Origin of the sequence: Algoriphagus ratkowskyi (assembly GCF_002150505.1) — a bacterium.
Taxonomy (GTDB): Bacteria; Bacteroidota; Bacteroidia; order Cytophagales; family Cyclobacteriaceae; genus Algoriphagus; species Algoriphagus ratkowskyi.
Map to the genome: position 1 here is coordinate 1 of NZ_MSSV01000025.1, position 57,671 is coordinate 57,671.

Consider the following 57,671-nt stretch of genomic DNA (forward strand, 5'->3'; position numbering starts at 1 on the left):
ATATAAAATTTAAAATGTCGAACATCGAATGCTGAATGTCGAAGTTTTAACATAATCATAAACAAGAAATCTCAAATCTCAAATTAATAAACCCATGAGTTTAGCAAAAAAAGCTCTCGAACAAGGAGAAGGAATACTAAGATTAACACCAACCTGGGTGCCTCGGTCGTTTTGCGTACCAGGTAGAAGAATCAAGCTTCATCCAGACGATTATTATTGCCTAGGTGGCGAGCGTGGAGGGATCGACGAACGTTGGTTTTCTTCTACGACTCCTGCGGAAAATGGCCCGCTAACAAGCAAAAATGAAGGATTAAGCCACATCGCTTTAGAGGATGGTGAAAACACGGAACTTTTCCTATTGAAAGATGCCATTGATGAATTAGGAGCTGAAATCATCGGTAGCCGTCTTTGGGATAAATACAAGTCCTGGCCTATGTACTCCAAGTTTTTTGACAACATGGGGCCACTTCCACATCACATTCACCCAAGTGATGAGTTTGGAAAACTAACTGGTCAAAATGGTAAGCCGGAAGCTTATTATTTTCCACCTCAAGTAAATAATCATGGTGGGGATTTTCCATATACCTTTTTTGGAATCGCTCCAGGAACTTCAAAAGAAACTATTTTAGAGTGTCTGAAGAATTTCAATAAAGGCGATAATAAGATCACCAACTATTCTCAGGCTTTCAGATTACAGCCAGGCACTGGCTGGAATGTTCCTCCAGGAATGCTTCACGCTCCAGGTTCCTTGTGTACTTATGAGCCACAGAAAGCATCTGATATTTTTGCGATGTATCAATCCTTGGTGAATGAGGCAATTATTCCAGATGAGTTACTTTGGAATGCTACGCCAAAAGATAGGGTAGGAGACTTCGATCTGTTGGTAGAAATGATTGATTGGGACTTGAACGTCAATCCAAACATCGTGGATAATCATTACATGGAGCCAATTCCAGTGGAAGATAGAGCGGAGATGAATGCAAAAGGATATGATGACAAGTGGATTTGCTACCGTTCTCATGATTATAGTGCAAAAGAGTTGACTATTTTCCCAGGCCAGACGGTGACGATCACAGATGCTGCGGCTTATGGAATGATCATGATGCAGGGATATGGTAAAATGAACAACTGGGATATCGAAAGTCCAGCGCTTATTCGTTTTGGCCAGTTGACGCATGATGAGTATTTTGTTTCTGAAAAAGCTGCGCAAGCTGGTGTGAAAATCACTAACAATTCCAAAACTGATCCTATCGTAATGTTGAAGCATTTCGGACCTGATAATCCGGATTTGAAAGTGGTGGAATGAATTCAGATTTACGATTTTTGATTTACGACATCCTTACTAGTAGTAACCATCAAATGTGAAATCGACCAACAACTAATAACCAAAAACTAACATCCAACAACCAATAACCCCAAAAACATGAGTCAAAATAATTTCCCAAAACTACATAATGCTACCTGGCCAGGAATCGTGGGCAAAGGAGCTGATTCTGAACCTGTAATTCCTTTCGATACACTCTTGGAGATGACGGCAGCAGCTGAAGTTGATGGAGTTAAATTTGACGGATTGGATTTAGGACTACTTGATCCTCACTTTAAGTTAGATGATTCTGATGAGACTAAAATTTTAGCAGAAAAACTTCAAAAAAATAAGCTAGTTGCAGGATCACTGGTAGCCCCAATTTGGGCTGGCTCAGCGATGGGAACAGCAGATCAACGCAAGACTTTTGTGGACATGGTTCGCAAGGCCTGTGAATTTGGTAAGAAGCTCAGAGATCTTGGTGTTCGACCTTACGGTGTGATCAGAATAGATTCTGCTGCAGGCGTGGAAGATTGGGCAAAAGATCCTGCGGGTAATACTAAAATCATTGCAGAAACATTCCGTGAGGCATGTGATGTGGCAGCTGGTTATGGAGAAAAGCTTGCTACAGAAGGCGAAATTTGCTGGGGTGCGATGCATAGCTGGAAGCATATGGTGGAGCTACTAGAAATGGTAAATAGACCAAATATTGGTTTTCAGGCAGACATGTCACATACCTTCCTTTATACCATGGGATACAATGCTCCTGAGCATAGAATCCTACCAAAGGATGCCGATCTCAACGACCGTGAGGCTGTTAAAGCTGCGTTGAAAACAGTAACTGACGCACTGAGACCTTGGACTATTGATTTCCACGTAGCACAAAATGACGGATCAGTATTCGGTCAAGGCTCTCACGATAAGACAGGAAGACATTGCCAAGCAACTGATCCAAATGGAGTTTTGGATATTGCGCATGATGCTGGCTACTGGCTACGTGATGAAAAGGGTGAGTTGACCAAAGCTTTCAAGCATATCTGCTGGGATGGATGTATGTTCCCGAATGATGTAATGAATAACCAACAAACCTGGAATGATATCCTTGCAGCCTTGGTGAAAGTGAGAAATGCTCATGGATGGAAGGCTTAAAAAATTTCTTTATTTAACATTCAGCATTCATCATTCGAAATTTTAACTTAAGTCATTTACTACGATTTAATGATGAATATCGAATGTAGAATCAAGAATTCCGAAGTGAATTAGAACAATAAATAACTCAGATAATGAAAGAAAAGAAACATATAAGAATAGGTCTGATCGGAACTGGTCTGATGGGCCGAATACATACCAATGGATACAAGAGAGTACCGGATTTTTTTCCAGAGTATGAGTACGTTCCAGTTTTGCAGGCTTGCTGCTCCAGAAGAGCAGATAAAGCTCAGGCATTCGCTGATCAGTGGGGCTATAAGTCTGTAGAAACAGACTGGAGAGAATTGCTGAAACGGGATGATATCGATGCAGTGGATATTTGTACTCCAAATGATACACACGCTGAGATCTCAATTGCTGCAGCTGCTGCGGGCAAAATGATTCTTTGTGAGAAGCCATTGGCTAGATCTATCAAAGAAGCACAAGGAATGGTGGAAGCAGTGGAAAAAGCTGGAGTGAAAAACACCGTTTGGTATAACTACAGAAGAATACCGGCTGTGACATTGGCGAAACAAATTGTTGCCTCAGGCAAATTGGGCAAGATTTTCCATTACCGAGCAAATTTCCTTCAGGATTGGACGATCAGTCCAGATTTGCCTCAAGGTGGAGATGCATTATGGAGATTGGATGCTGACGCTGCAGGTTCCGGTGTGACTGGCGATTTGCTGGCTCATTGCATAGATACCGCGATGTGGCTGAATGGCGGCATCAAAGATGTCTCTGCCATGACTGAGACTTTCATTAAAGAGCGAGTACATCAGAGTACAGGTGAGAAGAAAAAAGTAACTATCGATGACGCTTGTCTATTCCATTGTCATTTTGAAAACGGTTCTTTAGGCTTATTTGAAGCAACTCGCTATGCTAGAGGGCACAAGGCACTTTATACGTTCGAGATCAACGGAGAGCATGCTTCCATTCGTTGGGACTTACATGATTTGACTCGTTTGGAGTATTTCGATCATGCAGATGAAAGCCAAGTTCGTGGTTGGAGATCCATACACGTGACTGACGGAGACCATCCTTACATGGATAGATGGTGGATTCCAGGTACTTCTATCGGTTATGAGCACTCATTTGTACATCAGGTGGCTGATTTCTTTAAAAGCTTAGAAACTGGTGAATCTTGTCATCCTACGTTCCGTGATGCATTTGAGACGCAGAAAGTTTGCGAAGCTGTAATCGACTCGGCAAATGAGAGAGCTTGGAAGGATACTGGAGTGGATTGGATAGAGAAAGTTTGAAAGGCTGAACTATAAAATCAGAAAGTCTAAAAAATAGAAAAAGCAGGAAAGGGATCTCTTTCCTGCTTTTTGGTTTGATAGGTATAGTTAAATCTATTAAAAGAACTGCTTCATTTTTTTCAATCCTGTATTAGCAACTAGCTGCGCGTCTTGCGCCCAATAGGTTTCATTGAAGACTTCAAGAGACAGGATTTTATTCCCTCCCATAGCTTTCAGCGTTGCTGCGATTTCCTTCATTGGCCCAATTCCATCTCCAGGATAAACTCTGTCGCTGTCTTTCTGCTCTAACCTAGGCTTGGAAGTGAAATCATTCATGTGAAAGACTTCAATAGCATTTCCATTCACTAGTTTTAAGCCTTCGAACCCAGATCCTCCTCGGAACAAGTGATAGACGTCTGGAAGAATTCGAGCATCAGGATCATTGGCTGCAGCTGCTGTAGCCAGCGCCTGTCCAAGCTGATGGAATGGGTCGTAAGCTCCCCAGAATTCCAATTGAGGCATTACACCAGTTTTTCTTCCTAAGTCTAATAAACTAGCATATTGCTCGCCAGCAGCCAATAAATCTATTGGGGCTGTGGCTCCAATTGCAGGAGCAGCTATTCTCTTGCATCCAATAGCCGCGAGCATCGCCATTTCTTTTTCCATTTGCTCAAATCCTGCCTTACTTTTTTCCACCTCCTGCGCCATCCATGGTGCAAAGCCAATTGCATTCACAGGAATAATTTTAGCATCGACAAATAGCTTTTTTAGCGATGCTAAAGATTTCCCAGTTTTTAAATAAGCATCTAACTCTGAGATCCAAAGTTCTATACCATCGTATCCAGCTTTGGCCGCAATTTCTATGATTTGTGGAAGGTCAAGTTTTTGACCACGAAGCGTACTGGTATTCAAAGAGAATTGTATTGTTGCTTCCTTTTTTTTCGTCGTTGAAGCAAAGACAGGTACTAGAGGAATAGCAGTAGCTCCAAGTGCAATTGATTTGAGTAGGTTTCTTCTTTTCATGTGTTTATATTTTGTTATTAATAGGCCATCCTGTCCCGATAATTATCGGGAGTTATGGGGAGGAATCACGCATGGAATATACCCGTCCCTCTATTTGACGATTGAGTGATGCTCGATCTCCTCTTACGTTTATTAAAAATTTAATAGGTGTAGTCCATTCAGATTCTATATTTGCCGTTTAGATTATTCCGTAAAAAAGAGAGATTAATCTAGTCTACTATAGTATCGAACATATGCTAAAAATAAACTTTTTCACACCTTTTATTCTGTTTTTTATTTGGACTGCCAGCTCATTTGCACAGACACAGACTTATTTGTCCTTATATAAGGATCAGTTACCTTACTTCCAAGAACTCATTACAGGAGGGCAATATCGCGAGCCACCTTTGAACTATGAAGGGAGCCCGTATCACTTAGACAGGAAATTTGGTGAAGGCACATTGTCTATCAATAAAATCAGCTATACCGATGTGCCATTACTCTATGATGTGAATGCAGATGTAGTGATCACATTCCATCCTATACACAATCAAAAAATTCTGATTAAGCCTGAGAAAATTGAAGAATTTCAATTAAAGGATGGAAGTGTATTTAGAAAATTGGCTGGAAATGAATCCTACAATCTCAATAAAAATGGGTTCTACCGTGTATTAAATGATGGGGAAATTAAAGTCTTGATCAAGTATTACAAGTATATAGATCCAACCAAGACAGTGGGCAAATACACACATGCATTTTTAGAAAAGGATGATTATTTCTACTGGTACGACGATAAATTCGTGTTAATACGAAAGAAGAAGCAGGCTATAGAGAGTTTGGGTTTAAGGAAGAAAGACGTGAAAAAGTATTTTAAAGGAAAGTCTATTTATTTTTCGACAGAAAAGGAAAGATATATCCAAGAATTGGCTGTACTAAGAGAAAGTCAGTCTGATACCTTCAATGGTTTTGTCAAATGAGAAAAATACTACTACTAATTTTGGCAGTTTGTTTTTTCGCAGAATTGAAAGCTCAAACAAGCCCCACCAAGTTGTCTGGGACATATTTGGGGATGACTTTTGAAAGATTTACGCAGAGAATTGAATCTGAATCTGAGTATAAATTCCACTTCAAAAAAAGTGATATAGAAAATGTCCAAGTCAATCTGCAGGCAAAGGATTCGGATATCAGGATGATATTGAATCAAATCTTTGCAGAGACTGGCTTGACTTACTCCATAGATTCTTCTAATAGGATTTGGGTGAGCAAAGGACGAAGAATACAAATCGAATTTCCCAAAGATTATTTCTTGGTTCAGGAAAGACAGGATAATCTGGCAAAAGCTGGAGATTCTCTAAGTGCTTTTGATAAGAATAAACGCTTTGTAATCGGGACATCCGCTACAAATCCTCAATCTAAGACGGCTATTTTGAGTGGCATAGTGTCGAGCATTGAATCTGGCAAAGCGATGAGCGGAGCTATAGTTTTAGAAAAAGTTGAATATAAACAGATAGCGACAGATCAAAACGGAAGATATCAGTTGACTCTTCCCAAAGGCAGACATACAATTTGGGTGCAAAACATAGGAGGTTTTCAAGAGCAGCGTCAGATTGACTTGAAAGGAGATGGTGTATTAAATATGAGTATCGAAGAGACGATACTTTCGCTTGATGAAGTAGTGGTCAGCTCAGGAGCGCTTTCTAATGTCAACAAACTTGACATGGGCGTGCAGTCTATCACCATAGCAGAGGTGAAAAGACTACCAGCCGTGATGGGTGAGGTAGATGTACTCAAGGGTATATTGACTATGCCTGGGGTGAATACCGTAGGAGAAGCCTCATCTGGATTTAATGTCCGTGGTGGTGCGGCTGATCAAAATTTGATCTTGTACGGCAACTCTACAATTTTCAACCCAACTCATGCTTTCGGCTTTTTTTCCGCATTCAATGCAGATATTGTAAACGGCGTGGAGCTTTACAAAGGGTCAATACCAGTGAATTATGGAGGTAGGCTTTCCTCGGTGTTGCAAGTAGATCCGAAGTTTGGTAGATCCGACAAAATAGGTGGATCCGGAGGGATAGGGATTCTGACAAGCAGGCTAAGTTTGGACGGACCAATAGGGGACAAAACAAATTTTATAGTAGGAGGAAGAACGACCTATTCTGATTGGGCATTGAATCTCCTGGACGAAGAAGCAGACCTGAATGATAGTAAAGTCACTTTCTATGACATCAATGCGAATATTCAGCATACTTTCAATGAAAAGAACTCACTGGAATTAACAGCTTATCTGAGTCAGGATGATTTTCAATTTGATCCTGATACCACCTATTCCTACCAAAATATAAATGTAGCACTGGGTTGGAAGCACTTTTTCAACGATGAGTTGGAAGGAAGATTTACTGTGGGAAGTGATAATTATGAATTTGGTATAGTGGGACAGGATAATCCCCTAAATTCTTTCGCGTTTGGCTTCGATGTTCAACAGATTTTTGCGAAGGCGGATTTTGAATACAGAAAGAATGAGAAGCATATCATGAACTTTGGTATTCATGGAATTAAATACACTTTGAATCCGGGAAGAAACCAGCCATATGGTTCTGAATCTATCGTCATAGATAAGGTATTAGATCAGGAGAATGCCCGCGAGTTTTCAATTTATTTTGGAGATGAATTTGTCGTTTCTGAAAAGCTTTCCCTAAGCTACGGAGGAAGATATATGCTTTATCAGTTGCTAGGGCCTGCAACGGTGAATTTATATGTGCCTGGAGCTCCTATCACTGAAAGTAATTTGATAGGAGAGGAGACTTACGATATGGGCAAAACTGTACAGACCTATCAAGGGCCGGAGGTCCGAATTTCGGCTAGATATACCTTGGATAATAGATCTTCTGTGAAAGCTGGTTTCAATACCATGAGACAGAACATTCACTTATTGTCAAATACTTCCTCCATTTCCCCTACAGATTCTTGGAAATTGAGTGATGCTTACATCAAACCACAGACAGGAGGTCAAGCTTCTGTGGGGTATTACCGTAATCTTGCTAAAAACAAGCTGGAATTTTCTACGGAGGTTTACTATCGATACATGGCTAATCTGCTAGACTATAGATCTGGAGCCAATATTATCCTCAATGAAAGTATAGAACAAGACGTATTGAATTCAGATGGTAAGGCATATGGTCTAGAATTATTACTGAAGAAAAGTACAGGGTCGCTTAAAGGCTCCATTGCCTACACTTATTCTCGCTCATTGATGAAAACCTCTGATGAGCCAAGCATAGAGAAGATAAATAACGGAGCATATTATTCCAGCAATTTTGATCAACCTCATCACTTGGTACTGACTGCCAATTATGAGTTGAGTAAACGGGTAAATACTTCCCTGGGAGTAAATTACAGTACCGGTCGGCCAATTACTTTACCTATCTCTAAGTTTGACTATGCTGGCTCGGAGCGAGTATACTTCTCTGATCGTAATGCATATAGAATCCCTGATTACTTCAGAGTAGACTTTTCGGTCAACATAGAAGGAAGTCACAAAATCAAGAAGCTGGCACATTCCTCCTGGTCACTTGGAGTGTACAATCTTCTTGGCAGAAGCAATCCATATTCGGTGTATTACACTCCAGTAGAAGGACAGCTGCGTGGTTATCAATTGTCGATATTTGCTCAGCCAATCCCATTTATTACATACAATTTCCGTTTCTGATGAATAGACTAGTTCCAGTTATATTGTTCTGCATTCTATTCATCACTGGGTGTAGAGAACCATTCAATCCGGATATTGATCCTACAGATTTATCTGTTTTGGTAGTAGAAGGATATTTAGATACGGAAGGGTTGCCAAGCATATTGAAGCTTAGTTATACTAGGAATATCCAGACAGATGGGTCTAATTCTCTTAATTATCCAGGTGCTGCAGTTTCACTGAGATCAGAATCAGGAGCAGAATACCCATTAACTTCTTTAGGTTTTGGTCAGTTTGAATTTGCATATGATATTCCCGAACAGGAGAATTACAGACTTCATATTTTCACCAATGATGGGCTAAGCTATACCTCCGAGCTCATCAAGCCTATTATTACTCCAGAGATTATCGATGTGGGAGTGGTGAAAAATGAGAAAGGAGCAGAGATATATCTTACTACCAAGGGTGACGAGAATGCCGATGATTTCCTTTGGACCTATGAGGAAACGTATGCTTTCCGACCAAAAATTTCTACTCCTTACAAATATGATTCAGCTTCTAAGGATGTAATCATTCGAGCTCTAGACGATAGAACTAATTTATGCTATCGAGGAGATGTCAGCTCGGCTCTGATATTAGAAACCTCTTCAAGATTTGAGGGTCAATTTGTGTTTAGACAGTCGATAACTCAGATCTTGCAGGATGACGAGAGACTTTCTGTTCGTTACAGTATTTTGATTTCACAAAAAGCGCTAGATAAGAAAGCATCTGAGTTCTGGGAGATTCTTCGAAAAAACACGAATGATCTCGGCTCAATTTTCAGTCCATTACCATCGACTATCGGTGGGAATATTAAGAATGATCAAGATCCCAACGTTCCGGTAGTTGGTTTTGTGAGTTTAGGGACTGTTCAGCAAAAGCGATTGTTTGTAGACGCTCAGGAAGTAATTCCATGGAGAGCAGTAGAACCAGATTATTTCAATTGTTTTGTAGAACCCGATACCATTATGAAAATCAACTATCCACTCGCCTTCACTACAGGTACCTTTGTGCCAGTGGTTGCGGTAATTCCTGAAGGGGCATATGATCCAATAGGTTTCCAAGGGGCAGTTAGACGTTGTACGGATTGTACGCTAAGAGGAGTGAATGTGAAACCAGATTTCTGGGAGGATTGATATGAGCTATACCATTAAATTTCCCGTTTTTCTTTGCTTACTCCTTGTTCTAGCAAAGGGTGCGATGGCTCAAAATGTTAGCTATGAGACCGTCAATTTCTCAATTCCCAAAACTATATTTTTTGGGGGTGAGCGAGTTTGGATAGCGAGTCAGGCTACTCAGGGAGATTTTCCTGCTGAGTCAAAGATTATTTATGCCGAACTAGTCAATAGGTATAATGAGTCAGTTGCTATTGCAAAGATGTCCTTAGAAGAGGGTAGAAGCTTTAACTTTTTACAGCTTCCCCTTAATCTTCCCTCAGATAATTATCTCCTGCGGGTATTTTCTAGGGTGAGTCCATATCAAAATTTGGAGGAAGGTTTGGTGCAGCAGTTCATCACGGTGTTTAATAGAACTGTTCCTCCGACGGTTGTCGCTAAGCGAACAAGTGTTCCCCTATCTCAAGAGCCAAATGGAATTACCCTGTCTCAGGATGTGAATTCCGCGGGATCCACCTTGGTAATAACGCTTCCTAAAGACGTAGAAATTACTGAAGTAAGTGTGTCATCAGTGAATCCATTTTTGACAGATCTGGGAAAGATTTCCTCTGCCAGAGTTTATGAATCTATAGAAAAACATAGCTTAATTCCTGAACTTTTCGGGCATGTCATCGAAGCTAAACTTGAGGATGCAGCGGTGGATACGACACAGTTGTATTACTTGTCACTACACGGTGAAAAGTCTGCACTCTTTACTGATCGACCAGACGCCGAAGGGACCTTATTCTTTGATACTGGAGGAATGAAAAACTGGAAATATTTAGTTGCTCAAGCTGATGGAAATGGTAGCCTTTTAGATTTTGGAATTATCTCCCCCGCACCCGTAACTCATTACAAATCCAATTTCACTTTTCCAGAACTCGTAATAAGTCCTGAAGATCAGGAATATCTTAATGAGTTATTGAAAGGAGGGCAAGTTGAAGGTTATTTTGTAAATGAATTTGAGGCTACCTTATTTCCAGTTGTGACGGGGTTTGTAGAAGATAGAACTTATTTATTGGATGACTACACTAGATTCGAAACTGTCGAGATTGTGGTCAAAGAATACATTCAGGAGATTTCTGCAAAGACAATCAAGAAGAAGAAGGAGTTTAGATCCTTGGATGAGGTTCTGGGTACTAGTTTTGATTCCAATCCACTCATGCTCATTGATGCATTGCCAATTTTCGATTCGGATTTACTAGCATCTTTTGACCCGAAAGAATTTAAGTCTTTAGACGTATTGACCCGTACTTTTTTCCTCAACGAGGAAAAATTCCCCGGTGTGATGAGCTTCAGCTCTTACAAGAATGACTTCGGAGGATTTCCTATACCTTCTAATGGTATTTACTTAGACTACGAGGGAATTCAACCTAAAGTGGTTTCAGCAGGATCGCTATTTGATGCTCCTACACAAGACAAGAATATTATGGATTGGAGAACTGTGCTATTCTGGTCAGCAATTCCTGAGACTGCTCCGATAAGTAATTCTATTGAAATCAACATTCCAGAGACGAAAGGTAACTTTCAGGTTACTGTTAAAACTAAGACAGCACAAGGAGAATCGAAGGAATACCTGAGGAATTTTCAAGTCAAATAAAGTCTTCTCAAATGATGTTTAGAACACTTGCTGTTCCGAATCTGCAATTCTGAGCTTTCATCCTAAGATTTTTTATCCGAATTGAGTTGACGAACTAATCGTTTTTACGCTTTAACTCACGGTTCACGAAGTCATTCACTTTAGCTTCATAACCTCCTGTGTATTCAGGAACCAGTGTTTTTTTCTCTGGAAAAGATTCCATGTGTATCGTCTGTGTAGGGAATGCGAAGCGTACTCCAATAGAATTGGCAAGTTTCACGATTTGCACCAATATCTCATGTCTGCACTGAAGTTCCTCTCCCCATGAGGGTACTTCAAAGAAAATGTAAAACATGATGTCTTGACTGAACGAAGAAAGCTGATTGAAATAGATATGAAACATATCCTTTCTTGTGTGTGGATGAGCGAGGACGATTTCACGAAGTCCTTTCACAAACTCATCAATCAACTCAGGAGGTGTGTCATAGGTAATGGTCAGCGTAGTATAGAACCGTCTGTATTGACGAAGTCCATGATTATCCAGGATAGAATCGGCGATTTTCCCATTAGGCACATACATCAGCGAATTTCTGAAGGTTCGGATACGGGTGGATCTAAATCCAACTTCTTCCACAGTACCGTCGATTTCCCCAGATGTGATCCAATCGCCCACTTGGAAAGGCTTATCTATGAAAATCATCACTGATCCGAAGAAGTTTTTGATCGTATCCTGAGCAGCCAAAGCTATTGCTACACCACCTATGGAAAGTCCTGTCAAGAAGGGGATGATATCTAGGTTCAGGCCATCTTTGAGAATAAACAAAGTTCCCACTATGATGACAAAAGCCTTGAGCGTTTTGCGCATCAATGGCACTAACTGATCGTCAAGTGTGGATTCGGTTTTTGTAGCTAACTTGGTGAAATAAGCTGCAACCACATCTGCCAATTTGTAGAAAATAATAGTGATTAGGAATGGTTTTAGCGTTCGTATCACGATCAAAATCCATGACCAAATCTCAATCGGAAGTTGTAGTACTCGGATGAATAGGGATAGCAGTACGACGATGAGGTAGATGCTAATCACACGGGCGACGGGCAGAATATAATTTTCTCCTATTTTCCCGTAACCAAACCGCTGGAAGAGATAAAGTATCAACCTATCTACTACCAGTGTGAAAAACCAATGCGAGAGGAAGACTAGTAAAAGAAGGGTAAATAAACCAATAAGTTGCCAAAGGTGAAGTCCTAAATATTCCTCATTTCCAATTTTTGGTAATATGTTGAGCAGTTTTGCTGTACCATAAGGGTAAGTTTCTGAATGAAGCTCGTCTATCTGGCTTACACTGAATGCAGAATATTTCCATGTGTCACCGGTCTTCTGGAGGAAAATTCCTGGGAGAATTTTTTTGTCGAAATAATAGATGTTTTCATTTGAAGCGGAAGTGCTATCAAAATAGTTTTGTTCGTTTGGGATTTCGTTTGTACGTATTAACATACCCTTTCCCTCAAAAATCTGCTTCAGTTTTACAGCTAGACTCTCACCATTTCCATCCTTAAAATTAGAAAGATCAAGAGCCTTGGCGGCTTTTTCTGGCTGATAATTTCCCTCCTCTAGGTGATAGAAAAATGAAAGTGTGGTATGATAGGGAGAGCTAAGGTTGACTGAATTTCCTACCTGAAAAGTTTCAAGATTGTCAGAAACCAGTTGTGCAAAAGTAGTGTTGCCAATCCAAATAAATAAGGATACTAGTAAAAGGTACTTTTTAAGCATTAGATGTTCTGGTGATTTTTCGCAAGTTAGCCAAACAAGTGGCGTTGCCCAAGAGAATCTAGATATGCCTAATCTGCCAACTGGAATTCCGTGAGGGTGGATCCACTTATTGTTCTGATCAAGTATTGCCCTAAGGATGACTGATAAGTGATCTGAATAGGGCCGGTGCTTTCTAATGGCATAGTAGTCTGAAGGTTTCCTTTGAGGTCAAAGAGGTAGCAAAATTCTTGAGTGAGGTCTGTGATGGCAAATAGTTGCCTTTCTGAGCCAAAATCAAAGAATTGATACACCAAGTTTTCTGCGGAAACCCGTGTTGTAAAAAGTGGTTTTTCGTTCCTGTCAAGTACGCTCACTTCGTTATATTGACGTGAGATAAAGACAAAATCATTATGCTTTTGATCTGGAACAAGCAAGAATTCACTATCACGATCATTTTTGATCAGTTGATTTCGGTATCCTATTTCTCCATTGAAATTGGTGTGAATTACTTCCCCGTTTTTTGTAATTCCGACGAGCTGCGTGGATCTTGATTTGGGATCTCTCCAAGCGATCAAGCCAGATTTAAATGATTCGCCAAGTTTGATGGCAGATCCAGATTGGTTTTCTCCTCTTCTATTGAAAAGTTGAAGGTTTCCGTTTTCTGTCAAAGCGACCATGTAATCTCCCATACCAGGGACACGGTAGTGTGCCGGAGAGCCGATAGTTTTGGAACCTAGTCTATTTGGATCCCAGCCTTCCAGTTTTTCTCCAGTTTTATCAAGTAGGTATAAATCACCTTCTTCTGTACTGATGAAATACCGATAATCTTTATTGTTGCTGTAGTCAATTAGATTTAAGTGACTGATCTTCTCCCCGCTTATACTGATAGGATAGGTCGGAAGTGGATCTCCCAATCTATCTATTCCATAGATTTTGTCCTGTGTGGCGACAAGCAACTGGAGCTTTCCGTTTTTGTAATAATCAATTTGAAAAACATCTGATACGATAGGGCCGGAGAGTTGCTCTGAGTAAACTTCCTGGCCTGCAGAATTGATCAGGTGGAGGACATTGTTTTGATCCTGTACTAGTAAATCCTCGGTGTTGTCCTGATAATTAATGATAGACTTAGGCCCATAGGTTAATCGCTGATCTACTGATATTCTTTTACTCGGTTGCAAAGAGATTGCACCTGTTGTTTCAATAGTTGGCGTGGACCTTCCATCATATGGAAAGCTAAGTGTGCCCTCTGTTCTTCCTTGGATTTGGTTGATTTTAAATGAAATCCACGGGAAAGATTGGAATGCTTCTGCATATTTCTGTAGGAAAGAGCTCCACGATGGATTGGCTTTTTTAGTCCAAGACTCCCAAATCTGATCCGTCAGATATAATCTGCTGAATCCTGAAGTTGGGCTCAAATCCTTTTTGGCAAGCGGCGCTCTGGATTTGTCCCACGTACTTCCAGAGCGAAAGTCATCTAAGATGAGCTTCATTGCCTGTTGGGAATTTGTAAAAATCAGAATATCACTTTCTGAGGTGATGAATGTCTGTCCAAATCCCGGGAATTTACCAGCGAATAAATGAGCAGGAAATTCCTCCTCAGAAAGGAAGAGAATCTCATGACCCGAATAGAAATCTGAACCTTCATCACTTTCACTTTGCTGAAATTCTTTGAGTAGCTGGATTGCTGGAGCGGCATCTCTAGTGCGTGCCAATAATGCCAAATTCTGATCTGCTCCCCCAGCATTTTCTAGGTCTAGCAGATATAATTCTCCAGTGAAGCTATCAAGAAATCCTCTGTCTAGGAGGTTTCTTTGAATATCTCCGCTGAAAGTCGCTCGTGCTGTAAAAGCTCGATTGGTGATATTCTGCGTTTCGTAAATGCTAGCTAAATTGAATTGCGTAAGCGCTAAGGTACGATTGGAGACGACCGCTTCGATCGCGGCAAGGTTTGCTTGAATTGATGGTGTGAAATCCACTTCCTCATCATAAATCACCGGGCCTCTAAAAACCATTTGATTCTCTTCCAAATATAAATCCAAGGCTGCCACTCCAGGCATTATTTCCAATCCACCAATTGTGGCACTTTCTCTTTGTCCCCCGACTCCCTTCAGTAAATTCCCCAATCCTTTGCCATTTAGCAAGATCCGTCCTTCTGATTCTGAGTTATAGGAAATTGTCTTCATCAAGGAATAATAACTTTGTTGGTCTTCGTTCACATAGAAACGGATGGCCTCTTCAACAAGGAAGGAGGAGGAGGAAATCACAACCAAATCGCCAAGTAACGAAATGCTCCAAAGTCGGTTATTGTCCGAATCATAATATTCCATCACACCTGTATCAGAGTATAGCCTAGGTTGGAATCGTGATCCTGACGGGATTCTTTCTTTAATTTCGCTTATAAAATTTGTAGCTGTTGATGGGTTGAGATTTACCGTAAAAAGCAACTCGAAAGTTGCAATACCAGTAGAATGAAGACTGATGGTAGCTTGCTGGCCATTGAGGGATTTGGCGATTTCACCAGAGCCGCCGTTCAAACTGTCCAAAGTGATGAGTTGAGCAGATAATCTTTGGAAAGCGGGGAAAGTTTTTAATATCTCCCACACAGGATCATTTACAAGAGTGTTCCATTGATCTGCACCCTCATATGTTTCAAAAACAAAAACTGCATTTTGGCTAATTACCTCTAAACTATTGACTTGGCGAGATGAAAAGTAGGATTTGTAGATCCAGAATCCGCCTCCAGCTAGGAGAAGGGTGATAAAAAGTATAAGTAGGCTTTTCCAGATCTTCACAGGCTCACGAATGATTCAGTCGGCATATTACAATAATCAGACCTAAGAAACCCTCACAAAAGCAAGAGAATCTCAGGTCTGATGTATTAAAAATTACTAAAATTATTTACCTAGGTTGTTCAAAACTTCCATTACTTCTTTCACGTGACCTCTAGAAGTCTCAAGAAGTGCTTTCTCTTCAGCATTTAGGTCTAGTTCCAATACTTTCTCTACACCATTTTTACCAAGAATAACTGGCACACCAAGGTAGCAATCGTCAATTCCATATTCTCCTTCTAGTTTGATACAAACAGGGAATACTCTTCTTTGATTTTTCAAGATTGCTTCTACCATTTGCGCAGCTGCAGCTCCTGGAGCATACCAAGCAGAAGTACCCATTAGTTTAACAAGCTCACCACCGCCAAACTTTGTTCTTTCAATGATCGCGTCAAGCTTATCCTTCGCCACCAATTCAGTCACTGGGATACCTGCTACTGTAGTATAGCGAGGAAGAGGCACCATCGTGTCACCATGGCCACCCATTAAGATTGCCTGGATTTCTTTCGGTGATACATTTAATTCCTCGGCAAGAAAAGCTCTATAACGTGCGGTATCCAAGATACCAGCCATACCGATTACTTTATTTCTAGAAATACCAGAAGTGATATGCGCTTGGTAAGTCATGACATCAAGTGGGTTAGATACCACAATGATGATTGCATTTGGAGAGTGTTTGATTACGTTCTCAGTCACAGACTTCACGATACCTGCATTGGTTTCGATCAGATCGTCTCGAGTCATTCCTGGCTTACGAGGAAGACCAGAAGTGATTACTACTACATCAGAATTAGCAGTTTTGCTATAATCGTTTGTGCTACCAATTGTACGGCTGTCGTATTGGTTGATAGGTGCCTTCTGGAAAATGTCAAGTGCTTTACCTTCAGCTACACCTTCTTTGATGTCAATTAATACGATTTCCTCAGCGATTTCGCGATAAGCCAATACATCGGCACAGGTTGCACCTACATTACCAGCTCCTACTACGGTTACTTTGCTCATTAGATTTATAGATTTTAATATGAATATTTTGCGTTAAAAAGTCGCGCTAAGTTATTAAACAATGCCTAGGATTCGAAACAGAGTACAGAATACTTTGGAAGTAATTCAGGTTTTGTGCCTTGAATCAGCAGGCATGAAGTGCTTTATTCGAACATTTGGCGCAGACTGAAGAAACCAAATGATTCTCGGTAGGAGCGGAAAAGCCGCTGATTGTTTTGGTTATAATATTCTGTGAGCGATGTCATCATTTTTGCTTTGATCTTTGGGTTGCTGTCAAAAATCTCCTGCATTGCAGAGTGAGGAATTACGATTAATTCAGCTTCGTCAGAAACTATTAACGCGGTATAAGTTCTTTTGGCATTTTCCAGTAAGGAATTTTCACCAAAAGCTTCCCCTCTTTTGACTTGTAGAATAGTCTCAAAATTGTCTTTAATATCGATTGTTAGACTAATATCTCCGTTTTTCACTAAGTAAAGCGCTTGGCTTGGGTCTTTACTGAAAAACACCACCTCATCCTTCACATACTTTCTGTGGTGCATAGCAGGGATAAATCTCACCATTTCCTTGTCTTTCAAATTCTCAAAGAATTTAATCTGCCCGAGAAAAAGGAACATTTGTTCCTCCGCTTCAGTGTAAGTTTTAGAAAATGGATTAAGCATTATTTATCGTTTTTTTTAAATAAAGTAATTTCCGGGTAGCTGCTGTGGATTTTGCCCAGTCAGCGATCCTGTAGCCAATTACCCAGGCTACCTGTCCCTCAGAAAGTAATACTTTGACAGTATGTTTTTTAACCACAGGCACTTTCAAATCTATCAAAAAGTCGGATATTTTCTTGGTGTTTTTCATTCCAAGCGGAATAAAACGGTCACCTTCCTGCCAAGTTCTGATTTCTAAGGGAAAACTCAGTCGCTCGAGATCGAGCATGGCATTTTGCCGAGTTTTATCAATGGCCTCTTTACCTTCAAGTTTTATGATTTCATATTTCTCCTCTGTCAAAATAAAGTCTATATCACTTTCAGAAATTAGGATGGAATTAAAATCAACTGGTAAAGGTGCTAAAATCAACTGGTCTCGATCAAGGTTGAGTAAATGGCTAGTACTTTCGAATAGTTTTCCCGATTCACCTGTTTGACAGCTTTCTAAAATGTCCTGCGCCTGATCGGAGTTGAAGCCATAGGGACGAAGCCAAAAATACAGCAATGAAGCTGCGCCTGCAGTTCTTCCGATGTCAGTCAAAGGAAGTGTCTGCATTCCTTCTGAAACTTTTATTTTTTGAGCTGCCCAGTTTTCAAAAAGCGCATTGAAAGCCTTTCCAGTATCCTTTAATCGAGCGAAACTGTTTAATAAATTTGATCTAGCATCTTCGGAATTAGCATATAATGCTGGTAAACCGATATGACGGAGCTTATTTCTCTTGTAATCAGTTTTTTCATTAGAGCTGTCCTCTCTCCATTCGAGCTGATTTTTAAGCACGTAATCCTTGATCTCGTATCTACCAAAAATCAATAATGGACGAATCAACCAGCCTCTACGCTCAGCCATTCCGTAAATTCCTTCTATGCCTGTGCCGCGTAGTAAATTTAAGAAAATTGTTTCAATCTGATCGTCTTCATGATGTGCGAGTATGATGCCAGCTAAGTTTCGCTCAGCTCTGAGTTTTTCAAACCAATCGTAGCGAATCTCTCGGGCAGCCATTTGCGTAGAGATATTTCTATGTGATGCGAAGGCGTAAGTATCTGCGTGATGAACATGGAATGTTATACCAGATGAATTTGCCCATTTTCTAAGAAACTCTTCGTCCTCATCACTTTCTTTTGCACGTAGCTGAAAATTAACATGAGCTATCTCAAAAGGAATTTCCGCTTTGGTCAAAAGATTGCCTAAGCACATGCTGTCCATTCCGCCACTGCTGGCCAACAGATAGATTTTGGAAGGATCAAATATTGATTTGTTTCGAATATGCCGGATAAAAGTGTCAACCATTGATCAAAAATATCATTTTCTACTAAATTTGCCCACATTCGTGCAGTTATGACTACAGCCATATTTCGTATTCCCTTATTAATTCTGACTTTTTGGGTCGTTTGTTTATCAACCCAAGCCCAGGAGAAGTCCGTATTGGGTATTAAAAAAGCAGATCTATTAGGTGGCGATGGGCTTAAGGGCTATGAAAGGTTGATAGGATCGGTCGAGATGGAGCACAAGAATACCTTGATTTATTGTGACTCTGCCCATTTTTTCAGAAAAGAAAATAAAGCGAGACTCTTCGGTAATGTGAAAATTGTAGATCAGGTAGATCCTGTGACCACAACTAGTAGATATGCGGAGTATGATGGGAATACTCAGCTAGCCAAGCTGAGAAATAATGTGGTTTTCACCAATGACCAAACTAGGCTGACTACAAACTATCTGGATTATGACCGAGCAGGTAACATTGCCTATTACTTCAATAAGGGAAAGGTAGTCGATTCAGTAAATGTGCTCACGAGTGAGCGCGGAACCTATGAGGTAAATATTGAGCAAATCACTTTTAAAAAGGATGTAGTACTGGTCAATCCAGATTACACAATGAAAACCAATGATTTAATTTATCTCACCATTCCAAAAACCGCAGAGACAAAAGGCTTGACGAATTTGATTTCAAAGGATGGAAACACCCTTGATGCTCAACAGGGGAGTTTTTATGATACACAGGCGAAGAAGTTTAAGTTTTTCGAAGGAGTAGTGGAGTCTGAGACTAGCCGAATAAAGGCAAAAGAACTTTATTACAGCGAAGTAGATGCCTACTATGAAGGAAAAGAGAATGTTAGTGTTCTAAATAAAGAGCGGCAGGTAGAGGTCTTTGGTGATGTGGGAGAATATTGGGAGGAGCGAAAGTATAGTCTGGTTCATGGGAATGCCTTGGTCAGAAGATATTTTGAAACAGATACACTGTATATGGCTTCGGACTCACTGATTTCGCAAGACGGGGAGGCGGATTCTATGAAATATTTGCTAGCATTTCGTTCCGTTAAGTTGGTGAAAACTGACTTATCTGGTTTAGCTGATTCATTGGTATACAATTATTCTGATTCGTCTATTCAATTTTTTAAGGACCCAGTGATGTGGAACCAAAAAAGCCAGATAACTTCAGATAGTATGGTTTTTTACATCGCAAATGAAGAGTTAGATCGTGTGTTCATGAAGGATAAAGTGTTTGTGGTCACGCAGGATACAATTAGAAATTTCAATCAGATGAAGGGAAGAACGATGGTTGGCTACTTTGTGAATGGAAAGATGGACAAGATTGATATTGATGGAAATGGAGAGTCACTTTATTTTGCATTGCAAGCTGATACTATTGCTCAGGGAATCAATAAAACATTAAGTGCTAATATCAAACTCAGATTTAAAAATGGAGCTATTCAGCGGGTGACTTATGGAATAAAGCCCGATGGTAAATTCACTCCTTTTCAACTAATTAACGAGGAGAACTCAAGGCTTGAAGGATTCAAATGGAGGTTTGATGAAAAACCTAGTATTGAGGATATTTATATCTGGAGAAAACCTGAAGAGATTGATCCAAATGCAAAAAATTTATTTAATGAGCCAGATGTAGAGCTGCTTTTGCCCACCGAGCAAGAGATCTTAAAATCACTAGAAAAACGTGGTTGGAAACCAGAAAAAAAGAATTCATAGTCTGTTTTAGGAGATAAGCAATATGCGTAACGAGTTATGCTTGAAAAAATTTTAAAAAGGTTAACAGATTTTAACCGCATTTTTCTTCGATTAGCTAGTCATTGGCTTAATTTTGTCCGTATATTGATTACAGTTACAACATCTGAAGGCATATCGATTAAAACTCTACATGAAACTATTACTCATATTTTTCACATGGCTTTGGCTGTTGGTTCCCGTTTTTACGGAAGCACAACAGGTACGGGTATTGAGTGATGGTATAGAATTTCGTGGAGACTTGGGGTCAACTCAACGTAAAACAATCATACTTCAAAACGAAACTAATCAAGTTAAAATATTTCTACTCAAATCTCTTCGCGGTAATATTGGGTCTTCTCAAAAGGTAAAACTCTGTATTGGAGATCAGTGCTACGATCCAAAAAAAGATCTTGCAAAAATTAAACTGACTTTAAAGCCTGGTGAATTGTTGACAGACTTGTATCTGGAATTTGGTATGGGGATAGCTGCAACAAGAGGTTCCTTTGACCTTACTTTCGTAAATGAAAACAATCTTAGAGACCTTTTCATCGTTGAGGCAAGATATGAAGTCGATGATCCAGCAATTAGAGTTGATGAATTTGACTACAAGGACATAATGTTAAGTGACGTTTATCCAAATCCTAGTGTGAGAATAGCTCAATTCGATTATAATATTAAAAATCAATCTGTAAAAGCTCGAATAGCTATTAATAGCTTCATCGGGAATCCTATAGCAGATTATGACCTTGACCCGGATAGAAATGCACTGGTAATTAATGTATCAGATTACAATCCAGGGATATATTTCTATACACTTTTCTTGAACAATAAAAATATTGTTACCAAGAAGCTCGTTGTCAAGAAGTAAGACTTGACTATGCAGCAGTCATCCATTTGAATCCAAATAATTATCCCGTATATTTGCGGTCTTGAAAATGAAAATGCGCGTACAATCCATTCTGTTACTGATTATTATACTTGCCGTAAGTTCCTGCGGCCCTTTCAGCAAGCTTGAGAAAAGCACAAACTGGGAGGAATTATATGCAGGGGCAAATAAGTATTATCAAGAAGGAGAATATAATAAAGCTATTATCCTCTACGATAAGGTTTTACCTGTGATCCGAGGTAGTGAAAAGGCTGAACTGGCAGATTATAATTATGCCAATTGCCACTTCAAGACTAAGAGATATATTGAGGCTGCTGGTTATTTCAGCAATTTCTTCAGAACCTATAATAGGAGTCCGTTGGCGGAGGAGGCATTATTTATGAATGCTTATTCGCTTTACTTAGACGCTCCTGACGCCAATCTTGATCAGCAAAGTTCGCGGGAAGCTGTTGGTGCTATTCAGCAGTTTGTGACCAAATTCCCTGCCTCAGCAAGTTATGAGCGTGCCATGGAAATGTTAGTAGATTTGCAAAGCAGATTCGAACAGAAAGCCTACATGGAGTCATCTATGTATTACAGACTAAAAGACGGTTTGTATCCTGGAGATTACTACCGAGCCTGTATTATTAACTTCCAGAATTTCAGCAAGGATTACCCAGAAAGCAAGCATAATGAAGAACTAGCCTATAAGCTAGTGGAAGTAAGTACTGGATATGCAGAAAATAGCACCTTCTTTAAAAAGGAAGAACGATTGAAAGATGCTTTGGCATTTGCGAATACATTTTATCGCAAATATCCAAACAGTGCTTTTACAGGTAAAGTGAAAGAAATCGAGGTCAAGGCAAAGGAAGAGTTAAATGACCACTCTGTTAAACTGAAAGAGTATAATGACCGTTTGGCTGAGCAAAAAGCAAAAGCATTAGAGAATCAGACTTTGGAAAAAGTTGAAATTAAATAGAACTATAATCAAATAAGAATATGGCAATTAATCCATCCATCATTACGAGAGATCTTGATAAAATCGCTGATAAAACAGGAAATATCTATGAGTCTCTTCATATAATAGGGCAACGTGCAAAGCAGGTTTCTAACACCTTGAAGGAGGAGTTGAATATCAAGCTTTCAGAATTTGCTTCTACTGTTGATAATTTGGAAGAAGTATTTGAAAACAAGGAGCAGATCGAAATCTCTAAGTTCTACGAAAGAATGCCAAAGCCGAGCACGCTTGCTTTGGAGGAATTCATGGAAGGGAAAATCTATCACAGACTTCCAGAGGAACCAGCAGGCGAATAATTCTATGAGCCTCAAGGGTAAGAAAATTATAGTAGGCGTGACTGGCAGTATAGCTGCATATAAGTCTGCATTTCTTACTCGATTACTTATTAAAGCAGGAGCAGAAGTGCAAATCATCATGAGCACTTCTGCTTTTGACTTTATTACCCCGCTCACCTTAGCCACACTTTCCAAGAGACCAGTTTTGAGCCAATTCAAGGCTGATAATACTGGAGCTTGGAACAATCATGTGGAGCTTGGACTTTGGGCGGATTTATTTTTGGTGGCACCTATTAGTGCCAACACCTTGGCAAAATTTGCCAATGGTATCTGCGACAATTTACTTTCCGCTATCTATCTGTCTGCGAGATGTCCGGTTATGCTAGCTCCAGCGATGGATTTAGATATGTATCAGCATCCTTCAGTCCAATCAAATATTCAAAAATTAGAGTCCTTTGGGAATAGCATTCTTGATGCTGAATCAGGGGAATTGGCAAGTGGACTCACTGGGCAAGGTCGAATGATGGAGCCAGAACATATTTTGGGTAGAATTGAGGAGTTTTTTGCAAATAAGACCGATTTCAGTGGTAAGAAAGTAATGATTACCATGGGTCCAACGCAAGAGGCACTAGATCCTGTAAGATACATTAGCAATCACTCCAGTGGAAAAATGGGACTAGCTTTGGCAAATGCCTTTCTTTCAAGAGGAGCAGAAGTTTTTGTGATTTCAGGACCCATTTCATTAAAAGTAAATAAACATAGCTTTAACTGGAAGGATGTGAAATCCGCTAAGGAAATGTATGAGTCTGCTGCCGAGATCCATAGTAAAATGGATATATGCGTTTTTGCAGCTGCTGTAGCAGATTATGCACCTGCAGAAATTGCTCCTGAGAAGATTAAGAAAAGCGAGACTTCACTTGCAATTGAATTTGTGAAAAACGTAGATATCGCAGCCAAACTTGGCGCTCAGAAAAAGCAAAACCAAGTCCATATTGGCTTCGCTTTAGAAACTGAGAATGAAGCGAAAAATGCATTAAAAAAGCTATCAAAAAAGAATTTTGATATGATAGTTCTGAATTCCATGAAAGAGGCTGGAGCAGGATTTCAGTTAGACACCAATAAAGTGCATATTTTTCATGCATCTGGATTGGCTATCGAATCTGAGATTTTATCTAAAAACCAAATTGCTAATTTGATAGTAAACCAAATCAAAAATATACCAGTTTGGGTTTGAGGCTTGATATTTCCTTATTTTTAAGGCGATGAAGTCGAGCATGACTAACAACCGTATTCAGAGGGAGGATTTTTCCCTAGCTAAATTCCACCTGACTGCCAGTAAGTAGGTCTGACCATATAGAAGCAATTATAAACAGATGAAAAAAGGGATTATTCTCATACTCTTCTTTTGCTATTCATTCAGCGTATTTTCTCAGGAACTGAATTTCACAGTGACCATTAATAGCGAGCGGGCAAGAATTCAGAATACAGATATATTTAGTCAGATGAAGACTAATTTTGAACAATTTCTCAATGGCAGGTCTTGGACTACAGATGAATTTCGCCCAGAGGAGCGTATCAAGGGCAATCTTCTCATCACTATTAATGATGTCCCTCAAGTGGGCACGTATACTGCTACCGTGCAGATCCAAACTGTTAGGCCAATTTATGGTACCAATTTCGAAAGTTTGGTCTTTAACTTTGCTGACAGGAACTGGAACTTTGACTACTTAGAATCCCAGCCCCTTGAATTCAATCGCTTTACATTTTTGAATAATATAAGTTCTTTGCTGGCATTCTATGCTCAAATTGCGTTAGGCTTGGATTATGATTCCTTTGAAAGTCGTGGAGGTGATGAGTTCTTTGCGGCAGCAAATGATATTGTAAATAATGCACAGCAATCGGGACGTCCAGGGTGGGGGCAGAGCTCCTCTGATCGTAGAAATCGTTATGCATTAAATAATGACATCTATATATCCTCGGTATTTGCACCGATCAGAGATGCTTACTATCTATATCATCGCCAAGGACTCGATATATTGCTGATTCGCCCTGAAGAGGCTCATGGTAATATTCTGGAAGCAATCCGGATTTTGGCAGAAGCTAATAAAATTCAACCCAACGGGATATTTACAATATCCTTTATGGATGCTAAAAGCGATGAGATTACTTCAATTATGAAAAATGCTTCTCTTGAGATTCGGACAGAAATTGTCGCGTTGCTGTTGGAAGTTGACCCAAATAATGCGAGAAAGTACAATGAGCTGCTGAAAAGCTAAGCTCGATTTTTTAGTTTTGCCCAAACGAACGTTTAACCCATGCTCAAATCCTTAAGCATTTCTAATTATGCTCTGATTGACCACCTGCACATGCAGCCCAGTTCTGGACTCAGTATGATCACTGGTGAAACTGGTGCTGGTAAATCCATCATGCTTGGTGCTGTCGGTTTGCTTTTGGGAAATAGATCTGACACAAAAGTATTGCTTCATGACGATCAGAAATGTGTCATTGAAGGCGTATTTGATGTGGCAAATTATGGACTGAAGGACTTCTTTGATTTAGCTGAGCTAGATTATGAGCCTACCTGCATCATACGTAGAGAAATCAGCCCTGCCGGAAAATCTCGTTCTTTTGTGAATGATACGCCTGTGTTACTCGATGCAATGAAAACGCTGGGAAGTTTTTTGATGGACGTTCACTCACAGCATGACACACTACAACTCGGTGAGGGGAGCTATCAGTTGAGCCTAGTAGATGCATTTGCCCAGACTCAAGAGGAAGTAAGACAGTATAAAGCTGACTATAAGTCTTTTCAAAGAGCTCAAAAGTCATTTAATGAATTGAGTAGAAAAGCTATTGAACTGCAAAAAGAGGCTGATTTCAATCAGTTTCAGTTGGAAGAGTTGAGTGTCTTGGGTTTGAAAGAGAATGAGCAGCTGGATCTTGAATCCCTTCAGGAGGTTCTGGAAAATGCAGAAGAGATTAAGTTGAAGATTAATGAGATGTTGAATCTTTTTCAAGATGAGCAGTTTGGGATCACACAAGGAATGTCTCAAGTCCAGCAAGGGATGCAATCCTTGGAGCGATTGGCGCATGTGTTTGGATCTATTAAAGAGAGGTTTCTAGCTGTAAATATTGAATTGAAGGACATCGAACAAACATTAGGAGATGAAGAGAGTAAAGTGGAGGTGGATTTTGAGCGTTTGGATGAAATAAGAGAAAGGCTAAGCAAAATCTATCAGCTTCAGAAAAAGCATGGGGTTGCTTCTGTGGAGGAATTGATGGGCCTGGAAAAAGAACTGGCAGATAAGGTTTTTCAATTTCAGAATTTAGACGAATCACTCGGGAAAGCCAAGCAAGAGTTGGAGGCGAGTAAGTCGAAAGTAGATGGTTCAGGGAAGTCACTTCGTAAGAAGAGGCAAGGCAGTTTTACTGATTTTCAAAGTTCTTTAGAAAGATTGCTGGCCGGACTAGGCATGGAGAACTCTAAGGTAGTGATGGAACACAAACCCGTTGAGCCATCAGCAAGTGGATTAGACGAAATTGAATTGCTTTTTTCTGCTAATAAGGGATCTTCTCCTCAGCCTTTGAAAAAAGTGGCATCTGGAGGTGAATTTTCCAGATTGCTTTTTGCTATCAAATACTTGATGGCAGATAAAATGGCAATGCCTACCTTGATTTTTGATGAAATTGACACGGGTATTTCTGGTGAAGTAGCCTTGAAAATGGTTGCTATGATGCAGGATATCTCTAAGAATCATCAGGTAATTTGTATAACACATTTGCCTCAGGTAGCTGGGCAGGGAGACCTTCATTATTTTGTTTACAAGGATAATTCCTCGGAGAAAACAGTAAGTAAAATTAAGCTTTTAGATAAAGAAGAAAGAGTTCAAGAGCTTGCCAAAATGATCTCTGGGGCTACTCCCTCAGCTTCAGCTATAGAAAGTGCAAAGGAATTACTACGACGCTAATTCTGGCTTTAGATCAATTTGAAAGCTCATATGATAATTTTTGCCTATTTTTGGACAATATTTTTGAAAAAAAAACCCAAGCTATATGCCAGATAATTTGCTAAAAGGAAAACTGGGTATCATCACCGGTGCTCTTGATGAGAACTCAATTGCGTGGAAGACAGCGCTTAAAGCGAAAGAGCAAGGAGCAAGATTTGTATTGACTAATGCGCCAATTGCAATGCGTATGGGTGCGATCAATGACCTTGCGAAAGAATGTGATACCATCGTGATTCCTGCAGATGCTACGAGCACAGAAGATATAGAGAAATTGTATACTGAAGCTAAAGAGTATTTAGGCGGTAACTTTGATTTCATTTTGCATTCCATCGGGATGTCTCCAAACATTAGAAAAGGTAGATCATATGGTGACCTGAACTATGATTGGGCTATGAAGTCTTATGATGTTTCTGCAATTTCTTTTCATAAGATGATGCAAGTAGCTGAGAAGCAAGATGTGATGAATGAGTGGGGATCGATTGTTGGTCTTTCTTACATCGCTGCTCAGAAAGTTTTCCCATTTTATACAGACATGGCGGATGCCAAAGCATTGCTTGAAAGCATCGCACGTGGATATGGTTATAGATTTGGTAAGCTGAAAAAAGTAAGAGTAAATACAATCTCTCAATCACCAACAAAGACTACCGCTGGTACAGGAATTGGTGGATTTGATTCGTTTTACAATTTCGCAGAATCGCTTTCTCCACTTGGGAATGCATCAGCAGAAGCTTGCGCAGAATATATCGTTACCATGTTCTCTGACTATACCAGATTAGTTACCATGCAAAACCTCTTCCACGATGGAGGATATTCCTGCACGGGAATCTCTGAAGACATCATGGAGAAGTTTAAGGATTTATAAATACCACTGACAATCCTTAAAAGCCCTTTGGAAATTTCCTTAGGGCTTTTTTTGTTCTTGCTGCTCATCCTATTTCGATTTTTTGTTTTGACTTTTTGACTTAACTTATTGAGCTGAATAAGACTACCACCTATGAAAAAAAGACTTTTACTCCTTGCCATTTTTGGCCTTTTTCTCTATACCTCTTCATTTTCCCAGATAGAATCTGCACCAAACAGAAATGAAGGTGATGGGCAATATGGACGATTGATATTAAGAGGCGTCATCCTGATTGATGGTACAGGTGCACCACCTGTTGGGCCCGTAGATATTGTAGTGGAGAAAAATAGAATTGCCCAAATCCAAGTTGTAGGCTATCCGGGAATGCCAATCAATGAGGATCGGAGACCAAAAGCTGGGATTGATGATAAGGTTTATGAATTAGAAGGACATTATTTGCTTCCTGGATTTGTGGATTCTCACGGACATATTGGCGGTAGAGGACAGGGAACACCTGCGGAGTATGTGTTCAAACTTTGGATGGCGCATGGAATCACAACTATTCGGGATCCTTCAGCTGGAAATGGTTTGGATTGGGTGCTGGATCAAAAGGAAAGGTCTGCAGCAAATGAAATTACCGCACCAAGGATTTTGGCTTATACAAGTTTTGGGCAGGGTGCGAAAGCTCCAATCACGACTGCCGATCAAGCAAAGGCCTGGGTAAATGAGAATGCTAAAAAAGGAGCTGATGGGATTAAGTTTTTTGGAGCAAATCCAGAAGTAATGGAAGCTGCTATATCCGAAAATAAGAGAATTGGCCTACGCTCTGCGATGCATCATCAGCAGTTGGATGTGGCTCGTTGGAACGTAATGAATTCTGCAAAAGCTGGGCTAACATCGATGGAGCATTGGTATGGTTTGCCAGAGGCATTGTTTGAAAATCGTACAATCCAGGATTTTAGATTGGATTACAACTATCAGAATGAGCAGCATCGTTTTGCTGAGGCAGGTAAGCTCTGGAAGCAGGCAGCTCAGCCAGGATCTGACCATTGGAATAAAGTTATGGATGAATTGCTTGCTTTAGATTTTACGCTGGACCCAACATTTAATATTTACGAGGCCAATCGGGATTTGATGGGGGCGAGAACAGCTGAGTGGCATGATGTCTATACTTTACCTTCACTTTGGCGATTCTACGCTCCAAGCCGTCAATCTCATGGTTCGTATTGGTTTGATTGGACTACGGAGGAAGAAGTTCAATGGAAAGAAAATTACAGGCTTTGGATGACTTTTGTTAATGAATACAAAAACAAAGGAGGAAGAGTAACTGCAGGTTCTGATTCTGGATTCATCTATCAATTGTATGGTTTCGCATATATCAGAGAGTTGGAATTACTTAGAGAAGCTGGATTTCATCCGCTAGAAGTGCTACGTTCAGCGACACTTCATGGTGCAGAGTTGCTTGGCATGGAAAAAGAAATTGGCTCTGTTGAAGTTGGGAAATTGGCAGATTTTGTGATTTTGGAAGAGAATCCGCTGCAAAACCTGAAAGTTCTTTATGGTACCGGAGCGATCAGAATAGATGAAAATAATAAACCAATTCGTGTTGGAGGCGTAAAATACACCGTTAAAGATGGGATAGTTTATGACGCCAAAAAACTTTTGGAGGATGTGAAAGTTATAGTAGAAAGGCAAAAAGCTGAAGAAGGATTTACAATTACACAGCCAGGCTTGGATTGGTAACTAGGAATTGAATTTAGAATAGAGGTGTCTAGTTCATACGTTTTTCACAAGTTAGATATACATATAACAAAAAAAGTAATGCCTCATATCAATGTAAATGGAGTTAATATTTTCTACACTGATCAGGGAAATGGTGACGAAACGATAGTTTTCTCACATGGTTTGCTATGGAGCCATAGGATGTTTCAAGATCAAATAGACTTTCTTAAAAGTAGATTCAGAGTTATTGCATATGACCATAGAGGGCAGGGTCAAAGCGAAGTTAAAGGTCCATTTGACATGGATGCGATCTCGGAGGATGCGGCAGAATTGATCAAGGAATTATCTGATGGTCCTGTGCACTTTGCCGGACTCTCTATGGGCGGCTTCGTAGGTATGAGACTTGCTGCCAGATTTCCTGAATTGATAAAGAGTTTGATCTTGATGGAGACATCTGCAAATGCTGAACCCATAGAAAATATCTCCAAATACAAAACACTAAACGGATTTGTAAAATTGATAGGTATTCGCACGCCTATAGCTAATAAAGTGATTAAGATAATGTTTGCTGAAAGCTGGCTGAACGATCCTCTCAATTCTGAAAAGATTAATTTTTGGAAGTCCGAGTTGAAAGCAAATAAAAAGAATGTTACGGGACCTGTTGAAGGTGTGATTTATAGAAAAGGAATTGAAAAAGAACTTGTGAGAATCGCCTGTCCTACTATGGTGCTAGTAGGTGATGAAGATGTAGCTACTACTCCGGCCAAGGCTAAATTTATCCAAATGAGTATTCGGAAATCTAAATTGCATACTATCCCTGGCGCTGGTCATAGCAGTTGCATTGAAAAGCCAAAAGAAATTAATCGGTTGATTGGAGATTGGCTGGTTCAATGGAGCTGATTTTTTTAACAAGACGGAAATATATCAGCTTTTTAGTTGGTAGTATTCGTATGTGACCTAGAGTCCCTTAGGAGCAATTCTCCTATTTTTTTTAAAAAAAATAATTTGAAAATGAAACCTTTTTCTACATTTACATGTATATACATTAAATACGATAACAAAAGATAAAATTGATATGGGAAGTCTAGAAGAAGCAATTATGCAGAAGGAGTTTAAAGACCCCTACAATAAATTAGTGGTCAATATTCTTTATACACATAGCTATATGGTGTCAGCTCAGAATGGCATATTAAAGCCTTTTGATCTTTCACCTGAGCAATACAATGTGCTTAGGATTTTGAGAGGGCAAAATGGAGTCCCTACGACCGTATCTTCTATACAGGATAGAATGCTTAACAAAATGTCTAATGCTAGTCGTCTAGTGGATAAATTGAAAGCTAAAGAGTTGGTAGAAAGAAGGGAATGTCCAACTGATCGCCGTCAAGTGGATATTCTAATTACTGAAAAAGGACTTCAAATACTGAACGATCTGCACATCCTGATGGAAGGTTTTAATAATCAAGTCATCAATTTAAGTGAAGAGGAAGTGATTGTGATGAATAATCTTCTGGACAAATTACGAGGCTAAAAAATTGCACACTTACATGTGTATATGCATTTAATATTAATACAAATACAACCAAAACAAAAAAAGCTATGAGTACTACAAAATGGATTATCGACCCAACACACTCTGAAGTGTCTTTCAAAGTAAAACACTTGGTCATCTCTACAGTCACAGGTTATTTCAGAGAATTCGAAGGAGCTGCTGAAAGTACTTCTGATGATTTCGACGGAGCAAATGTTTCTTTCTCTGCGGCGGTTAGCAGTATCGATACGAATCAAAAAGATAGAGACAATCATTTGAAGTCTGCTGATTTCTTTGATGCAGAGAACCATCCTAAATTGACTTTCTCTGGAAAAATCATGAAGAATGGTGGCGATTACAAATTAGTTGGTGATTTGACATTAAGAGAAACTACTAAGAATGTTGAATTCAATGTGGATTTCGGTGGAGTTGCAGGTGATCCTTATGGACAAACCAAAGCTGGTTTTGAAATCGAAGGTAAAATCAACAGAAAAGATTTCGGTCTTTCTTGGTCCGCAGTAACTGAGGCTGGAAGCATAGTCGTTAGTGATCAAGTCCGCTTGATATTGAATATTCAGCTTGTAAAACAAGCATAATAAGAATAGATCTCTCAGAGATTCCCGATGGCTATATAGGGCTGTCGGGACTCTAAGGTTACTTTACAGCCATTTAGATCTTAAAGGTTTTAAATTTTATTTAACATTTTCCCACATACCATGAAACCATTAATCACAGGAATCCATCATATCACTGCGATAGCTGGAAACCCTCAAGCAAATATTGATTTCTACACTGGAATCCTTGGATTGAGACTGGTGAAGAAGACGATTAATTTCGATGCGCCTGGTGTTTATCATTTCTATTTTGGAGATGAATTAGGACGACCAGGTACTGTATTTACCACGTTCCCTTTTACTGGCGCCCGTAAAGGGACCAAAGGAGCTGGTGAGGTCACTTACACTGCCTTTTCTGTTCCAGCGGGATCATTGGATTATTGGGGAGAGCGATTAAAAAAATATGGCATAACAGTCTCTGATATTCTGACCAGATTCGGAGATAAGTTAATCAGATTCGAAGACCATGATAGTATGGGGATAGAATTGGTTGCCAATGATCAGGACGATCGGACAGGTTGGTCTTATGGGCAAGTGCCAATTGAGCATTCTATTAAAGGATTCTATGGAGCTACTTTAAGTTTACGAGCTAAGGATTTGACAGAAAAATTGCTTACTGAGCATATGGACTATCATTTTATAGGTGAGGAAAATGAAAGATTCCGTTATGGCACAGCAGGTAAACCAGGAGATATTGTGGATATCGTAATTGATAAATCTGGAAACCGAGGTATGCAAAGTGCTGGTACAGTGCATCATATCGCTTTTAGAACAGAGAATAAAGCGTCACAACTTCAAGTTCAGGAGATCTTGATGCGAAATGGCTATCAAGTGACAGAGGTGAAAGATAGAAGTTACTTTACGTCAATTTATTTCCGGGAACCAGGAGGAGTTTTATTCGAAGTAGCTACCGATGAACCCGGCTTTGCGATAGATGAGGATGAAGCTCACTTAGGAGAATTGATCAAATTGCCTGAATGGGCTGAGCCTAATCGTGCAAAACTTGAAGAGAGTTTAGCGTCTGTTAAATTAAATGTAGAAGAATATGACTAAGATAAAAACAGCAGGCTTACCCTTGTCTGAAGCCAAAAAGGCTGTAATTCTAATTCATGGAAGAGGTGCAAGTGCAGAAAGTATTCTTTCACTTTCACAACACCTTTCCTTAGATGATTATGCGCTATTGGCACCAGAAGCTGAAGGTGGCTCATGGTATCCTTACAGTTTCATGGCTCAGGATTCAGCAAACCAATCTGCTTTAGCCAAATCCTTAGAGGCGATCAAAGGAATATGGGACCAAGTAATAGCAGCAGGTGTTTCTCCAGAAAACGTAGTGTTACTAGGCTTTTCTCAAGGTGCCTGTCTGAGTCTTGAATTTGCTGCGCAAAATGCCCAAAAGCTAGGTGGAGTTATAGCTTTTACTGGTGGTCTAATTGGTGAGAAGATTCTTGAAGAAAAGTATTCCGGTGATTTTGAAGGGACACCTGTCTTTATTGGAAGTAGTGAAAAAGACGTTCATGTACCTCTTTCTAGAATAAAAGAATCAGAAACCCTACTGAGCAGGATGGGTGCAAAAATGAAATTGTTAATATTCAAGGACTCAAATCATACCATCCGCGAGGAAGAGATTGATTGGGTAAATGAAAATATATTGTAAATAGGTTTTCTTACTTACGAAAATCCTCTGGCAGTTTGTCAGAGGATTTTTTTTGTTCGAAACTTATCTGCTTTAGAATCAATCTTGATTTTTTGTTTAATTTTTTACCGCAAAGTCCACAGAGATTTACACGGAGGACACAGCTGAACAACTTCTCAGGAAGCTGGATTTAAACTATCTTTCCATCGAGGGTTGTGAAAGCTGATTTCATAAATGAGTTTAAATTAATATTTCACAATCCTTTGAGTTAAAAAGGCTTTGAACTGCTTATATATCACTCTATTTTGTCCTGTTTTTCCCTTAAAAATTATTTTATAATTAACTGATAATCAGTAAATAAATGTGTTTTTAATTGTTTTACTCCATGTGCTGAATAATTTTACGCAGTACACTGTGCAAAAGATATCTAATAGGAATAACTCACCTGAGAGCCTCGTTCTGGATCGAGTTCTATATTCGCGAAGACTCCAATTTCCTGCTGTAAATCTTCCACATGACTGATTATCCCGACGATTCGGTTTTCATGGCGAAGTGACTTGAGGGTTTCGAAGACCACCCTAAGCGCATTCTTATCCAAAGCTCCAAAGCCTTCATCCATAAAGAAGAAGCTTTGATCTGCCTGATTGAGCGCTTTTACTTTCTCAGCAAGTGCCAAAGCAAGACAAAGTGAAGCCTGGAAAGTCTGCCCGCCTGAGAGTGTTTTAAGTAGTCTCTTCTTACCTCCATTCAGGTAATCAATCACCCAGAACGTATTATTGTCATCGATGTCTAGACTCAGTTGGTTTTTGCAGAGCTTCATAAAACGCACGTTGGCTGTGTTGCATAGTTCCTTGAGGTAAATGGAACTCACAAACTTCACAAATCCACTCCCGCGGAACATATTGTCCAGCTCTTTGAGATAGCTTTCTCTGATTTCCAGTTTGGCGAAGTCTGCCTGATGAACCTTCTTTTCAGCTAGTTTGCTTATGGTTTCTTGAATCTCCTTGTCGAACAAAAGCACTTGTTTTTGAAAGGACTCAGCATTGGTTTTTAAGTTTTGAAATGAAGTGGTAAGCTCTTGGAACGCTTCTTCTTGAAAAGAAATTACCCCTTCTTCAGCTTCCAGTTCCTGAATTCTATTCTCAGCGATGGCAAGTTTCTGGTCGAACTGAGTGATCTCACGAGCTACTTTCTCCGCATCAATTGAGTACTGGAACAAGTGAATCAATCGCTCCTCATCCGTGAATTCATACTTAAGTTTTAGCTCTTCAAAATCTGTCTTTAGATTTTCAAGCTTGATCGAACTCTGTTCACGAAGCTGTGTGAAATTGATTAGATCAGCTAAATTCTTATCTGTCACACTGCGTTTCTCCCGTAAGTGCTTCTGTTTTCCCTCAAGTAGTTGAAGTGCCTCTTCGATGTCTTTTTCAACTTTATCTATTGCAGATTTGATTTGATTTGTTTCTCTAGCGAAAAACTGCTTGCAGAAAGCCATGTCTCTGATTTCTTCTTTTTTAGAGGAAATATTGGACTGGACAGATTGCAATTTCAATTGTGCCTGTTGCAATTCTTTTTCGGACTGATCTATTATAATGCGCTCAGAATCCCAGTTTTTACGATGTGATTTCACTTCTTGAAGCAATTTTTCTCGAGTTTGAGAACCGTGCTCTATCGCCTGTATTTTGGCTAAAAGCTCTTCATGCCCCTCAATTCCAATTTGCGCTAAGCTGCTTTTTATGGAGCTAAGGTTTTGCTCTGCTTGTTGGATTTCTATGCTTTTAGATCGTGAAGTTTTTTGATGATTTTCTAGATGAAAGGCCAATTCACTGTAGCTGGATTTTGACGTGTGAATCTGTTCTAGGAGTAGCTTGGCTTCCTGTATCTGAAGATCTTTTTGCTCCAAGTTATTTTCCGCATCGCCTTCAAGGGGAGTCGGATGTTCTAGCGCTCCGCAAAGTGGACATGCCTCTCCATTGTGAAGCAAATGAACATGGGCCGCGAGTCCCTGCTTTTGCATCAAGAGATCACGCTGTTTCTCTAGTTCTAGAATAGTTGTTTTCTGTGATATCAGCCACGTTTCGTGCGAACTTTCATTAGCAGGAATAGTGATTTTCAAAGCTTCTAGTTGCCCTTTGAGAGTTTCAATTTCCTGAGTTATTTCATTCGCTTCCAATTGAGTTTTAATCAATTGATTTTCTTGCTGCTTCCAGTCTTTTGCTGAACTCATCAAATTGGCTAAAACTGAGCTATCTGTTGAGCTGATCTTTTCAGCTTCGCTTTCTAGCTCCGCGATTTTTGTTTCTAATCCCTTCTGAGTTTGTTTTTTGCTTTCTATAGTTGGTTGCAAATTGAGCAGTGTAGCATTCGCCTGCTCGCGCTGAGTTTCTAGCGTTTGAATTTCTATGACTTTTTTCAAGTCACGGATTTTAGCTTCACGCTGTGGTCTTTCCTTATTTTTAGCCTTTAGATCAGCTTCTTGCTCTTCGAGCTCCGCCACTTCCTTGGCGAACTCAATTTTGAAACGCTCACAATCGATCACGCTTACTTTATACTTTTCTAAATCAGCCTTGGTATCACCAATCTGATCCCAAATTGGTCGAAGATAGGTTTTGGCAGTGATGAATTCAGAGTGGAGCTGACGCTGTTTTTCTATCTCAGGGCGTAGTGATACAAGATTTTCTTGTTCGGCTCTGAACTTTAATAATTGCTGGTTTTTCGCTCTGAGATTTTCTTGAAGTCGAACTTCTGTTTCTGCACTTTTTAGCTTTAGCGAAGCATCAGTTGCTTGAGTTTGTAACTCAGCGAATTGACTCTGTTTTTCAGTCAGTATTTCCTCTGAATATTCCTCCAAACCTTGCAATTGAGTTTCGAGACGGATTTTCTGCTCTTTGAGAGTTTTTAGAAGTATTCCTGTTTTAAAAGAAAGATCAAATCGCTCCAAACCAAAAAGCTCCTTCATCATCTTCGCTTGATCGATGGGCTTTTGATCTATGAACTCACGGAATTTCCCCTGAGGAATAATCACCGTCTGCTTGAAGTGTTCCTTTCGCATGCCGACGATCTCCTCAGCTCTTGCAGTTATAGATTCCCAGTTTCCGTCTACTTTTTCATAAAAAGTATGTTCTGCAGGTTTGATGTCATCGAAATTCTTCGAATTTCTCTTCGCTGAATAACGAGCCAAATAGGTTTTAGCATTATTTCTACCTGAGCTGAATTCGAAATTTAGAAGCAGTAGATCACTCTGTAGATTGACCATACTGTTCTTTTCTCCCCGATCAGAAAGTCGCTCAGTACTGCCATATAGCGCTAGAAGCACAGCTTCCAAAATGGATGATTTTCCACTTCCCACTGCGCCGAAAATTCCAAATAATCCAGCCGCTGTGAGCTTATCAAATTCTATTGTCTGTTTCTCTTTGTAGGAATACAATCCCTGTATGTCAAGTTTAATAGGAATCATGCTTGGTCGTTTTGGCTGATGACTTCTTTGAAGATGGTAAGTAGCTCTTCGTTTGGCTCTTGACCCTTGTCACTTTGGTAGAAAAGCTTGAATAAACTTTCCATGTCTTTTCCCAGGTCTTCCACTTTTAGACTTAGATTTTCCCTGCCCAAAGGGTTTTTGATCTGCGGAATCAAGTTCACAATTCCATCGTGTCCTTTCATGATTGCTTTTCGGGTTGCTGCTTCGATGGAGCTTTCGGTGATGTAGGTCAATTCCACAAAGCAATAAGGATTCTTTTCTAGCCAGGCTAAAGTTTCTGGAAGATTATCGAAGGTTTTGCGATAGAGAGGTCTTCCTTCGGTCAATCCAATTGGACTATAGCTTACAGGCTTCACCGGTTCTGCTTCGATGATCACTACTTGCTTTTGCTGGTCGGCTTCGCTGAAGGAGTAGGCGAGAGGAGAACTGGAATACACTACTGGGCAATGCTCGTGTCCGACTGAGTGATAGCGATGTAAATGTCCCAAGGCTGCGTACTGGATTTGTGCTGGGAGATTTCTAGTATATAGTGCTTGAGTTCCACCCACATGGAGAATCGGTCTCTCAGATTCTGGCTCCGCTTCCGGTTTTTCTCCTTCTTTCATAAAGAAAAAATGTCCTGCGAAAAGATTAACGCCTTGATCATCGCAATACTGATCAGCGATTTTCTTCCAATTTGCACCCATCAAATTGCGGAATTCCTCCTCACGATCTCCTTCGCCTAGGTATGTTTTCATCGAAACCTCATTGGCGTATGGAGCCAAGATAATTCGAACTGGAAAATCAAATTTGGGCAGTTTCATTTCCACAAAACCTTCAGCAGCTTGTGTGATTTCTATGCCATTATCAAGTTTACCAGTTGGGATGACTGTGTCATATTTTCCATAGAAAAAAATACCCATCTCTCGAGCCAGAGGATCTGGAGCTTCGACAAACTGCGTACTGTCATGGTTTCCTGAGATGGCGATAATCGGTCGTTTGCCACCATTTGTCAATCTGCGGAGTGATTTGTAAAGCAATTCTACCGCCTCATGACTTGGATTGAAGGTGTCAAAGATATCTCCAGCCAACAGAATCAAATCTACATTTTCCCGATCAGCTATTGTTCTGATTTCTTCCAAAACCAGTTTTTGCTCCTCGAGTCTTGAGAATTCCTGAAGTCTTTTTCCTAAATGCCAATCTGCGGTGTGGAGGATTTTGATCATGTCCGTTCTAAAAATGAATGAAAAACTAAATTACTTCAGCGGAAGACTTGCTGCAAGTGATTTGATACAATAGACATTAATTGGCATCTTTATTGGAAATGCAGGCGAAATTCAGATTACCTATGTGGAATTGGTTTCTTATTTTGTTGACTTCGCTTATTCCGGAGCCAGCTCAGCCTCAATTGGCTCCTGATGCCTTGCTGATCCAAGAAGGAGTAGCCAGCTACTATGGTCGAAGGTTTCACTTAAGGAGAACTTCCAATGGAGAAGTTTTTCACATGGACAGTTTAACCGCAGCTCACAAAACTCTGCCTTTTGATACCAAAGTAAGAGTATCTCGTGAAGATACTGGTGAATTTGTTTGGGTGCGGATTAACGATAGACTTCCCAAAACTTCTCGGCGAATCATAGATTTGTCGCGAAAAGCAGGGACTCAGCTAGGTCTTCTAGAAGATGGAATTGTTAAAGTGCGCATCGAAGTAGAAAATCCAGCAGAGATAAATAGACTTATTCAGTATTTTGGAGAGCATCCACCGGCTACTATGAGGTTAAGGCCAGTAGATGAAGTAATTACACCGCCTCTGGTTGAAATTGATACATCAATTCCATTTTTTTAGGATCATTAACATCCTTTCTACAATAAAGACTTTGAGATTGAATAATTAGTTAGTTTCTTATTACCTGAAACTACTATCTAAATGAAAAACTTCCCTCTCATACTTTTAGGTTTTTTAATAGTCCTATTTTCAGCCTGTACAGAAGACAAGGAAAAGCTCAAGGAAGCTCCCACAGAATCTTTTCGAAATGAAGTTGCCGCCACAGAAGTAAACGTCGCTACTGCCGAGCGAAAAAGTTTCGATTATCTCATCCAAGCTCCTGGTAAATTGGAAGCTGGTGCTGAAGTCCTTGCCGTGATAGAGCAAGCTGGATACTTACTTGAAGTGAATGTGCGCGAAGGACAGTTCGTAAATAAAGGTGATGTCATTGCCCGCTTGGATGCAACTGAGCCTACTTTTAGGTTGGAGAAAGCCAAGATCGCGCTCCGGAATTCCAATGCAGAATATGAATCCATGAAAATGGGTTTTAACAATTTGTTTGAATCAGACAATGCAGAGCAGAAAGCAGTAGTAGATGAGCAACTCCGAGCCAAATCAGGAATTTTCTTAAATGAGGTAGAACTCAAGGAAGCTCAAATGGCTTTTGATAGATCTGTGGTAAAGGCGCCAATCTCCGGGCAAGTAGCTGATCTCAAGTATAAAGCAGGAAGTTTAGTTGGTTCCAATGAGGTCCTTTGCCAAATTTTGGGGACCAGCCAGTTTATCCTCAAAGTAAAAGTCTTAGAGTCTGACATCAGCCTTATTTCCCTTAATCAAAAAGCAGAGGTTTATCCTATCTCTAATACTCAAACGGCATTGGAAGGAAAGGTAAGTGGCATCAATCCTAAAGTTGATGAAAATGGCTTAGTTCAGGTTTCCATCACCTTAGGAGCCAATAAAAGTCTCCTTCCAGGAATGAATGCCCGAGCCATAATCCGCGCTCCGCAAAACAATTCCTTGGTTGTGCCAAAGGATGCACTAGTCTATAGATCGGGTAGAGCGGTAGTTTTCTCCATAGAAAACAAAGAATCCAAGTGGAATTATGTAGAAGTGGGAAAGGACAACGGGGAGGAAGTGGAGATTCTAGAAGGACTGGAGGAAAATAGCACAGTAATCACTTCCAACAACCTGCAACTTGCGCATCAGGCTCCGGTTCAAATCGTAAAAGAATAAGTCATGGTTAGATTTTTACTGGCCCGGCCGATTGCAGTTTTTATGACTTTTATGGCGTTGATGGTTTTTGCCTTCATCGTCCTTCGTACACTGCCTATTTCGCTTTTGCCTCCTATCGATGTGCCACAGATCGTGGTGAAAGTCAGTTATCCAAATGCTTCTCCGGAAGCGATTGAGCAAAATGTCCTCAGCCCAATTCGTGAAGGCTTGATCACCTTGAATGGCCTGGAGGAAATGGACTCCAAGGCAGGTTCGGAGGTAGGAACAATTCGATTGACCTTCGACTACAGAACCAAGATGGAGTTGGCCTACATCGATGTAAATGAGAAAATAGATCGCTTGACAAATGGTCTTCCCGAAGATCTTGGACGTCCCGAAGTAATCCGTATCAACACCTCTGATATTCCAGTTGCCCGAGTACAGGTGGTGCCAAAAGAAGGAGCGGACGCAGTAGAAGTGAGTTTGCTTACAGAGAATGTCCTAAAGAAAAGAATTGAGCAGCTTCCGGGAGTATCGCTGGTGGATATCAATGGTAAAAAGGAGCGAATCATCACCGTAAAGCCAAATGAGGAGGCTTTATCAGCCTTAGGCATGACCCAGCAAAATGTAATCGCAGCAATCCAATCCGGTAATTCTGATCTGCCAGGGATATCCGTGAAAGATGGTCAATTCAGATATTATCTTCGTCTGGCGACTAGAGTAGATACGCCAAAGGATATAGAAAGCTTGCCTGTGGCAGCGTCTTCAGGTGTGATTATTCCATTGGGAAAATTGGCTGAAGTGACTTACGAGACTCAAGAAACTCTGGGTTTTCACCTTTTCGGAACGAAGGAAAGTTTGGTAATTACCGTTCACAAACAGGCCTCAGCCAAAATGAATGAACTGATTCCTGCACTTAAAGAGGCGATTGAATTATTTAAAACGGATTATCCTCAGGTAGATTTTGAAATTACCCAAGATCAGTCCAATCTCCTAAACGCAGCCATTTCTAACCTTGAAACTTCACTGCTCTTTGGTGGAGTTTTCGCTTTTGCAGTACTCTTTCTATTTATGAAAGACTACAGACTTCCACTTATTATTGGGGTGAGTTTACCGTCTTCTTTGCTGATTTCTTTCTTGATTTTCTACTTTTTTAATCTTTCTATCAACATCATTTCTTTATCAGGCTTGGCGCTCGGGATCGGAATGCTGATCGATAATGCGATCATTGTTCTAGATAATATTACCCGAAAGCGGGAGAGTGGTTTGCCGCTTTTTGAAGCTTGCGTGGAAGGCGTAGACGAAGTGATGGGAGCTCTGGTCAGTTCTGTCTTGACGACACTTGCAGTATTCGTTCCGCTGGTTTTTCTTAGTGGGATTTCTGGTGCCTTATTCTTTGATCAAGCTGTCGCGGTGACGGCGATACTTTCGGTTTCACTTGCCGTGGCTTTTATACTGCTTCCTATGCTTTACTACCTTCTCTTTTCGCGTAGCAAAAAAGCCTTTGATGATGGCGAAGGAGCATTTTTCACTAGAGTTTTAGGATTATATGAGTTTGGCTATCGCAAAATAACGGGTAATAGGAAGGTGGCTATGCTTCTATTTATGTTACTGATTCCACTGGGTTTAGGTATTAGCCTTATTCTAAAAACGAGTGGTTTGCCAGAGATCGAGAAGCTGGATGCTACGCTAGATGTGGATTGGTCGGAACCGATTTCTGCGGCTGAAAATAGAGACCGTGTGCTGACACTTTTGAAAAGTATGGAAGGAAAGTATGATCAGGTAGAAGCAGATGTGGGAGTGAAGCAATTCTTGCTGTTCGATGGGGAAAACTCCATACAGCAGTCTTTACTCTATTTCCTTTTCCCAACGGTAGAAGATAAAGAAGCTGCGATCAAGGAATTGGAAGCTAATCTGAAGCAGAATTATCCTGAAGCATCTTTTACGTTAGGAGATGCACCAAATGCCTTTGACCAGTTATTCAATTCCAATAAGCCATTTTACGAAGTGAGATGGAAAGATCTAGGAGCAAAAGAGCCAGTGCCAGAGGAGAAAATGGATCCTTGGCTAAGTCAATTCCCAACTCAAGAATGGGAGCGAGGGCCAGGTTTGCAGAAGGAAGCCTCAGTAGTTTTTACACTTCGTGCCGATAAGATGGCTATCTATCAGGTTCCTGTGGATGTAGTACAAAATCAGATTGCGAAGCTTTTTGGGACTTTTACCATTACAGATATTAGACGCTTTGGCGAGATTACTCCGATCAGATTGAAGGAGCCAAATACGCGATTTGAAGATTTGTTGAGAAACACGCGAGTGATAGTTTCTGATTCCACTTCGTACATTTTGGGTGAATTTGTAGAATACAATTACGAGGATCATTACAAATATGTAACTGCCGACAAGGGTGGCATCTATCAATCTCTGCATGTGACGACAGAGAATCCTGACGAAAATGCAAGTTCATACATTCGTTGGGGGCAAGAGAAGAATCTGGGTGTGAAGGTGGTAGGGCAGTATTTCAGAGACAAGGAAAATATTCGTCAGCTGATTGGGATTTTGCTGATTTCAGTATTACTGCTTTATTTCATTTTGGCAGCTCAATTTGAGAGTTTTATTCAACCATTAATCGTCGTATTTACACTTCCCCTGGGAATTGGAGGAGCATTTTTAGTGCTGTTAATTAGTGGATCTTCACTCAATGTGATGTCTGCTATCGGTCTAGTAGTGATGCTGGGAATCATGGTGAATGATGCGATCCTGAAGATCGATACTATTAATCGCCTGCGTGCTACTTATGTAGAGTCTGACGAGATTTCCGCTTGTGAAGCACTTGAAATGGCACTTCACAGAGCTGGGCAGATTCGACTCAAGCCGATCTTGATGACTTCGATTACCACAATTTTGGCTTTGATCCCAATTGTGTTTAGCTCTGGTTTGGGAGCAGATTTGCAGCGACCATTGGTGTATGCAGTGATCGGAGGTTTGACCATCGGCACACTGACTGCCTTGTATTTTGTGCCACTGGCTTATTGGTTTACTGTTTCCAAGAAATCTCTGAAAGCGACCTAATATGACTCCATTCAGAATTCTGATATTCTTTGTAGTCGTGTCGATTCTTGGGTTGGCGGTGATTCCTATGCTTTCAGTGGATCTTAATCCCAAGGAACGCTCCCCAATTATATCAGTGGGTTATAGTATTGGAAATGCCTCACCAGAAATCGTGGAGAAACTTGCGACTTCTCCCTTAGAAGGCGCTTTTTCCCGACTTTCAGAACTTAAAGAAATCAACTCCACCTCTAGTTATAATGGGGGATATATCACGCTGACTTTCGACAAGAAAGCGGATATGGAAATGAAGAAATTTGAGATTTCTGCTATGGTGAGGCAGATTTATCCTCAAATGGATCAGCGTGTTCGATATCCAACAGTGACACAGTCTTCTCAGGCTAGGTCGGACGACAAAACTCCGATTTTAACCTATAGTGTAAATGGTCCATTTGCCTCTTTTGAAATCAAGAAAATAGCTGAGGATATCCTAAAGCCCGCGCTCACCAGGTACGAGGAAGTGGAGGAAGTGAATGTGAGGGGAGCAAATGATCTACAGCTGTATGTGACCTACGATATCCAAAAAATGCAGGCTTTTGGAGTCACAAAGAGCCAGTTGGATAATAGTGTTCGCAGTGCTTTTGGGATGACGTTCCCTGGGGCGGTGATGAATAGCCAGGGGCAGACTCTCTTTGTCGAAGTAGATCGCTCGCTGAAGGATAAAGATCAGCTGGAGAATTTGGTCGTGAGCAAAGTGGGTGGAATGGAAGTTCGGTTGCGGGACGTGGCAAGTTTGACTCTAGAAGAAGCCGAAGCAACTAGTTACTTTAGAATCAACGGAAACAACTCAGTGACCCTATCTATCTATAATAGGGACGGAGTAAATAAGGTCTTGCTGGCGCAAAATTTAAAATCAGCTATAGAAAGTGCTGGACAACAACTTCCTGCAGGATTTGAGGTGCGCTTGGAAAATGACGACACCGAATACTTGGAAAAGGAGCTGAATAAAATCTATAAGAGATCGGGGCTTTCGATCCTGATCTTGGTAGTCTTTATTTTTCTGATCAATAGAAATATCAAATATCTGAGTATTCTGTTTTTGGGAATTGTAGCCAACCTCAGCTTATGTGCTATCGTGCTGTATTTCCTGAAAGTAGATATTCATCTGTATTCTCTGGCTGGATTGACGATTAGTTTTGGCTTGATCGTGGACAATGCGATTATCATGATCGATCACTTGCATAAGCATAAGAATCGTCGGGTTTTCTTGGCACTTTTAGCGGCCTCTATGACGACTATCGCAGCGCTGATGATCGTGTTTTTCCTACCTGAAGAAGATCGAAAAAACCTGACAGAGTTTTCCATTGTGGTTTCAGTGATGCTGGGGATTTCGCTTTTGATTGCCTTGGTGTTTACTCCGGCTTTCTATCAAGTGATGTTCAAAGAATCGGTGAGTCAAGGCAGAAAATTGACTCTTCCGAAGTTGCGGAAGCGAGCCAAATATTTACGAAATTATGAGAAAAGTATAGCCTGGACGGCTCGATACAGAAAGACATTTGTTACCCTCTTGATCCTGCTTTTTGGAACACCTATTTTTTTCCTCCCAGCCAAATGGGAAGAGCATGAATGGTATAATAAAACAGTGGGAAATACCTTCTATCAGGAAGAAGTTCGGCCTTATGTGGATAAAGCACTGGGTGGTGCCATGCGAATGTTCGTACGCGGAGTTTATGAGAAAAGTGGTTATCGAGAAGCTGCAAAGACACGACTATACGTCACCTGTCAATTGCCATTTGGAAATACGCTGGATCAGATGGATTTTATTATGCGAGAATTTGAGTCTTACCTGAAAGATGTGGAGGGAATCGACCAATTTGTAACTACAGTCAGCGATGGGCAACGAGCGCGTATTGAAATTACTTTCAAGGAAGCATATGAAACGGGGGCTTTGCCTTATCAGCTCAAAGGGAAATTATCTGTTAAATCTACCGATTGGAGCGGTGCTAGATGGAATGTGTATGGTGTAGGGCAAGGCTTTTATACCGGAGGTTCCAGTGATCAGATTCCTAGCTATCGGGTGAAGATGATGGGCTACAACTTCGATGAGTTGGAGCGCCAGGCAAATGTGATGGCAGAAAAGCTGTTGGCACATAAGCGAATTCAAGAAGTAAAGACTAACGAGCGGGCTGGCTATGGCGAGCAGAAAACGGAGGAATATGTGCTTCGACTTGATCAGAATAGAATGGCGATGGGGAGTACCAATCAATTCGAAGTTATCACTGCCTTGCAGGATATGTCCAAACCAACTGGGCCGTCATCGATACTGACACTGGAGGAAAAGAACTATGGAGTGATGGTCCGTGAGCGAAAATCCAAGGATTTTAGCAAGTTCGATATGGAGCAAAAAGGCTTGATTGGCGGTGAAAATCGGGTGTTCAAAATCTCTGATTATGGTACTTTAAATAAGGAAACTACCACAAATTCTCTTCATAAGGAAAATAGACAGTACATCCGAATAGTTGCTTTTGAGTACATGGGTTCAGGAAAATTCGGACAGGAGTACCTCGATGAAGTCCTAGCCGAGATGAAGCAAATTATGCCGATAGGCTATGAAGCCAAGAAGGATTCCTATAATTGGAACTATGAACAACAGAAGCGACAGTATTCACTTTTGGGGTTACTTATCATCGGGATATTTATGATCTGTTCGGTGTTGTTCGAGAATTTGAAGCAGCCGATATATATCATCGTAATCATCCCGATTAGTTTTATTGGTTTGTTTTTGATCTTCTCACTTTTCGATTTTTACTTCGATCAGGGCGGATATGCGGCCTTTGTGATGCTGGGAGGTTTGGCTGTAAACGCTGGGATCTTTATAGTGAATGACCTGAACAATAGAGACACAGGACTTTACAATCGAAATGTACTGAAGTCCGTAGCCGGCAAGGCGATTCCTATTTTGTTGACGATTATGTCCACCTGTTTCGGTTTGATTCCTTTTATCATGGAAGGTCAAAATGAGGTTTTCTGGTTCTCGCTGGCGATCGGGACGATTGGGGGATTGATCTTCAGTATGATAGGGGTGTTTTGGGTGCTGCCGGTGTTGCTATGGAAAAAATCTCTCGCAACGGCGCAACGGCGCTACGATCCTGTTTCTGTCAAGGCTAAGCGCAAATGGTTTTTCTCTTGGCGGCGCGGCGGCGGAGCGAAGTTAAATAACCTTTGAGGTTTTTTTTGAACCTCGAAGGTTTACAGATGAAAAATTTGATGTCTTAAATCCATTACGATGAGAAAGGTAGTAGCATTTGCATTTTTAGCGCTTTTAGGCTGTGGGGAAAGGGAACCGGTAGCAGTTAAAGTCATTGATTTTGAAGCTGTGGAGGGAGTTTCGGCTGATTTGCTGATAGAAAAGGCTATTCTTCTGGAGACTGACACGACTGCTTTGCTCAGTGAGTACCTGATGGTGAAATATGATAAGGATGATTTTTTTGTGATGAACTATGATCGTCCAACTGGGATTCATCGTTTTTCGAAGGGTGGGAAATACTCGGGCTTGGTGGCTGAAATCGGTGAGGCTCCAGGACAGGTCATGGGTATAAGGAATTTTAGGCTATTCGGAGATGTAGTGCAAGTGAATTCTGGGTTTGGAAATTCTCTTGAGATTCACTCCTTCGAAAAATCAGGAGAGTTGTTGAATTCTACTCCCTATCCGATAAATGCTTTTTCCTTTTACCCTGTGAGTGAGGGAGAAGTATGGTTTTATAGCAGTTATAATATGGTGGCGGGCGATCATCGCTTGTTTATAGCGGACGGGAAGGGTGAGGTGAAGAAGAAATTGCTACCGAATGATTTCAATGAGGGGATGCTTCCTTTTGATGAGCAATCCTTTTTTGAAGGCGATGATGCTGTGCTGTTCAGGGAGTCTTTTAAGACCAGTGTGTATGAGTTGAGTGAAGGAGATTCTTTGCGTGAAGTTTACCGCTTTGATTTTGGTGCGACTACCGTTCCAGAAAAATATTGGGAAATGGATGCCTTTGCAGGGTTTGATATGATCACCAAACAAGGGTTTTCAAACCTTAATTTTTTGCAAGAAACTGAGAAGTATTTGTTGGCAGACGTAGTCACTCAGAACGAAAGTGGTCAGAAGAAGGAATTGTATATCTGGAATAAGTCAACTGGCAAGGAGTTCAAGATTGAAATAGATGAGGATGAACAGCGATATTTTCAGTCTCCTATTGGTATCGAAGGAGATCAGCTTGTGTTTATTGCTTATGCCCCTTATTTGGTGAGAAATAGCGAAACGCTAAATCTAAGTGTTAAAGCAAAAGCCTCTTTGGCGTCAGTTACGGAAGAATCAAATCCAGTCATTCTTTATGCGACAATACCGGAATAGAGGTTTTTCTCGCGGCGGCGCAGCGAAGTTAACTAACCTTTGAGGTTTTTTTTAAACCTCGAAGGTTTTGAGTAGAGGGTTTAATCTCGCGCTCCCGACAGCTGTACGGGAGGCGCAAATGGTTTTTATCTGATTTTCTCGCGGCGAAGCAGCGGAGTTATATAACCTTTGAGGTGCCTGCCTACCGGAAGGCAGGTCATCCCGAACGTCGAAGACTTGGCGATCTCCTCTGATGTTTTGAATTGATATATTTTTAAACCGGTGGAGGCATAGGGCTGTACCTAACGGCACAGCTGAAATAATCATCATGGCGTATACCTACCCATAGTTTGTCCCTAAAGGGGCGAGAAAAAAGATAGAAGAAAGTAAAATCACCAATCAATAAGTGTATTGGAATGAATGCAGCCACCTAAAAAAATGTGCGTGAAATTTCTAGCGTAAATCCTTTCATTAGTTTTATAGGATGAAATGGAATTGGAATTTCAAACCTTGTCTTTAATGAGTTAGGCGCGGCAAATGGATACTATCAAAATAAGTTTGGGTGGGTGTGAAAGTCGTAAAACTTATTTAATTCTATATGTCAACGGCAATACTTGGCACTCTTTGATGCCTTCATATAATTGGCAGATCTCAAAAACGTCCCTTTAGGGACTTACTATGGGTAGCCTTACAAGATTAGATAACCAACCGCCGTGCCTTTAGGTACGGCCCTAAATTTTCAAATCATGGCAAATACCTACACACAAATTCACATTCAAGCTGTCTTTGCAGTTCAAAACAGAATATCGCTTATTCAACCAACTTGGAAAGATGAGCTGTACAAATACATTTCATCTATAGTTTCAAAATACGGACACAAGCTGTTGCAAATAAATGGAATGCCAGACCACGTTCATTTGCTCATGGGTTTTCGACCAACCCAATCTCTCTCTGATCTGATGCAAGAAGTAAAGCAGGATTCCTCAAAATGGATCAATTCCAAAGGGTTCACCAAGGGCAAATTTATATGGCAGGGCGGATATGGTGCATTCTCTTACAGCAAAGACCAGGTTCCAAGAGTAATTAATTATATCCAAAATCAAGACATGCATCATAAGAAGCAATGCTTCCTTGATGAATATGAGGAACTATTGAAAATCCACGAAATTGAATATGATAAAAGATATATTTTTAAACCGGTGGAGGAATAGGACTGTACCTAAAGGCACAGCTGAAATAATCATCATGATGTATTTCTACCCATAGTTTGCCCCTAAAGGGGCGAGAAAAAAGATAGAAGAAAGTAAGATCACCAATCCTTTTTTGAATGGGAGAGCAATAAGACCGTTATCCAGAAATCATTTGGATGAAATGTGTAATCCCCACCACCTGAATGTTTTTTGCCATCGGGTAATTTTCTTCCCGTGGAATTACCACGTGTAATTTTTCGATCCCCAAATCTTCCATTGCTAGATAGGTGCCTTTGGTGAGCTTGGGGCTAAGGCTGAATTTGATTTCTGCGGCTGCAAGCCATTGGTTATTACGCCTGATCAAGAGGTCAATTTCTGAACCGTCTTGCGTGCGATAGAAGTACATTTCGTCATCGGATTTTAGAACTATCGCAACTTGATTAATGACAAATGCTTCCCATGAGCTGCCCAAAACGACATTTCCAAAGATGCTATCCATATTCTTGATTCCTAGCAGATAGTGTAGCATTCCCGTATCGCGAAAATATAGTTTGGGGGATTTGACGAGGCGCTTTTTTGTATTGACTGACCAAGCGGGTAACACTCTCAAGAGAAATGCATCTAGCAGAAAGCTAAGATAAGTTTTGATCGTGGGCGCGGTCAATCCTAATGATTTGGCAAAAGTCGCATAGCTGAGCACCCCTCCATGTACAGAGGCAATCATCATCAAAAATTGCCTTGTTACCCTTGGATCTGCGGGTAATCCATACTGAGGTAAGTCTCGCTGAATGTAACTTGTGGTAAAGCTGAGGTACCAATCTTGGACGAAGTCCGAATCATGTGACAAGGCAGGCTCAGGAAACCCTCCATAAATCCAGAGATCTTGGCTCGTTATTTTTTCATTAGTTTCCAAAATAGAAAACGGCATCATATCCAGGTAGTTGATTCGTCCGGCCAAACTTTCAGAATTTTGGCCAAGCAAAGAAGGAGATGCAGAACCAAGTATAATAAATCGTCCCGGCTTTCTACTTTCATCGATGAGAGCTCTCAGTAAAGGGAAAATAGCAGGCTGATGTTGGATTTCATCTAGGATGATGGTTTTGTCTTGATTTTGGGAGAAGAATAACTCAGGATCATTCAGTTTATTTAGATCAGAGTTTTTTTCTAAATCCAGATAAATAGTATTTGTGTTAAGCAATAGCTGTTTAGCTAGGGTGGTTTTACCTACCTGCCTAGGCCCAACTATTCCAGTCACCGAAAATTGTGATATAGATTTTAAGAATGGTTTCTCGATTACTCTATGTATCATCCCTGCAAATCTAAAAATAATTTTTAGATTTGCAGGGATGATTTCATTTATATTAGATCTTTTGTCCTATAAATCCCAGCTTTCCCGACTAACTTAGAACCTTAACTAATAGCTATGAATAAATCAACTTTTGTTGCCCTTACCGCACTTTTAGCATCTATACTTTTTTCCTGTTCCGAAAAAGAAACCACTACAATTCCTACTAGCCCAATTCAAGAACTTCAGTTTGAGGTCTATGATTCGATTATGGTGGATTTGCTAGAGCCGGTTACCATTTTGGATTACCATTCCTCAAAGGATCTATATCTGATGAAAAATACCAGAGAAGGAAAGGTGTTTCTGGTCAATGGAAAGGGAGAAATCCTCGAAAAGCATGAACTTGGAGGAGAAGGTCCAAATCAGATTCAACAATTTTATGAGGGGAGGTTTTACGGAGAATCCGGGTATGTCTTCAAGGAGCTTTCTATGGAGATGCCTTATCACCTGTTCGACACTAATTTTAATAAAATCAAAAAAACAAAGGGCACGGTGAAAGAGATGATGATGCTTTCCATCAATTCCAATAAACAGAGTTTTGCAGTGTATGAAGAAGATGGGAAATATAAGATAGTAGGAGAGGAACCGAACTCCTTCTCTATCGCTGATATCGATTTGGAGACCATTGGAGCTGATTTTTACAATAAGGTAAATTCAGGATTTTTACTTGATTTGGATCAGGACTCCGTTCACTACCTAAATGTATATCCTGATGACTGGACCTTTAAAAAAGAACAAAAGTGGATCGGGGCAACTTATCCAAGCTTATCCTTTAACCCAACTACCAAAACCCTGGCCTCCTTACCGCAGATGGGTTATCAACTTGGTATTTATAAGCTGGAAGGAAATAATGCTGTTTATCAAACAGCGGTAGAATTGAGCCATCCTGATCGGGATGGGTATGAGGCTGTTCTTGGTTTGGATGGTTTGGTATACCCTGGGTTTAACGATATCAAAGCATTTGGCTCGTATCAGATACTTACATTTTTCACTCCAATGCCGGAAGATATTTTAATGGGATTTAAAGCAAAATCAGAGGAATATTTCAGAGATCCAGAATTCAGAGAAGCTCTCAGAAAGTATAGAAAACCCCGCTACATTATCGTCAAAGGAGATCAGCAAATCGGAATTCTCAATGAACTTCCAGTTGCAGGTGTTGTGAATTTTGGTTTGCCAGACGGTACGCTACTCATCAAAGCTGCTGACGGAGAAGTGGAGCGGGATTATAATCTGTTTTATAAGGTGAGGTTGGTGGAGGAGTGATAGCGTGGGCTTTATCAATTTTTCTTAAGATTTATTAACTGCCTTGGCCGGTAATAGCACCCCAAAATTCTTTAGTTTGTGTTACTTACATTATTGGGTGAAAAAGTAAGATACAGATGAAGAGATTTTTGGTTATGGGAGTTTGTACAATGTGCTGGGAATGTGCCGAGAGAAATAGTTGAGACACTAACAGCGGCAACGTGGAATCTCCCAATTCTCGAATCTCTTATTCTCCCAATCTCTAGTCTCTCAATCTCACAATTCCCAAATCAATACTCCATCAATTCCCTCAATTTCACACTAAACCGCTCCACAGGTAGAAACTGCTTTTCCAAGTTTGGTGCAAAAGGAACCGGAGTATCCAAACTCCCTTCCCGCATAACAGGAGCATCTAGATCTTGGAAGCAATGCTCCGATATCCATGCGCAAATCTCCGCGCCGATTCCACCCGTCAGACAATCTTCCTGAAGGAAAATCACTTTCCCTGTCTTTTTCACCGTGGCTTTCACAGCTTCCTTATCCCAAGGTAAAAGTGTTCGCAAATCCAGAATATCTGCAAAAACACCCATTTCTTCCACCGCTTTGATCGCCCAATGAACTCCCATTCCATACGTGATAATGGAGAGTTGTTCGCCTGATTGAGTCAATTTCGCTTTGCCAATTTCCACCGTGTAGTACTCATCTGGAATCTCCGCGCTGATAGATCGGTACATTCCCTTATGCTCAAAGTAGAGGTAAGGATTTGGATCTTCGAGGGCTGCATTGAGTAAGCCTTTGGCATCGTAAGGATTGGATGGATAAAGGATTTTCAAACCTGGAGTATGGAAAAACCAAGCTTCGTTTGATTGGGAGTGAAAAGGTCCAGCGGCCATCCCTGCACCTGTTGGCATGCGCACGACCACATCGGCATTTTGCCCCCAGCGGTAATTGATTTTGGCGAGGTTGTTTATGATTTGATTGAAACCCACGGTGACGAAATCTGCAAACTGCATTTCTACCATAGCTTTGTACCCCTTAATGGAAAGCCCAAGTCCGGCACCAATGATGGCACTTTCGCAAAGCGGCGTATTGCGAACTCGATCAGCACCGAACTTCGCTTTGAAACCGTCAGTGATTTTAAAGGCACCGCCATACTCTCCGATATCCTGACCCATCAGTATCAGCTTTGGGTACTTTTCCATGGATTGACTCAGTCCGTCTGAAATGGCATCTATAAATCGCTTTTCTGATTTTGGAAAGTTTGCAGGAAGGGAGATGACTTGCTGCGCAAAAGGGAAGTAAACATCTGAAAGTTCGGTTTCCAGGTTTGCTGATATGGCTTCCTCAGCAAAGGCGATTTCCAAACCATCATTAATGGCTTTTTTGATTTTGCCGTTGATCTTAGTCTTCGTTTTTTCATCCAAAACACCGATTTTTTCCAAGTAAGCTTCGTAGTTATCTACTGGATCCAATTTCGCCCAATCTTCCATAAGTTGCTTAGGGACGTATTTGGTACCAGAGGCTTCCTCGTGTCCGCGCATTCTGAAAGTAATGGCTTCCACAAGCACTGGTCTAGGATTTTGGCGAAGATCTTCAGCTAGCCTTTTGATCGCATCATAAACTTCCAGGACATTATTCCCTTCGATTCGGAGCGTTTCCATTCCATATCCAGGGCCTTTTTCTGTGAAATATTGAAAAGCAAACTGCTCCTCGCTAGGAGTTGAAAGTCCGTAGCCATTATGCTCAATGACAAAAATCACTGGGAGTTTCCAGACTGCTGCCACATTCAATCCCTCGTGAAAATCTCCCTCCGAACTTGCCCCATCTCCTGAGAAAACCAGCGTGACTTTCTTTTCTTTGGAAAGTCTATCTGCCAAAGCGATACCATCAGCTATCGCTAACTGTGGGCCTAAATGTGAGATCATCCCGACGATGTGATGTTCATTACTTCCGAAGTGAAAAGAGCGATCCCGACCTTTGGTGTAGCCCGAAGCTTTGCCTTGGAACTGTGCGAAAAGCTTTTCTAAAGGCATATTTCTCCCCGTGAAAATCCCCAGATTTCTATGCATCGGCAAGATGTATTCATCTGCTGCCAAGGCATTGACCGCTCCTATGGAAATCGCTTCCTGTCCCCAGCCACTAAACCATTTTGAAATTCTGCCTTGACGCAAAAGAATGAGCATTTTCTCTTCGATCCGCCTAGGCATCAGCAAAGACTCATATAGCTGTAAAAGGATTTTGTCTGAGTAGTTTTTTCGATCAAAAGTTAGTTTTTGGGTAGTTTGGTCGGTCATTTCCATAAAATTGGGATTATGATCCTAAGGTACATTAAGCTTGTAAATTGCCAAAAAATAAAACTTGGCTTCCTGCAAAAGTGGCCCCGAACGAATCGGGGCGAAAAATAAATGCAAGGAGTTAAAAAGTTTGCTGTACGTCTCAAAAGTAGTAAATGGCAACTACTCCAAGTCATGAAGCGAGTTAAGGTTAGTTTAACAAAATGCCATTTGAAATGATCTTTAGATAATATTGGATTCTGACATAAAAAAAATGATCGATAATAGACTACTATCCAAAAGAAACTGGAAATTACACAACCAAAATTAACCCAAGACCTGATAGTTATGAAACTCAAATACTTTCTCTTTTTATCCTGTATTTTCCTTTTTTCAGCATTTAGCGCTTTTTCCCAAACTCCACGCAAGACATTACTCAGCATCTCAGAAGATAAATTTTATATCAATAATGAATTGACCTATTCGGACAGAAATTGGAATGGGCATGCGATAGCGGGTTTGTTGATGAACTCGAGAATGGTGCAAGGCGTATTTGATGACTTGAATCCTGAAACTGTCAAGAACTGGATTTATGCTGATACCAAAAAGTGGGATGCAGACAGAAATACGGATGAGTTTGTTACAAATATGTCTGTTTGGAAGTCGTATGGACTTCTGTCATTTACACTGAATCTGCAAGGAGGAAGTCCCTATGGCTATTCACAGAGTCAGCCTTGGATCAATTCCGCCTACACAGAAAGCGGAGAACTGAGGCCAGCATATTTTAAACGACTGGAGCGGATTTTGGATAAAGCAGATGAATTGGGAATGGCGCCTATGTTGGGTCTATTTTACTTCGGACAAGATGAAAATCTAGCCGACGAAAAAGCCGTTATAAATGCCGTGAGTAATGTGATCGATTGGCTACACAGCAAGGATTACAAAAATGTACTTATCGAAGTGAATAATGAATGTGATATTCGTTATGATCATGCGATTCTACAGCCTGAGCGAGTTCATGAGTTGATAGAGTTGGTGAAAAGTAAGGAGAAAAATGGCTATAGATTTCTTGTGAGCACCAGCTATAGTGGAGGGGCGGTACCAAAGGAGAATGTAGTTAAAGCATCAGATTTTATCTTGCTTCATGGAAATGGGGTGAAGGAACCAAACAAGATTATTGAGCAGGTTGCAGCGACCCGATTGGTGAACGGATTTGCGAATCAGCCCATCGTTTACAATGAGGATGATCACTTCAACTTTGATCAGGACTTGAATAATTTCACAGCAGCCGTTTCGACCTATGCTTCATGGGGGTATTTTGATTATCGAATGAAGGACGAAGGATTTGAAGAAGGCTATCAAAGTGTGCCGGTGGATTGGGGGATCAATTCCGAGCGGAAAAAAGGCTTTTTTGAGTTGATGAAGGAGATTACGGGTTATTAAAAAATTTAAAATTTGGGAATTTAAAATTACTCTCATCGCTAGTCATGAATTTGGATTTGTTCTCGCGGCGGGGCTCCCGACAGCTGTTTGGGAGGCGCAACAGGTTTTAATTAACGGTTGAGGTTTTATATGAACCTCGACTGTTTTTGCATTAATTATCTCCTGCTCAGGCGCAAATAAAATGAATCAGACTTCTATCAATTTTGCCAACGGCAAGACCTGTAAAAGCCCCGAAAACAGCGTAGCGAAATTCGGGGTGAGAGATTTGTGATGGGAGGAATCACGATTGCCAACGGCACGATCAGTAAATTAGGTTGTTATCTAAAAAGCAGTATGCCAATTTATTTGAGACCTCATTTTATCAAATGTCTTTGATAATCCATACTTTGATGGAGGACTCGGACGATAAAGGCGCCATAATTTATAGTGAAATAAAAAATCATATGTGACTTGAAGGTCAACCTTCGTAGTTCTGGTATTAATTTACTGGCATCTGTTCCTATGAAATTCTGGATTGCGATAGATTCAAAAAATTCATGTAAACCAAAAATGTATTTTTTTGCCTTATTTAGACCAAATTTTTCTATGGCATATTCATATATGTGGACAATATCCTCATCCCAGAGTTCGGATATTTTATAAGCGCCCATCAGCTTTCATTCGCTCTTCTACTTCCTTCATGATTTCTGAAATAGTTCTTTCACTGACTCCAGAATCTATGCCTTCTTGAATGGCAGCCTTTAATTCAATGAATTTGCTGTTACGTGCTTGATCTGTTCGGATAAGATGCCTCACATATTCTGATTCGTTTGTGAATTCGCCAGCTTGAATCTGAGATTTTATCCATTTATCCTGCTGATCCGTGAAGGTCAATGTTTTCCGTACTGTTCCCATAATTACTCTTTATTGAATCAATCATCATACTATTGGTGTAATATAGCTTCAAAAAATTCATTTACAAACAGTGCGGAAACAGGATCGTTGAGTCTGACATGTATACTTTCCTTTAATCTCTCGCCAAAAGCAAGACCCATAGCAGCCCCGAATTACAGCGTAGCGAAATTCTGGGTGAGAGATTTGTGATGGGAGGAATCACGAGTGCCATGGGCACGATCAGTAAGTTGGTTTAGTTTCTTATGTCAGAGTCTGAAAACTGCAATTGATGGAGCATAAGCCAGCTTTGCCACAGGCAGGTCTGAAGACTTGCGCTAAGTGGTTTGATAAAAAGTGTTTCTTGATTTCTCTGTGTTATTCTTTGCGATCTCGTCGGCTTTGCGGTAAAAGAAAAATTACAGTTACTTTTCCCTACCTTTGCACCCTCAAAATGTAGGAAAACTGTGAAAGCGAGAACTCTCAAAAAAGACAAAGTCAATATTGTAACCATGGGTTGCTCCAAGAATCTTGTGGATTCAGAAGTGCTACTCACTCAGCTTAGAGGTAATGGCATCAATGCCCACCACGAATCTGGAACGGAGGACAATAACATCATCATTATCAATACTTGCGGGTTTATCGACAATGCAAAGCAGGAGTCTATCGACACTATTTTGCAGTATGTGGATGCCAAAGAAAAAGGTTTGGTGGACAAAGTCTATGTGACGGGATGTCTCTCGCAGCGCTACAAAGACGATCTTGAAAGGGAAATTCCTCAGGTTGATGCATTTTTTGGTACCAGAGATTTACCTGCGATTTTGAAGAAATTCAAAGCAGATTATAAGCATGAGTTGGTAGGAGAGCGTTTGCTGACGCACTCTTCGCACTATGCTTATATGAAGATCTCAGAAGGATGTGATAGACCTTGTTCTTTTTGCGCTATTCCTATTATGCGTGGAGGCCACATTTCCAGACCGATTGAAGAATTGGTGAAAGAAGCGCAGCATAAAGCCGCTGGTGGAACGAAGGAGTTACTTCTGATCGCTCAGGATTCTACTTATTACGGATTGGATATCTATAAGAAGAGAAACCTTGCGGAGTTGATGCGCAGGCTTTCCGATGTGGAGGGGATCGACTGGATTCGCTTGCACTATGCTTATCCGACTGGCTTTCCAATGGACGTGATTGAGGTAATGAAGGAGCGAGATAATATTTGTAACTACCTAGATATTCCACTGCAGCATGGTTCTTCAGATGTGTTGAAGGCCATGCGTCGTGGTACTACGCGTGAGAAGCAGGAAAGCTTAATCCATAGCATCCGAGATATTTTGCCAGATATCGCTATCCGAACTACCCTGATCGCTGGTCACCCAGGAGAAGGCGAGAAGGAATTCCAAGAAATGGTGGATTTCGTGGAGCGCATGAGATTTGAGCGCTTAGGAGTGTTTACCTATTCTCATGAGGAAAACACACATGCTCATACCATGGACGATAATGTGCCGCAAGAAGTGAAGCAGGAGCGAGCAAATCATTTGATGGAGATTCAGGAGCAGATTTCTTACGATCTGAACCAGGAGAAAATCGGTAAAACTTTCAAAGTGCTAATCGACAAAAAAGAAGGTGGACAATTCGTAGGTCGTACCGAATACGATTCTGTGGAAGTGGATAACGAAGTGTTGATTGATGCGGCCAAGCATTATTGCCGAGTTGGCGATTTTGTGCAGGCTACAGTTACAGAAGCTACAGAGTTTGATCTGTATGCGACGGTGGAGGAGTAATAGAGTTTGGGTTTGAAATAACACGAAATGCTAATTCATCGTATTAGCTAGAGTATTTCAATTTTATTAACTTTCATCATGCTGACTATTGATCCCAAATTCATCACTGACCGATCTGGTAAAAAAATATCGGTTGTTCTTCCTATTAAGGATTTTGAGGCTATGATGGAGCAACTTGAAGATTTGGAAGATATTCGTTTATATGACGAGGGTAAAAAGTCAGAGGAACCTTCCATTTCGATTGATGAGGCATTTGAAATCATAGAGTCAATTCGAAAAGGTGAATAATGGCTTATCAGATCGCCATTAAGAAATCAGCGATTAAGTCTCTAGCCAAGATTCCCGAACCCTATTTTTCTACCTTAAAATCAGCATTTCTTAGTTTGGCTGATACTCCAAGACCAAATGGCTGTAAGAAATTGAAAGGTCGAGAGGCCTATCGAATTCGTGTTGCTGACTATAGAGTCATCTATGAAATTACAGATAAAATTCTTCTGATTGAGGTAATTGCAATTGGACACCGAAAGGATATTTATGAGTGATTTTCTAAGATTTTATATTTAGTCGAAAGTCAATTATAAATTTATGTGGATTTTAGTCGGTTTAATCCTAATTGGATTGGGTGTTTATTTATACCGAAAGGTTATTCTTCCTAACATAGTCGGCTTTCACAAGTTTAATTATGTAGACAAATTCCGGAGAATTG

44 protein-coding genes are annotated in these 57,671 nt (G+C 40.5%); 32 read left to right on the forward strand and 12 right to left on the reverse strand.

Annotated features, from left to right (window positions below):
* Nucleotides 1-94: 94 nt before the first annotated feature.
* From BVH02_RS18865 to BVH02_RS18875, 3 genes are all read left to right on the forward strand, one after another.
* Nucleotides 95-1,306 (forward strand): cupin domain-containing protein, encoded by a 1,212-nt coding sequence (locus BVH02_RS18865; RefSeq protein ID WP_086503028.1) that lies wholly within the window; start codon nt 95-97, stop codon nt 1,304-1,306.
* 117 nt (nt 1,307-1,423) lie between these two features.
* A complete protein-coding gene (locus BVH02_RS18870) occupies nt 1,424-2,452 on the forward strand; it encodes a sugar phosphate isomerase/epimerase family protein (RefSeq protein ID WP_086503029.1) in 1,029 nt (342 codons plus the stop codon).
* A gap of 134 nt (nt 2,453-2,586) precedes the next feature.
* The gene (locus tag BVH02_RS18875) at nt 2,587-3,753 is read left to right on the forward strand and encodes a Gfo/Idh/MocA family protein (protein WP_086503030.1); all 1,167 of its coding nucleotides are present in this window, start codon (nt 2,587-2,589) and stop codon (nt 3,751-3,753) included.
* Nucleotides 3,754-3,849: 96 nt separating this feature from the next.
* On the opposite strand, the gene BVH02_RS18880 is transcribed toward BVH02_RS18875, so the two are convergent.
* Complete coding sequence (locus BVH02_RS18880; RefSeq protein WP_086503031.1) at nt 3,850-4,755, reverse strand: sugar phosphate isomerase/epimerase family protein; 906 nt, start codon at nt 4,753-4,755, stop codon at nt 3,850-3,852.
* A gap of 233 nt (nt 4,756-4,988) precedes the next feature.
* On the opposite strand from BVH02_RS18880, the gene BVH02_RS18885 reads away from it, so the two are divergent.
* From BVH02_RS18885 to BVH02_RS18900, 4 genes are all read left to right on the forward strand, one after another.
* The gene (locus BVH02_RS18885; protein WP_086503032.1) at nt 4,989-5,711 is read left to right on the forward strand and encodes a hypothetical protein; all 723 of its coding nucleotides are present in this window, start codon (nt 4,989-4,991) and stop codon (nt 5,709-5,711) included.
* A complete protein-coding gene (locus BVH02_RS18890; RefSeq protein ID WP_086503033.1) occupies nt 5,708-8,443 on the forward strand; it encodes a TonB-dependent receptor in 2,736 nt (911 codons plus the stop codon). Before BVH02_RS18885 ends, BVH02_RS18890 begins: the two co-directional genes overlap by 4 nt.
* On the forward strand, nt 8,443-9,597 hold the full coding sequence (locus BVH02_RS18895) for a DUF4249 domain-containing protein (RefSeq protein WP_086503034.1): 1,155 nt from the start codon (nt 8,443-8,445) through the stop codon (nt 9,595-9,597). The genes BVH02_RS18890 and BVH02_RS18895 overlap by 1 nt, the downstream gene beginning before the upstream one ends.
* Before the next feature lie 64 nt (nt 9,598-9,661).
* The gene (locus tag BVH02_RS18900; protein ID WP_143244253.1) at nt 9,662-11,215 is read left to right on the forward strand and encodes a hypothetical protein; all 1,554 of its coding nucleotides are present in this window, start codon (nt 9,662-9,664) and stop codon (nt 11,213-11,215) included.
* Between the two features lie 94 nt (nt 11,216-11,309).
* On the opposite strand, the gene BVH02_RS18905 is transcribed toward BVH02_RS18900, so the two are convergent.
* The 5 genes from BVH02_RS18905 to tilS form a co-directional block, all read right to left on the reverse strand.
* Nucleotides 11,310-12,965: a mechanosensitive ion channel family protein gene (locus BVH02_RS18905; protein WP_086503036.1), complete on the reverse strand. Its 1,656-nt coding sequence runs from the start codon at nt 12,963-12,965 to the stop codon at nt 11,310-11,312.
* Between the two features lie 68 nt (nt 12,966-13,033).
* The gene (locus BVH02_RS18910; RefSeq protein ID WP_086503037.1) at nt 13,034-15,736 is read right to left on the reverse strand and encodes a hypothetical protein; all 2,703 of its coding nucleotides are present in this window, start codon (nt 15,734-15,736) and stop codon (nt 13,034-13,036) included.
* 102 nt (nt 15,737-15,838) lie between these two features.
* Entirely contained in the window at nt 15,839-16,774 is a 936-nt protein-coding gene (mdh, locus tag BVH02_RS18915) for a malate dehydrogenase (protein ID WP_086503038.1), read from the reverse strand.
* Between the two features lie 143 nt (nt 16,775-16,917).
* Nucleotides 16,918-17,433 carry a Crp/Fnr family transcriptional regulator gene (locus tag BVH02_RS18920; protein WP_086503039.1) on the reverse strand — a complete coding sequence of 172 codons (516 nt, stop codon included), beginning with the start codon at nt 17,431-17,433 and terminating at the stop codon, nt 16,918-16,920.
* Nucleotides 17,426-18,757, reverse strand: a complete 1,332-nt coding sequence (tilS, locus tag BVH02_RS18925) for a tRNA lysidine(34) synthetase TilS (RefSeq protein ID WP_086503040.1) — start codon at nt 18,755-18,757, stop codon at nt 17,426-17,428. Before tilS ends, BVH02_RS18920 begins: the two co-directional genes overlap by 8 nt.
* Nucleotides 18,758-18,805: 48 nt before the next feature.
* Here tilS and BVH02_RS18930 point away from each other — a divergent pair, with 48 nt between their 5' ends.
* From BVH02_RS18930 to BVH02_RS18995, 14 genes are all read left to right on the forward strand, one after another.
* Nucleotides 18,806-20,452: an OstA-like protein gene (locus BVH02_RS18930; RefSeq protein ID WP_086503041.1), complete on the forward strand. Its 1,647-nt coding sequence runs from the start codon at nt 18,806-18,808 to the stop codon at nt 20,450-20,452.
* A gap of 169 nt (nt 20,453-20,621) precedes the next feature.
* A complete protein-coding gene (locus BVH02_RS18935; RefSeq protein ID WP_086503042.1) occupies nt 20,622-21,338 on the forward strand; it encodes a T9SS type A sorting domain-containing protein in 717 nt (238 codons plus the stop codon).
* Nucleotides 21,339-21,405: 67 nt separating this feature from the next.
* Nucleotides 21,406-22,314 carry an outer membrane protein assembly factor BamD gene (locus BVH02_RS18940; RefSeq protein WP_169712851.1) on the forward strand — a complete coding sequence of 303 codons (909 nt, stop codon included), beginning with the start codon at nt 21,406-21,408 and terminating at the stop codon, nt 22,312-22,314.
* 20 nt (nt 22,315-22,334) lie between these two features.
* Nucleotides 22,335-22,649, forward strand: a complete 315-nt coding sequence (locus tag BVH02_RS18945) for a DNA-directed RNA polymerase subunit omega (RefSeq protein WP_086503043.1) — start codon at nt 22,335-22,337, stop codon at nt 22,647-22,649.
* Between the two features lie 4 nt (nt 22,650-22,653).
* Complete coding sequence (coaBC, locus tag BVH02_RS18950) at nt 22,654-23,862, forward strand: bifunctional phosphopantothenoylcysteine decarboxylase/phosphopantothenate--cysteine ligase CoaBC (protein ID WP_086503044.1); 1,209 nt, start codon at nt 22,654-22,656, stop codon at nt 23,860-23,862.
* Between the two features lie 139 nt (nt 23,863-24,001).
* The gene (porD, locus tag BVH02_RS18955; protein ID WP_086503045.1) at nt 24,002-24,904 is read left to right on the forward strand and encodes a type IX secretion system protein PorD; all 903 of its coding nucleotides are present in this window, start codon (nt 24,002-24,004) and stop codon (nt 24,902-24,904) included.
* A 39-nt stretch (nt 24,905-24,943) separates the two neighbouring features.
* Nucleotides 24,944-26,596 carry a DNA repair protein RecN gene (recN, locus tag BVH02_RS18960; protein ID WP_086503046.1) on the forward strand — a complete coding sequence of 551 codons (1,653 nt, stop codon included), beginning with the start codon at nt 24,944-24,946 and terminating at the stop codon, nt 26,594-26,596.
* Between the two features lie 85 nt (nt 26,597-26,681).
* Nucleotides 26,682-27,497: an enoyl-ACP reductase FabI gene (locus BVH02_RS18965; protein ID WP_086503047.1), complete on the forward strand. Its 816-nt coding sequence runs from the start codon at nt 26,682-26,684 to the stop codon at nt 27,495-27,497.
* 132 nt (nt 27,498-27,629) lie between these two features.
* On the forward strand, nt 27,630-29,219 hold the full coding sequence (locus BVH02_RS18970) for an amidohydrolase family protein (protein ID WP_086503048.1): 1,590 nt from the start codon (nt 27,630-27,632) through the stop codon (nt 29,217-29,219).
* A 78-nt stretch (nt 29,220-29,297) separates the two neighbouring features.
* Entirely contained in the window at nt 29,298-30,098 is an 801-nt protein-coding gene (locus BVH02_RS18975; protein ID WP_086503049.1) for an alpha/beta fold hydrolase, read from the forward strand.
* Nucleotides 30,099-30,273: 175 nt separating this feature from the next.
* Entirely contained in the window at nt 30,274-30,726 is a 453-nt protein-coding gene (locus BVH02_RS18980) for a MarR family winged helix-turn-helix transcriptional regulator (RefSeq protein WP_086503050.1), read from the forward strand.
* A 68-nt stretch (nt 30,727-30,794) separates the two neighbouring features.
* Nucleotides 30,795-31,322, forward strand: coding sequence for a YceI family protein (locus tag BVH02_RS18985; RefSeq protein WP_086503051.1), 528 nt, complete (start codon nt 30,795-30,797; stop codon nt 31,320-31,322).
* Nucleotides 31,323-31,442: 120 nt separating this feature from the next.
* Nucleotides 31,443-32,393: a ring-cleaving dioxygenase gene (locus BVH02_RS18990; protein ID WP_086503052.1), complete on the forward strand. Its 951-nt coding sequence runs from the start codon at nt 31,443-31,445 to the stop codon at nt 32,391-32,393.
* Nucleotides 32,386-32,994: an alpha/beta hydrolase gene (locus BVH02_RS18995; RefSeq protein ID WP_086503053.1), complete on the forward strand. Its 609-nt coding sequence runs from the start codon at nt 32,386-32,388 to the stop codon at nt 32,992-32,994. Before BVH02_RS18990 ends, BVH02_RS18995 begins: the two co-directional genes overlap by 8 nt.
* A gap of 406 nt (nt 32,995-33,400) precedes the next feature.
* Here the strand turns inward: BVH02_RS18995 and BVH02_RS19000 are convergent, their stop codons facing one another.
* Nucleotides 33,401-36,430: an SbcC/MukB-like Walker B domain-containing protein gene (locus BVH02_RS19000; protein WP_086503054.1), complete on the reverse strand. Its 3,030-nt coding sequence runs from the start codon at nt 36,428-36,430 to the stop codon at nt 33,401-33,403.
* The gene (locus BVH02_RS19005) at nt 36,427-37,656 is read right to left on the reverse strand and encodes a metallophosphoesterase family protein (RefSeq protein ID WP_191278356.1); all 1,230 of its coding nucleotides are present in this window, start codon (nt 37,654-37,656) and stop codon (nt 36,427-36,429) included. Before BVH02_RS19005 ends, BVH02_RS19000 begins: the two co-directional genes overlap by 4 nt.
* 80 nt (nt 37,657-37,736) lie before the next feature.
* On the opposite strand from BVH02_RS19005, the gene BVH02_RS19010 reads away from it, so the two are divergent.
* From BVH02_RS19010 to tnpA, 6 genes are all read left to right on the forward strand, one after another.
* Nucleotides 37,737-38,273, forward strand: coding sequence for a septal ring lytic transglycosylase RlpA family protein (locus BVH02_RS19010; RefSeq protein ID WP_223271921.1), 537 nt, complete (start codon nt 37,737-37,739; stop codon nt 38,271-38,273).
* A gap of 81 nt (nt 38,274-38,354) precedes the next feature.
* On the forward strand, nt 38,355-39,425 hold the full coding sequence (locus BVH02_RS19015) for an efflux RND transporter periplasmic adaptor subunit (protein ID WP_086503055.1): 1,071 nt from the start codon (nt 38,355-38,357) through the stop codon (nt 39,423-39,425).
* Between the two features lie 3 nt (nt 39,426-39,428).
* A complete protein-coding gene (locus BVH02_RS19020; RefSeq protein WP_086503056.1) occupies nt 39,429-42,473 on the forward strand; it encodes an efflux RND transporter permease subunit in 3,045 nt (1,014 codons plus the stop codon).
* Between the two features lies 1 nt (nt 42,474).
* Nucleotides 42,475-45,675, forward strand: a complete 3,201-nt coding sequence (locus tag BVH02_RS19025; RefSeq protein ID WP_086503057.1) for an efflux RND transporter permease subunit — start codon at nt 42,475-42,477, stop codon at nt 45,673-45,675.
* A gap of 60 nt (nt 45,676-45,735) precedes the next feature.
* Nucleotides 45,736-46,842, forward strand: coding sequence for a 6-bladed beta-propeller (locus BVH02_RS19030; RefSeq protein ID WP_086503058.1), 1,107 nt, complete (start codon nt 45,736-45,738; stop codon nt 46,840-46,842).
* 725 nt (nt 46,843-47,567) lie between these two features.
* A complete protein-coding gene (gene tnpA, locus BVH02_RS19035; RefSeq protein ID WP_086503059.1) occupies nt 47,568-48,032 on the forward strand; it encodes an IS200/IS605 family transposase in 465 nt (154 codons plus the stop codon).
* A 136-nt stretch (nt 48,033-48,168) separates the two neighbouring features.
* On the opposite strand, the gene BVH02_RS19040 is transcribed toward tnpA, so the two are convergent.
* The gene (locus BVH02_RS19040; protein WP_086503060.1) at nt 48,169-49,320 is read right to left on the reverse strand and encodes an ATP-binding protein; all 1,152 of its coding nucleotides are present in this window, start codon (nt 49,318-49,320) and stop codon (nt 48,169-48,171) included.
* A 114-nt stretch (nt 49,321-49,434) separates the two neighbouring features.
* On the opposite strand from BVH02_RS19040, the gene BVH02_RS19045 reads away from it, so the two are divergent.
* Nucleotides 49,435-50,619, forward strand: a complete 1,185-nt coding sequence (locus BVH02_RS19045; RefSeq protein ID WP_086503061.1) for a hypothetical protein — start codon at nt 49,435-49,437, stop codon at nt 50,617-50,619.
* A gap of 269 nt (nt 50,620-50,888) precedes the next feature.
* Here the strand turns inward: BVH02_RS19045 and BVH02_RS19050 are convergent, their stop codons facing one another.
* Entirely contained in the window at nt 50,889-52,892 is a 2,004-nt protein-coding gene (locus BVH02_RS19050) for an alpha-ketoacid dehydrogenase subunit alpha/beta (protein ID WP_223271920.1), read from the reverse strand.
* A 327-nt stretch (nt 52,893-53,219) separates the two neighbouring features.
* On the opposite strand from BVH02_RS19050, the gene BVH02_RS19055 reads away from it, so the two are divergent.
* Entirely contained in the window at nt 53,220-54,314 is a 1,095-nt protein-coding gene (locus BVH02_RS19055) for a hypothetical protein (protein WP_111357196.1), read from the forward strand.
* A gap of 353 nt (nt 54,315-54,667) precedes the next feature.
* On the opposite strand, the gene BVH02_RS22080 is transcribed toward BVH02_RS19055, so the two are convergent.
* Both BVH02_RS22080 and BVH02_RS19065 read right to left on the reverse strand, forming a co-directional pair.
* Entirely contained in the window at nt 54,668-54,964 is a 297-nt protein-coding gene (locus tag BVH02_RS22080) for a type II toxin-antitoxin system RelE/ParE family toxin (RefSeq protein ID WP_086503063.1), read from the reverse strand.
* Nucleotides 54,951-55,208 (reverse strand): type II toxin-antitoxin system ParD family antitoxin, encoded by a 258-nt coding sequence (locus tag BVH02_RS19065; protein ID WP_086503064.1) that lies wholly within the window; start codon nt 55,206-55,208, stop codon nt 54,951-54,953. The genes BVH02_RS22080 and BVH02_RS19065 overlap by 14 nt, the downstream gene beginning before the upstream one ends.
* Before the next feature lie 443 nt (nt 55,209-55,651).
* Here BVH02_RS19065 and rimO point away from each other — a divergent pair, with 443 nt between their 5' ends.
* The 3 genes from rimO to BVH02_RS19080 all read left to right on the forward strand — a co-directional run bounded on the left by rimO (nt 55,652) and on the right by BVH02_RS19080 (nt 57,507).
* Nucleotides 55,652-56,965: a 30S ribosomal protein S12 methylthiotransferase RimO gene (gene rimO / locus BVH02_RS19070; protein WP_086503065.1), complete on the forward strand. Its 1,314-nt coding sequence runs from the start codon at nt 55,652-55,654 to the stop codon at nt 56,963-56,965.
* A gap of 78 nt (nt 56,966-57,043) precedes the next feature.
* On the forward strand, nt 57,044-57,253 hold the full coding sequence (locus tag BVH02_RS19075; RefSeq protein ID WP_086503066.1) for a hypothetical protein: 210 nt from the start codon (nt 57,044-57,046) through the stop codon (nt 57,251-57,253).
* Nucleotides 57,253-57,507, forward strand: coding sequence for a type II toxin-antitoxin system RelE family toxin (locus tag BVH02_RS19080; protein ID WP_223271919.1), 255 nt, complete (start codon nt 57,253-57,255; stop codon nt 57,505-57,507). Before BVH02_RS19075 ends, BVH02_RS19080 begins: the two co-directional genes overlap by 1 nt.
* The last annotated feature ends 164 nt before the right edge of the window (nt 57,508-57,671 follow it).

What these genes read in the sequence shown, in the direction of transcription:
- BVH02_RS18865 (WP_086503028.1), top strand. Translation starts at nt 95, where the DNA reads ATGAGTTTAGCAAAAAAAGCTCTCGAACAAGGAGAAGGAATACTAAGA.
- BVH02_RS18870 (WP_086503029.1), top strand. Translation starts at nt 1,424, where the DNA reads ATGAGTCAAAATAATTTCCCAAAACTACATAATGCTACCTGGCCAGGA.
- BVH02_RS18875 (WP_086503030.1), top strand. Translation starts at nt 2,587, where the DNA reads ATGAAAGAAAAGAAACATATAAGAATAGGTCTGATCGGAACTGGTCTG.
- BVH02_RS18880 (WP_086503031.1), bottom strand. Translation starts at nt 4,755, where the DNA reads ATGAAAAGAAGAAACCTACTCAAATCAATTGCACTTGGAGCTACTGCT.
- BVH02_RS18885 (WP_086503032.1), top strand. Translation starts at nt 4,989, where the DNA reads ATGCTAAAAATAAACTTTTTCACACCTTTTATTCTGTTTTTTATTTGG.
- BVH02_RS18890 (WP_086503033.1), top strand. Translation starts at nt 5,708, where the DNA reads ATGAGAAAAATACTACTACTAATTTTGGCAGTTTGTTTTTTCGCAGAA.
- BVH02_RS18895 (WP_086503034.1), top strand. Translation starts at nt 8,443, where the DNA reads ATGAATAGACTAGTTCCAGTTATATTGTTCTGCATTCTATTCATCACT.
- BVH02_RS18900 (WP_143244253.1), top strand. Translation starts at nt 9,662, where the DNA reads ATGGCTCAAAATGTTAGCTATGAGACCGTCAATTTCTCAATTCCCAAA.
- BVH02_RS18905 (WP_086503036.1), bottom strand. Translation starts at nt 12,965, where the DNA reads ATGCTTAAAAAGTACCTTTTACTAGTATCCTTATTTATTTGGATTGGC.
- mdh (WP_086503038.1), bottom strand. Translation starts at nt 16,774, where the DNA reads ATGAGCAAAGTAACCGTAGTAGGAGCTGGTAATGTAGGTGCAACCTGT.
- BVH02_RS18920 (WP_086503039.1), bottom strand. Translation starts at nt 17,433, where the DNA reads ATGCTTAATCCATTTTCTAAAACTTACACTGAAGCGGAGGAACAAATG.
- tilS (WP_086503040.1), bottom strand. Translation starts at nt 18,757, where the DNA reads ATGGTTGACACTTTTATCCGGCATATTCGAAACAAATCAATATTTGAT.
- BVH02_RS18930 (WP_086503041.1), top strand. Translation starts at nt 18,806, where the DNA reads ATGACTACAGCCATATTTCGTATTCCCTTATTAATTCTGACTTTTTGG.
- BVH02_RS18935 (WP_086503042.1), top strand. Translation starts at nt 20,622, where the DNA reads ATGAAACTATTACTCATATTTTTCACATGGCTTTGGCTGTTGGTTCCC.
- BVH02_RS18940 (WP_169712851.1), top strand. Translation starts at nt 21,406, where the DNA reads ATGAAAATGCGCGTACAATCCATTCTGTTACTGATTATTATACTTGCC.
- BVH02_RS18945 (WP_086503043.1), top strand. Translation starts at nt 22,335, where the DNA reads ATGGCAATTAATCCATCCATCATTACGAGAGATCTTGATAAAATCGCT.
- coaBC (WP_086503044.1), top strand. Translation starts at nt 22,654, where the DNA reads ATGAGCCTCAAGGGTAAGAAAATTATAGTAGGCGTGACTGGCAGTATA.
- porD (WP_086503045.1), top strand. Translation starts at nt 24,002, where the DNA reads ATGAAAAAAGGGATTATTCTCATACTCTTCTTTTGCTATTCATTCAGC.
- recN (WP_086503046.1), top strand. Translation starts at nt 24,944, where the DNA reads ATGCTCAAATCCTTAAGCATTTCTAATTATGCTCTGATTGACCACCTG.
- BVH02_RS18965 (WP_086503047.1), top strand. Translation starts at nt 26,682, where the DNA reads ATGCCAGATAATTTGCTAAAAGGAAAACTGGGTATCATCACCGGTGCT.
- BVH02_RS18970 (WP_086503048.1), top strand. Translation starts at nt 27,630, where the DNA reads ATGAAAAAAAGACTTTTACTCCTTGCCATTTTTGGCCTTTTTCTCTAT.
- BVH02_RS18975 (WP_086503049.1), top strand. Translation starts at nt 29,298, where the DNA reads ATGCCTCATATCAATGTAAATGGAGTTAATATTTTCTACACTGATCAG.
- BVH02_RS18980 (WP_086503050.1), top strand. Translation starts at nt 30,274, where the DNA reads ATGGGAAGTCTAGAAGAAGCAATTATGCAGAAGGAGTTTAAAGACCCC.
- BVH02_RS18985 (WP_086503051.1), top strand. Translation starts at nt 30,795, where the DNA reads ATGAGTACTACAAAATGGATTATCGACCCAACACACTCTGAAGTGTCT.
- BVH02_RS18990 (WP_086503052.1), top strand. Translation starts at nt 31,443, where the DNA reads ATGAAACCATTAATCACAGGAATCCATCATATCACTGCGATAGCTGGA.
- BVH02_RS18995 (WP_086503053.1), top strand. Translation starts at nt 32,386, where the DNA reads ATGACTAAGATAAAAACAGCAGGCTTACCCTTGTCTGAAGCCAAAAAG.
- BVH02_RS19000 (WP_086503054.1), bottom strand. Translation starts at nt 36,430, where the DNA reads ATGATTCCTATTAAACTTGACATACAGGGATTGTATTCCTACAAAGAG.
- BVH02_RS19005 (WP_191278356.1), bottom strand. Translation starts at nt 37,656, where the DNA reads ATGATCAAAATCCTCCACACCGCAGATTGGCATTTAGGAAAAAGACTT.
- BVH02_RS19015 (WP_086503055.1), top strand. Translation starts at nt 38,355, where the DNA reads ATGAAAAACTTCCCTCTCATACTTTTAGGTTTTTTAATAGTCCTATTT.
- BVH02_RS19020 (WP_086503056.1), top strand. Translation starts at nt 39,429, where the DNA reads ATGGTTAGATTTTTACTGGCCCGGCCGATTGCAGTTTTTATGACTTTT.
- BVH02_RS19025 (WP_086503057.1), top strand. Translation starts at nt 42,475, where the DNA reads ATGACTCCATTCAGAATTCTGATATTCTTTGTAGTCGTGTCGATTCTT.
- BVH02_RS19030 (WP_086503058.1), top strand. Translation starts at nt 45,736, where the DNA reads ATGAGAAAGGTAGTAGCATTTGCATTTTTAGCGCTTTTAGGCTGTGGG.
- tnpA (WP_086503059.1), top strand. Translation starts at nt 47,568, where the DNA reads ATGGCAAATACCTACACACAAATTCACATTCAAGCTGTCTTTGCAGTT.
- BVH02_RS19040 (WP_086503060.1), bottom strand. Translation starts at nt 49,320, where the DNA reads ATGATACATAGAGTAATCGAGAAACCATTCTTAAAATCTATATCACAA.
- BVH02_RS19045 (WP_086503061.1), top strand. Translation starts at nt 49,435, where the DNA reads ATGAATAAATCAACTTTTGTTGCCCTTACCGCACTTTTAGCATCTATA.
- BVH02_RS19050 (WP_223271920.1), bottom strand. Translation starts at nt 52,892, where the DNA reads ATGACCGACCAAACTACCCAAAAACTAACTTTTGATCGAAAAAACTAC.
- BVH02_RS19055 (WP_111357196.1), top strand. Translation starts at nt 53,220, where the DNA reads ATGAAACTCAAATACTTTCTCTTTTTATCCTGTATTTTCCTTTTTTCA.
- BVH02_RS22080 (WP_086503063.1), bottom strand. Translation starts at nt 54,964, where the DNA reads ATGGGCGCTTATAAAATATCCGAACTCTGGGATGAGGATATTGTCCAC.
- BVH02_RS19065 (WP_086503064.1), bottom strand. Translation starts at nt 55,208, where the DNA reads ATGGGAACAGTACGGAAAACATTGACCTTCACGGATCAGCAGGATAAA.
- BVH02_RS19075 (WP_086503066.1), top strand. Translation starts at nt 57,044, where the DNA reads ATGCTGACTATTGATCCCAAATTCATCACTGACCGATCTGGTAAAAAA.
- BVH02_RS19080 (WP_223271919.1), top strand. Translation starts at nt 57,253, where the DNA reads ATGGCTTATCAGATCGCCATTAAGAAATCAGCGATTAAGTCTCTAGCC.